Source organism: Micromonospora orduensis, from assembly GCF_006228125.1.
In the GTDB taxonomy this organism is placed as follows: domain Bacteria; phylum Actinomycetota; class Actinomycetes; order Mycobacteriales; family Micromonosporaceae; genus Micromonospora; species Micromonospora orduensis.
Genome location: NZ_VDFY01000257.1, coordinates 1 through 57,671, shown reverse-complemented (window position 1 = coordinate 57,671; position 57,671 = coordinate 1). Strand labels below are relative to the sequence as shown.

46 protein-coding genes and 1 pseudogene (1 of these 47 running past the window's edge) are annotated in these 57,671 nt (G+C 69.1%); 26 read left to right on the top strand and 21 right to left on the bottom strand.

Annotated features, from left to right (window positions below):
- The 5 genes in view from FHG89_RS28690 to FHG89_RS28670 are tightly spaced (at most 39 nt apart) and all read right to left on the bottom strand, a layout consistent with a single transcriptional unit that may run on beyond the window.
- On the bottom strand, window positions 1–458 hold the 5' portion of the coding sequence (locus FHG89_RS28690; protein WP_089021463.1) for a carbohydrate ABC transporter permease. Its footprint begins 385 nt before the window's first position; 458 of the gene's 843 nt are visible here — the first part of the coding sequence; it begins with the start codon at window positions 456–458; the stop codon falls past the left edge of the window.
- On the bottom strand, window positions 448–1,395 hold the full coding sequence (locus tag FHG89_RS28685; protein WP_139587526.1) for a carbohydrate ABC transporter permease: 948 nt from the start codon (window positions 1,393–1,395) through the stop codon (window positions 448–450). Before FHG89_RS28685 ends, FHG89_RS28690 begins: the two co-directional genes overlap by 11 nt.
- An 11-nt stretch (window positions 1,396–1,406) precedes the next feature.
- On the bottom strand, window positions 1,407–2,690 hold the full coding sequence (locus FHG89_RS28680) for an ABC transporter substrate-binding protein (protein WP_139587525.1): 1,284 nt from the start codon (window positions 2,688–2,690) through the stop codon (window positions 1,407–1,409).
- Window positions 2,691–2,715: 25 nt separating this feature from the next.
- Window positions 2,716–4,311, bottom strand: a complete 1,596-nt coding sequence (locus FHG89_RS28675; protein ID WP_139587524.1) for an FAD-dependent oxidoreductase — start codon at window positions 4,309–4,311, stop codon at window positions 2,716–2,718.
- A 39-nt stretch (window positions 4,312–4,350) separates the two neighbouring features.
- Window positions 4,351–5,397, bottom strand: a complete 1,047-nt coding sequence (locus tag FHG89_RS28670) for a LacI family DNA-binding transcriptional regulator (protein ID WP_139587523.1) — start codon at window positions 5,395–5,397, stop codon at window positions 4,351–4,353.
- A 353-nt stretch (window positions 5,398–5,750) separates the two neighbouring features.
- Between FHG89_RS28670 and FHG89_RS28665 the strand changes: the two genes are divergently transcribed.
- Window positions 5,751–7,109: a glycoside hydrolase family protein gene (locus FHG89_RS28665; protein WP_208761148.1), complete on the top strand. Its 1,359-nt coding sequence runs from the start codon at window positions 5,751–5,753 to the stop codon at window positions 7,107–7,109.
- A gap of 55 nt (window positions 7,110–7,164) precedes the next feature.
- Here FHG89_RS28665 and FHG89_RS28660 read toward each other — a convergent pair whose 3' ends face one another.
- The gene (locus FHG89_RS28660) at window positions 7,165–7,320 is read right to left on the bottom strand and encodes an ATP-binding domain-containing protein (RefSeq protein WP_425280232.1); all 156 of its coding nucleotides are present in this window, start codon (window positions 7,318–7,320) and stop codon (window positions 7,165–7,167) included.
- Window positions 7,321–7,782: 462 nt separating this feature from the next.
- On the opposite strand from FHG89_RS28660, the gene FHG89_RS28655 reads away from it, so the two are divergent.
- Complete coding sequence (locus tag FHG89_RS28655) at window positions 7,783–8,556, top strand: hypothetical protein (RefSeq protein ID WP_139587522.1); 774 nt, start codon at window positions 7,783–7,785, stop codon at window positions 8,554–8,556.
- Window positions 8,557–9,568: 1,012 nt separating this feature from the next.
- On the opposite strand, the gene FHG89_RS28645 is transcribed toward FHG89_RS28655, so the two are convergent.
- From FHG89_RS28645 to FHG89_RS28635, 3 genes are all read right to left on the bottom strand, one after another.
- A complete protein-coding gene (locus FHG89_RS28645) occupies window positions 9,569–10,183 on the bottom strand; it encodes a lytic polysaccharide monooxygenase auxiliary activity family 9 protein (RefSeq protein WP_244295949.1) in 615 nt (204 codons plus the stop codon).
- A 225-nt stretch (window positions 10,184–10,408) separates the two neighbouring features.
- Window positions 10,409–10,990, bottom strand: coding sequence for a hypothetical protein (locus FHG89_RS28640; protein WP_139587520.1), 582 nt, complete (start codon window positions 10,988–10,990; stop codon window positions 10,409–10,411).
- Window positions 10,991–11,358: 368 nt separating this feature from the next.
- A complete protein-coding gene (locus FHG89_RS28635; protein WP_280116095.1) occupies window positions 11,359–11,538 on the bottom strand; it encodes a hypothetical protein in 180 nt (59 codons plus the stop codon).
- Window positions 11,539–11,569: 31 nt separating this feature from the next.
- On the opposite strand from FHG89_RS28635, the pseudogene FHG89_RS28630 reads away from it, so the two are divergent.
- Window positions 11,570–12,496: pseudogene (locus FHG89_RS28630) on the top strand (SDR family NAD(P)-dependent oxidoreductase); the annotation flags it as partial.
- Between the two features lie 284 nt (window positions 12,497–12,780).
- Here FHG89_RS28630 and FHG89_RS28625 read toward each other — a convergent pair.
- Together FHG89_RS28625 and FHG89_RS28620 are read right to left on the bottom strand one after the other, a co-directional pair.
- On the bottom strand, window positions 12,781–13,443 hold the full coding sequence (locus FHG89_RS28625) for an ATP-dependent Clp protease proteolytic subunit (RefSeq protein ID WP_139587518.1): 663 nt from the start codon (window positions 13,441–13,443) through the stop codon (window positions 12,781–12,783).
- Window positions 13,444–13,471: 28 nt separating this feature from the next.
- The gene (locus FHG89_RS28620; RefSeq protein WP_139587517.1) at window positions 13,472–14,101 is read right to left on the bottom strand and encodes an ATP-dependent Clp protease proteolytic subunit; all 630 of its coding nucleotides are present in this window, start codon (window positions 14,099–14,101) and stop codon (window positions 13,472–13,474) included.
- Between the two features lie 657 nt (window positions 14,102–14,758).
- On the opposite strand from FHG89_RS28620, the gene FHG89_RS28615 reads away from it, so the two are divergent.
- From FHG89_RS28615 to FHG89_RS28605, 3 genes are read left to right on the top strand one after another with little or no spacing between them, the layout of a single operon-like run.
- Complete coding sequence (locus FHG89_RS28615; RefSeq protein ID WP_208761146.1) at window positions 14,759–17,257, top strand: non-ribosomal peptide synthetase; 2,499 nt, start codon at window positions 14,759–14,761, stop codon at window positions 17,255–17,257.
- Window positions 17,244–18,032, top strand: coding sequence for a thioesterase II family protein (locus FHG89_RS28610; protein ID WP_139587516.1), 789 nt, complete (start codon window positions 17,244–17,246; stop codon window positions 18,030–18,032). The genes FHG89_RS28615 and FHG89_RS28610 overlap by 14 nt, the downstream gene beginning before the upstream one ends.
- Window positions 18,029–19,258 (top strand): cytochrome P450, encoded by a 1,230-nt coding sequence (locus FHG89_RS28605; RefSeq protein ID WP_139587515.1) that lies wholly within the window; start codon window positions 18,029–18,031, stop codon window positions 19,256–19,258. The genes FHG89_RS28610 and FHG89_RS28605 overlap by 4 nt, the downstream gene beginning before the upstream one ends.
- Window positions 19,259–19,330: 72 nt before the next feature.
- Here FHG89_RS28605 and FHG89_RS28600 read toward each other — a convergent pair whose 3' ends face one another.
- Window positions 19,331–19,546 carry an MbtH family protein gene (locus FHG89_RS28600; RefSeq protein WP_139587514.1) on the bottom strand — a complete coding sequence of 72 codons (216 nt, stop codon included), beginning with the start codon at window positions 19,544–19,546 and terminating at the stop codon, window positions 19,331–19,333.
- Between the two features lie 631 nt (window positions 19,547–20,177).
- Here FHG89_RS28600 and FHG89_RS28595 point away from each other — a divergent pair.
- The 6 genes from FHG89_RS28595 to FHG89_RS28570 are packed head-to-tail and all read left to right on the top strand — an operon-like array spanning window position 20,178 to window position 32,147.
- Window positions 20,178–21,104 (top strand): methyltransferase, encoded by a 927-nt coding sequence (locus FHG89_RS28595; RefSeq protein ID WP_208761145.1) that lies wholly within the window; start codon window positions 20,178–20,180, stop codon window positions 21,102–21,104.
- A 52-nt stretch (window positions 21,105–21,156) separates the two neighbouring features.
- Window positions 21,157–22,029 carry a hypothetical protein gene (locus FHG89_RS28590; RefSeq protein ID WP_139587512.1) on the top strand — a complete coding sequence of 291 codons (873 nt, stop codon included), beginning with the start codon at window positions 21,157–21,159 and terminating at the stop codon, window positions 22,027–22,029.
- Window positions 22,020–23,426: an aldehyde dehydrogenase family protein gene (locus FHG89_RS28585; protein ID WP_139587511.1), complete on the top strand. Its 1,407-nt coding sequence runs from the start codon at window positions 22,020–22,022 to the stop codon at window positions 23,424–23,426. Before FHG89_RS28590 ends, FHG89_RS28585 begins: the two co-directional genes overlap by 10 nt.
- Complete coding sequence (locus FHG89_RS28580) at window positions 23,423–29,176, top strand: amino acid adenylation domain-containing protein (protein ID WP_139587510.1); 5,754 nt, start codon at window positions 23,423–23,425, stop codon at window positions 29,174–29,176. Before FHG89_RS28585 ends, FHG89_RS28580 begins: the two co-directional genes overlap by 4 nt.
- Window positions 29,173–30,384, top strand: coding sequence for an aminotransferase-like domain-containing protein (locus tag FHG89_RS28575; RefSeq protein WP_139587509.1), 1,212 nt, complete (start codon window positions 29,173–29,175; stop codon window positions 30,382–30,384). Before FHG89_RS28580 ends, FHG89_RS28575 begins: the two co-directional genes overlap by 4 nt.
- Window positions 30,381–32,147 (top strand): non-ribosomal peptide synthetase, encoded by a 1,767-nt coding sequence (locus FHG89_RS28570; RefSeq protein ID WP_139587508.1) that lies wholly within the window; start codon window positions 30,381–30,383, stop codon window positions 32,145–32,147. The genes FHG89_RS28575 and FHG89_RS28570 overlap by 4 nt, the downstream gene beginning before the upstream one ends.
- Here FHG89_RS28570 and FHG89_RS28565 read toward each other — a convergent pair.
- The 6 genes from FHG89_RS28565 to dpgD form a co-directional block, all read right to left on the bottom strand.
- Window positions 32,117–33,439 (bottom strand): ATP-grasp domain-containing protein, encoded by a 1,323-nt coding sequence (locus FHG89_RS28565; RefSeq protein ID WP_139587507.1) that lies wholly within the window; start codon window positions 33,437–33,439, stop codon window positions 32,117–32,119. The genes FHG89_RS28570 and FHG89_RS28565 overlap by 31 nt on opposite strands.
- Entirely contained in the window at window positions 33,436–35,043 is a 1,608-nt protein-coding gene (locus FHG89_RS28560) for a condensation domain-containing protein (protein WP_167517548.1), read from the bottom strand. Before FHG89_RS28560 ends, FHG89_RS28565 begins: the two co-directional genes overlap by 4 nt.
- Before the next feature lie 14 nt (window positions 35,044–35,057).
- The gene (locus FHG89_RS28555) at window positions 35,058–36,299 is read right to left on the bottom strand and encodes a cytochrome P450 (protein ID WP_139587505.1); all 1,242 of its coding nucleotides are present in this window, start codon (window positions 36,297–36,299) and stop codon (window positions 35,058–35,060) included.
- Between the two features lie 2 nt (window positions 36,300–36,301).
- Window positions 36,302–37,060, bottom strand: coding sequence for a thioesterase II family protein (locus FHG89_RS28550; RefSeq protein ID WP_139587504.1), 759 nt, complete (start codon window positions 37,058–37,060; stop codon window positions 36,302–36,304).
- A complete protein-coding gene (locus FHG89_RS28545; protein WP_167517547.1) occupies window positions 37,057–38,400 on the bottom strand; it encodes an MFS transporter in 1,344 nt (447 codons plus the stop codon). The genes FHG89_RS28550 and FHG89_RS28545 overlap by 4 nt, the downstream gene beginning before the upstream one ends.
- Before the next feature lie 146 nt (window positions 38,401–38,546).
- Window positions 38,547–39,344: an enoyl-CoA-hydratase DpgD gene (gene dpgD, locus FHG89_RS28540; RefSeq protein ID WP_139587502.1), complete on the bottom strand. Its 798-nt coding sequence runs from the start codon at window positions 39,342–39,344 to the stop codon at window positions 38,547–38,549.
- Window positions 39,345–39,489: 145 nt separating this feature from the next.
- Here dpgD and dpgA point away from each other — a divergent pair, with 145 nt between their 5' ends.
- The 5 genes from dpgA (at window position 39,490) to FHG89_RS28515 (ending at window position 45,421) form a co-directional block, all read left to right on the top strand.
- A complete protein-coding gene (gene dpgA, locus FHG89_RS28535) occupies window positions 39,490–40,575 on the top strand; it encodes a 3,5-dihydroxyphenylacetyl-CoA synthase DpgA (protein WP_208761144.1) in 1,086 nt (361 codons plus the stop codon).
- 164 nt (window positions 40,576–40,739) lie between these two features.
- A complete protein-coding gene (locus FHG89_RS28530; protein WP_208761143.1) occupies window positions 40,740–41,885 on the top strand; it encodes an enoyl-CoA hydratase/isomerase family protein in 1,146 nt (381 codons plus the stop codon).
- Window positions 41,882–43,123: an aminotransferase-like domain-containing protein gene (locus FHG89_RS28525; RefSeq protein ID WP_139587499.1), complete on the top strand. Its 1,242-nt coding sequence runs from the start codon at window positions 41,882–41,884 to the stop codon at window positions 43,121–43,123. Before FHG89_RS28530 ends, FHG89_RS28525 begins: the two co-directional genes overlap by 4 nt.
- A gap of 59 nt (window positions 43,124–43,182) precedes the next feature.
- Window positions 43,183–43,908, top strand: coding sequence for an enoyl-CoA-hydratase DpgB (gene dpgB, locus FHG89_RS28520; protein WP_167517546.1), 726 nt, complete (start codon window positions 43,183–43,185; stop codon window positions 43,906–43,908).
- 868 nt (window positions 43,909–44,776) lie between these two features.
- On the top strand, window positions 44,777–45,421 hold the full coding sequence (locus FHG89_RS28515; protein ID WP_280116093.1) for an LmbU family transcriptional regulator: 645 nt from the start codon (window positions 44,777–44,779) through the stop codon (window positions 45,419–45,421).
- Between the two features lie 103 nt (window positions 45,422–45,524).
- Here the strand turns inward: FHG89_RS28515 and FHG89_RS28510 are convergent, their stop codons facing one another.
- Entirely contained in the window at window positions 45,525–46,577 is a 1,053-nt protein-coding gene (locus FHG89_RS28510) for an SAM-dependent methyltransferase (RefSeq protein WP_139587497.1), read from the bottom strand.
- Window positions 46,578–47,047: 470 nt separating this feature from the next.
- Here FHG89_RS28510 and FHG89_RS28505 point away from each other — a divergent pair, with 470 nt between their 5' ends.
- The 5 genes from FHG89_RS28505 to FHG89_RS28485 are packed head-to-tail and all read left to right on the top strand — an operon-like array spanning window position 47,048 to window position 51,836.
- Window positions 47,048–48,769: a gamma-glutamyltransferase family protein gene (locus FHG89_RS28505; protein WP_139587496.1), complete on the top strand. Its 1,722-nt coding sequence runs from the start codon at window positions 47,048–47,050 to the stop codon at window positions 48,767–48,769.
- A 48-nt stretch (window positions 48,770–48,817) separates the two neighbouring features.
- A complete protein-coding gene (locus tag FHG89_RS28500) occupies window positions 48,818–49,345 on the top strand; it encodes a VOC family protein (protein WP_208761142.1) in 528 nt (175 codons plus the stop codon).
- Window positions 49,332–50,294 (top strand): L-tyrosine 3-hydroxylase, encoded by a 963-nt coding sequence (locus FHG89_RS28495; RefSeq protein WP_167517544.1) that lies wholly within the window; start codon window positions 49,332–49,334, stop codon window positions 50,292–50,294. Before FHG89_RS28500 ends, FHG89_RS28495 begins: the two co-directional genes overlap by 14 nt.
- A 29-nt stretch (window positions 50,295–50,323) precedes the next feature.
- Complete coding sequence (locus FHG89_RS28490; protein WP_139587494.1) at window positions 50,324–51,337, top strand: class I SAM-dependent methyltransferase; 1,014 nt, start codon at window positions 50,324–50,326, stop codon at window positions 51,335–51,337.
- 40 nt (window positions 51,338–51,377) lie between these two features.
- Complete coding sequence (locus FHG89_RS28485) at window positions 51,378–51,836, top strand: cupin domain-containing protein (protein WP_139587493.1); 459 nt, start codon at window positions 51,378–51,380, stop codon at window positions 51,834–51,836.
- A 310-nt stretch (window positions 51,837–52,146) separates the two neighbouring features.
- Here the strand turns inward: FHG89_RS28485 and FHG89_RS28480 are convergent, their stop codons facing one another.
- On the bottom strand, window positions 52,147–53,028 hold the full coding sequence (locus tag FHG89_RS28480; RefSeq protein WP_244295945.1) for an LLM class flavin-dependent oxidoreductase: 882 nt from the start codon (window positions 53,026–53,028) through the stop codon (window positions 52,147–52,149).
- 165 nt (window positions 53,029–53,193) lie between these two features.
- Here FHG89_RS28480 and FHG89_RS28475 point away from each other — a divergent pair, with 165 nt between their 5' ends.
- The 4 genes from FHG89_RS28475 (at window position 53,194) to FHG89_RS33435 (ending at window position 57,421) form a co-directional block, all read left to right on the top strand.
- Window positions 53,194–54,288 (top strand): branched-chain amino acid aminotransferase, encoded by a 1,095-nt coding sequence (locus FHG89_RS28475; protein ID WP_139587536.1) that lies wholly within the window; start codon window positions 53,194–53,196, stop codon window positions 54,286–54,288.
- A 286-nt stretch (window positions 54,289–54,574) separates the two neighbouring features.
- Entirely contained in the window at window positions 54,575–55,660 is a 1,086-nt protein-coding gene (locus tag FHG89_RS28470; RefSeq protein ID WP_208761141.1) for a threonine synthase, read from the top strand.
- Window positions 55,587–56,690 (top strand): 2,3-diaminopropionate biosynthesis protein SbnA, encoded by a 1,104-nt coding sequence (gene sbnA, locus FHG89_RS34000; protein ID WP_244295942.1) that lies wholly within the window; start codon window positions 55,587–55,589, stop codon window positions 56,688–56,690. The genes FHG89_RS28470 and sbnA overlap by 74 nt, the downstream gene beginning before the upstream one ends.
- A gap of 95 nt (window positions 56,691–56,785) precedes the next feature.
- Complete coding sequence (locus FHG89_RS33435; protein ID WP_341874279.1) at window positions 56,786–57,421, top strand: hypothetical protein; 636 nt, start codon at window positions 56,786–56,788, stop codon at window positions 57,419–57,421.
- On the opposite strand, the gene FHG89_RS28455 is transcribed toward FHG89_RS33435, so the two are convergent.
- Window positions 57,352–57,671: phosphopantetheine-binding protein (locus tag FHG89_RS28455; RefSeq protein WP_139587490.1), on the bottom strand; the 320-nt coding region annotated here is incomplete at its 5' end. The two genes, FHG89_RS33435 and FHG89_RS28455, sit on opposite strands and share 70 nt — an antisense overlap.

Below are 57,671 nucleotides of genomic sequence, written 5' to 3'. Positions count from 1 at the left end.
CTCGGCGCGCCGAAGATCGGCACCAGGATCAGCGGCCAGTGGGTGTTGACCAGACCGAGTTTGAAGAACATCTGGAACAGCGGCACGATCGTCACCTCGCTGGGAATGAGCAGGCCCGCGAGGACGACCAGGAACAACACGTTCTGGCCCCGGAACCGGATGCGCGCGAAGGCGTATCCGGCCAGCGCCGACACGGCCATGGTGCCGACCGTGACGACCAGCGCGATGTAGAGGCTGTTCAGGTACTGCTGCCCGAACGGCTGCAACTCGAACACCCGCTGGTAGGCGTCGAACCGCGGGTTGGTCGGCAGGAGCTTCGGCGGGAAGGCGAAGATGTCCGCCACCGGCTTCAGCGACGAGGTGACCATCCACCAGGTCGGGAAGACGAACGGGATCGCCAGGACCAGCAGCACCCCGTAGAGCACCAGCTTGGTCCGTCGGGACAGGTCACGATTCATGGAAGACCCACCTCTTGCGCATCTGCCACTGCAGCACGGTGAGGGCGAGCACGATGACGAACAGCAGGATCGACAGCGTGGCTCCGTAGCCGAAGTGATGGAACTGGAAGGCCTGCTGGTACAGGTAGTAGACGAGCACGGTCGTCGACGTGCCGGGTCCGCCCTGGGTGAGCACCGCGATCTGCGCGAAGACCTGCAGCGACCCGACCACGGTGATGATCGAGGTCAGCAGGATCGTCGGGCTGATCAGCGGTACGGTGATCCGCCAGAACTGGCGCATCCGGCTCGCCCCGTCCACCTCCGCGGCCTCGTACAGTTCGGCCGGCACGCCCTGCAGGGCGGCCAGGAACAGCACCATGTTCAGGCCGACGTTCTTGAACACCTGCACGACGATCACGGACACCATCGCGGTGCCCTCGCCGCGCAGCCAGTTCGGCCCGTGCACGCCGACGGTGTCGAGCAGCCCGTTGATCCCGCCGTTGTCCTGAAGCAGGAAACCCCAGACGATGGTCCAGGCGACCAGCGAGACCACCACGGGGGAGAAGAACAGCGTGCGGAACAGGATCGTGCCCCGCAGCCTCTGGTTGAGCAGGACGGCCAGCAGCAGGGCCAGGCCGAGGTTGACCACTACCAGGCCGATCGAGAACAGCCCGGTGGCGCGCAGTACCGCGCCGAGGTTGGGATCATCGGCGAGAGCCCTGTAGTTGTCGGTGCCCACGAATTCGAAGGTCCCGGCGAGCACGTTCCACTCGTGCAGGCTGTACCAGAGCACGAGGATCAGCGGCAGGATCACGAAGACGACGCTGCCGAGCAGTTGCGGGGCGATGAACGCATAACCGGCGAGTTGGTCCCGGCGGCGGCTGGTCCAGAACGGCCGGGCCGGGCCCGGGGCGGGCCCGGCAGCAGCCGAGCCCACCCTGGTGTCCGTCTGGGTCATGATCGTTGGCCTTACTTCGCCAGCAGCGGCTGGATCTTGGCGCAGACGCCGTCGAGTACGGCCTTGACGTCCGCGTTCGGCTGCCACAGCGGGTCGAGGCCGGCGCGGACCTGCTGGCTCAGCTCGGCCTGTCCGGAGTGGCTGGGCTTGACCACGCCGCTGGTGATGCCGTCGATGACGACCTTCTGCAGCTGCTCCGGCTTGAGCTGCGGGTTCGTCTTGGCGAGGGTCTCGGCGGTCAGCTGCGACTGGCGGGGCGGCGGGAAGAACTGGGCGAGCTTCGCCGAGTTCGTGGGGTTGGTGAGGAAGGCCAGGAAGTCGGCTGCCTGCTTGGCGTGCGGGCTCTTCTTCATCACCCCGACGCCGGCCTGGCCGACCACCGCGTAGTTCCCCTTCGGCCCGGCGGGCAGCGGCACCAGGTCCCACCCGAAGCCGCCGTCCTTGAGCAGCGAGGCGCGGGAGATCTGGGTGATCGTCATGGCCGAGTCACCGGCGAAGAAGTCGGCTGTCGTGCCCGGGCCGGGCAGCGCCTTCTGAGTGAAGGTGGCCTTGTGCAGGGTGGTCATCGCGTCGACCATCTCCGGGCTGTTGAAGCCGCAGGTCTTGCCGTCCTCGCTCCACGCCTGGGCTCCCCATCCGGTCCAGAATGTGGACAGGTTGTCCCAGCCCTTGTAGTCGAAGTCCCGAATGACCAGGCCGGCCTTGCCGGACTTGACCGCCGTCGCCGCGGCGGTGGCCAGGGCGTTGTCCCAGGTCCACTGACCGGCCGCGATCAGCTCGGCCGGGGTCTTCTGCCCGGCCTTCTTGAGCATGTCGGTGTTGACGAAGACCCCGAACGGCGAGGTGGAGAAGGGGTACGCATACAGCTTCCCCTCGTTCTGCCAGAGCTTGAGGGTGGCGGGGGAGATGTCCTCGTACTGGTAACCCTCAGCCTTCTTGAGCGTGTCGTCGAGGGGCAGCAGCGCGCCCGAGGCGACGAAGTCCGGGGCGGAGTTCTCGAACACCCACGCGAGGTCGGGCGCGTTCCCGCCGGCGATCTGTGTGGTCAGGGTCGTGGTGTAGGTGTCGAACGGCAGCGGATCGAACTTGATCTCGGCCACGTCCGGGTGGCTCTTGCGGTACTCCTCAGCGATCTCGTTGAACAGCTTGAGGTGCGCCTCGTTGGCCGACCAGACGGTCATCCGCAGCTTCGCGGGGCCGCTGTCGTCGGCGTCGCCACCGCCGCCGCAGGCGGTCAGGGCGAGCGCGCCGGCCAGTGCCACGGCGACGCCGCGCAGGGCCTTTCCTGCTCTCACAATGTTCTCCTTACCGGGGGTGTGTTCAGTAGCCCGCGATCTGCGGCCAGCGCTGTTCCACGCCGGCCGCGGTGAGGCGGTCCTGGAATTCAGCCAGCAGACGGGGGGTGTTGCGGACCGCACGCGGGGACTCGCCCCGCGCCAGACAGAAGTCGGCGAGCAGGCCGGCGACCTCGCCGACGTTCCACTCGACCGGGTGCAGCCGGTAGCTGCCATTGGTGATGTGGGTGGTGCCGATGTTCTTGCCGGCCGGCAGCAGGTTCTCCATCCGCTGCGGGATCAGCGCGCCGAGCGGGATCTCGAACGGGCAGGAGCCGACGTCGATGTAGTTGTCGCCGCCGGTCGACGGGTGCAGGTCGATCCGGTACATGCCCACGCCCACCGCGTCCGGGTAGCTGACCGCGCCGTGGTTGCCCCGGACCGCCAGGGACAGGTCCTGCTCGGCCACTGTGTACTCGGCCCGGATCCGGCGGGACTCGCGGATGTACGGGGCCTGGGCCAGGCCGTCCGCGCTGCCTGTCACGTCGCCGCGCAGCCGCAGGCCCGGGAAGCCGGTGCCGCCGTCCGGTCGGGGCGCCTCCGTCTGCATCCAGTAGAGCACCGAGTACGACAGCTCGCGGGCCTTGGACAGGTGCCACGACGCGTTCGGCACGTCGATGACCGGTCCCTCGAAGTAGTCGATCATCGGCCAGTTGACAAGCGTGATGTCGCTGCCGTACGCGCCGTCGGTGAAGTTGCGCCGCGCGGCGATCCGGCGGAACGTCCACAGGTTGCCGTCGCCGGGGTTGACGCGTTGGTCGGCGTTGACGCTCAACGGGTCGTCGTCCGGGTTGGGGGTGAAGCTGCGCTCGACGATCTCCAGCGTGCGCGGGTGCGGCGACTTCCAGGACAGCAGCCGGTCACCCCAGAAGTCGGGCTTGTAGTCGCGCCAGAAGTCGTACCCCGCGGGACGGTCGATGGTGTGGTCACCGTCGACGTGGTCCAGGGCGAAGCAGACGGACACCGCCTGCATGTTCATTGGCTGGGCCTCGGCCGGGGCGCTCGGCTCACCCGTCTCCGCCTGCGACTCGAACCCGGTGACGTACTCGGTGCCGGTCAGCGGCAGCAGCTCTCCGGTCTCCGTGGCGTCCAGGATGTACGGCGCGACGACGTCGATCCGCTGGTCCCGGTCGCGGTGCGCGAGGGTCACGCCGGTCACCCGGTCCCCGTCGGTCTCCGCGGCCACCGGCCGGTACGGCTGGAGCACCCGAAGCCGGCCCGAACCGAGGTATGGGGCGAGCATCTGGTCGAGAACGGCGACAGCCACCCGCGGCTCGTGGCAGAGCCGGCTCACCCAACCCGCACCGGGGTTGAGGTCGGTCCAGGCCCGCGACCGCTCGGTCAGCGGGTAGTGGCGGCGGTAGTAGTCGCGGATGCCGTCGCGCAGTTCCCGGTAGCTGGCGGTGGCGCCGAACTGCTCGATCCAGGAGTGCTCGTCCGGGGGGACGGCCTGGCTGGTGAGTTGCCCGCCGAGCCAGTCGAACTCCTCGGTCAGGATGACGGACCGGCCGGCCCGGGCCGCGGCGAGCGCCGCGGCGACGCCGCCCAGTCCGCCCCCGACGACGAGGACGTCCGTACGCATGAGTACCACGTGTTTCCTTCCAGTTGCGCGGTCGACCGCTCAGCGCCGGTCAACCGCCGGATCAGGGGTGCCGAGGGTGATGCCCTCGACGAGTTCGCAGGGGAGAAGTCGCTGCTGGACACCGTCCGCGCTTCCGTCGATGACGCCGGTCAGCACCTCGACCGACTGGCGGCCCATCTCCTCGCGGGGGATGCGGAACCCGGTGAACGTGATGTCGGTGGGGACCGGAACCGTCGGGTCGCCGAGGGTCACGATCGACAGGTCGCCGGGCACGGTCAGGCCCCGCCGGCGGGTGGCCGACTCCAGCGCGACCGCCGTGGCGAAGTCCTCCACGAAGGCGACGGTGGTCCCGTCGGCCAGCAGGGTGTCGATGGTGGTGTCGGCCTCGGTGGCCAGCGCCGACATCTGCCCGGCGCTCTCCGCGGTCGCCGCGGCGGCGTGGAACCCACGGCGCCGGTCTTCGGAGGATTCCGCGGTGGTGCCCGTGCTCACGTACGTCAGGCGGCGGTGACCGTGCCGCAGCGCCACCTCGACGAGCTGGGCCACCGCCGAGGCGTAGTCGGCGCCGACGTAGGGGACCGGGCCGCCGGCGTCGTCCCGGCGCCCAACGGCGACGTACGGATATCCGTCGCGGTTGAGCCGGTCCAGCTCCGCGCCGTCGATCTCGCGCCCGAGCAGGATGCACCCGTCGGCCAGACGGAGCCGGTTGTCCTGGTGGAAGATGCGTCGCCGGCCGTCGATGACCGGTGCGCTGGTGAACAGCAGCAGGTCGCACCCGACGCTCTCGGCGTACTCCTCGATGCCGAGCAGGAACGGGTGGAAGAAGTCCCGGCTGCCGCTGGGGAAGGCGGGCTCGTACGTGAAGACGCCGATGATCCGGTTGAACCGTGAGGCGAGGCGGCGGGCCACGGGGTCGGCGGCGTAGCCGGTCTCGGCGATGACCCGCAGCACGCGGTCCCGGGTCTCCGGGGCGATGCGGACGTCGGCGTCGGTCCGGTTGTTGAGCACCAGTGACACCGTCGCCTGACTGACGCCAGCCATCCGCGCGATGTCACGTTGGGTGACACGTCTGGGGGGAGCGGTCACGTCAGGTCCCTTCGGTGCTGCTAATGCGTATTAGCGATCGGCGTTGGGAAGGAGCTTGGCCGGTGGTCCACCCCGTGTCAAGGGGTGGACGCAAGATTTCGGGCCGGTGAACTCGCTGGAGTAATGCGCATTAGCGGTCGGGGTTCGCGGCGGGTTGCCGTCCGCCCCCGGGCCTGCCGCCGCCTCTTGACAGGAGTGCCGTCGGTCACGCAACATTCGAGAAACATAGATGCTAATACGTATTAGCTCGCCGGCGCCAAGGGGCGTCCGTCGATCGATGTCCCCTGCGTTCTTACTGAGCGTCACACCGCGCCGTTCGTGCCGCCGATCCGACCGACCGAAGAGGAAGCCGCATGACGAGACCATCCGCCCCGTCGTCCCGACGCGCCGTCCTGGCGGCCGCCAGCGCCGGCCTGCTCGTCGCCGCCCTGGCCGGCGCCCGACCGGCAGCCGCCGAACCCCCGCTCGACTTCCCCCAGTTCACCTACCAGGGCACCGCGTTCGACAAGGGCGCCCTCGCCTACAACCCGACGAACGAGTTCATCTTCCCGAGCGTCATCCGGGCCGCCGACTACTTCCCCAACCCGCTCGGCGCCTACTACCTGTACTACGCGCCGCACGAGCGTCCCGGCGGGATCGCCCTCGCCTACTCCGACTCGATAGACGGTCCGTGGACGGAGTACGCCGCGAACCCCCTGATCGGCAACACCTGGCTGCCGCACTACGCCACGGTCAGCCACATCTCCTCACCGCACGCGGTGTGGATCGAGGGTGAGAACAGGCTCTTCCTCTATTTCCACGGCGAGAACTCCATCACCCGGTACGCGACATCCGACGACGGCATCCACTTCGACTACGGCGGGACTGCGGTCAGCCGGAACGACTCGACCGGTGGGGAGACCTCCTACGCCCGGGTGTTCGAGCAGTCCGTGCCCCGGCTGGGCACCCGGTACCTGATGGTCTTCATGGACAACCCGACCGCCGCGCTGCCGGGACCGACCGGGCCGGTGTCGAGGCGGATCCGCTGGGCGGTCTCCAACGACGCGCGGACCTGGACCATGCAGCCCGAACCGCTCGTGACCCCGCAGGGCATCGAAGGCCCGAACGCCTCCGGCCCGTTCTTCCTGCGCTGGAACGACCGCAACCTGGTGATCTACCACGCCGCCGACGGCAACATGCACGCGGTCGACGTCGGGCCGGACTTCGACCAGGAGATCCACCTCGGCGTCGTACACGACTCGATGGCCGCAGCGCCCGACCTCGGCCGCTCGGCCGCGCCGACGTTCTACTTCGACGGGCGTACGGCGCACATGTACTACGAGGCGGGCGGTCGGCTCACCGCGACCATCGGCCACGCCACCGCCACCCTGGCGGAGCCACTGCCGGTACGGCAGCTCGACTGTGCGGCGGACCGACAGGTCCTGTGGCCACCGAACCACAAGCTGGTCGACGTCAACCTCACAGTGGACCTGCACGACGGTGTGCTCGGCCCGAACGCGTTCACCCTGACCAGCGTGACCGGGGGCGACGCCACGGACGTCAGTGGCTTCGCCGTCGGCGCGCCGGACACCAGCGGCAAGCTACGGGCCGAACGTGCCGGGAACGGCGGCAACCGGGTGTACCACCTCACGTATGCCGGCCACGACGAGATCGGGCGGCCGGTTGGTTGCACCGTCACCGTCACCGTCCCCCACGACCAGGGCAGCGACTAGCGGATCGTCTGCCGGCCGGCCTTCCGGTTGTCCGAGCACGGTGTCCCAATCGTCATCAACGCGTGAGTATCGGCTGTCCGAGTTCCTGGGTGCATCGGGTGAGCGCGACGTAGAGGCCGTTCCAGCCGCGCGGTTCGGCGGCGATGCCCTGCGGGTCGACGAGGAGCGCCGCGTCCCATTCCAGTCCCTTGGACTGGGACGCGGTGAGCACCGGCACATCGCTCAGAACCGCTACGAGTTCGGCAATGCGGGCCGACTGTGGCCTCGTCGAATCACGATTCGCTTGTCGACAGTCCGCAAATCAGCGACGGTCGTCGATGTTGCCCGGACGGTCGCCGGTGTGCTGGAATGGCCAACATCGCTGCGGCGCGGGGGCAACCGCGCTGGGAACGGGTCAGCGCGGGAGCATCGCGGTGCTGGCAGAGCGCCGCTCTGGCGGACGCGTGCCGCGCCGCCGGGTCATCTCCACGACGACGGCAGGTGTCCGCCGTACGTGCCCCGGCCGCGTGTCCCCACGACACGAGACGTTCCTTCTCCGCCGCGCCGGAGGCGTCCGATACGCCACGTCGACGCACCTGAACCGGCGACGAGGTGGGCAGCGAATCGCGATGTCCGACAGCACTGTTCCGGCCCCTGCCCGCGCGGTAGGGACCCAACGCCATGAAGGATGATCATGCGCCGTTTCCTCGCGGTGTTCACCGCCGCCCTGATCCTCGGCACCACAGCCGGCAGCGTCCCGGCCGTCGCGTCGGGTGCCTCCCACCGCTCGTGCACCCGTGACCTGCTCTTCTGTGAAGACTTCGAGCGGTTGCCGCGTGGCGGCGCCAGCACGTTGGACTGGGGCGTCGACACCCGCAACGGCACGCTCACCGTCGAACGTGCCCGCCACGGCAACCAGGTGTTGCACATCCACACGGTCGACAATGGACGGGCGTTCCTGCGCGTCGACGATTTCGCCGCGCCGGGTAACCGCTTCTACGGCCGGATGCGGCTGCGCGTCGACGCGTTCCCCACCGCCCCCGACTGGGCGCACTTCACGCTTGTGGAGGCGACCGGCACCGGCAGTTCGGAGGTCGTCCGTCCGGTCGGCGGCCAGTACGCGCCCACAGTCCCCGGAATCTTCTGGGGTGTGGGCGCCGACGGTGGCCCGACCGGCGACTGGACCAACTGGCGGGAGTCCGCCCCGGTTGCCGAGGACACCTGGCAGTGCTTCGAGTGGAAACTGGACCCGACGGACAACCGCGTCACGGTGTGGATCGACGACGTGGCGAAACCGGAACTGAGCGCGTCGACGACCGAACACGGCGGCAACGACCTGCCCTTCGTCCTGCCGACGGTGAACACCGTGAAGGTCGGCTGGCAGCTCTATCAGGGCGGCACCACACCTGGCGAATTCGACCTCTGGGTCGACGACATCGCTCTCTCCGCCAAGCGGCTCGGCTGCTGACGTCGTTCGTCACGGTCCACCGCGTGCCCGCACCGGGCACAGCCCGCAGACCTCTGCTGACAGTGCGCCCACCCAGCCTTGCGAAGTCAGCCGACCGGGGCGGGGTGTGGGGCGCGCGGTGGGACCCTCGCGTATCGGCTGCCACAGGCGGGCTGGAGACCGTGAATCGGACGGCCTCGGCGTTGCGATACCGTCAAGACGCCCACACCGGCACCGAGTAGTCCGCGTCCGTCGGCTGTCGATGGCCCGCAGGGCGCCCCACGAATCAAGGGAGACACCGATGCCGGAGCCTGAGCCCGTCCGAGACGACAACGCGGCGGAGGCCGACACCTCGACCACGGCCGAGACCGACCAGCCTGCCGTTCCCGCCAATCGGGCTGCCCGACGCGCGAAGGGCAAGGTCGCGTCGCCTCAACCGCATGGAAAGGGTCAGCATTTCGGCGGCCGGGGCTCGGTCCAGAGCCCGCGCCAGTGGGGTAACCGCCGAAGCGGCTGATCCCGTAGGCCGTCGACGCGGGGCACCTCCACCGCCGCGGCTGCCTCGTCCAGCCCGTCGAGCGGCACCGGGCCGACTCGACGAGGGGTCGCATCTGACCTCAACCTATTGAGGGTGGGTCCGGTGCCAGAGACCCTGTTCGGCGGGCTCCGACATACCGGGCGTCAGTGCTGCGGCGGGATCTGCACGACGGGCTCGGACCGCGTTGAGTGGCATCGGGCTCGGACTGTCGGCCACCCGCAGCCTGGCGCACGGGCTGCTGCCACCGGTGCTCGCGGCATCGCACAACGCCTGGGGGTGAGCCCCAAGACGGTACGCGACAATGTCTCGACCCTGCTGGTGAAGCTGCGCGTGGGCACGCGGGCCGAGGCGATCGCACTGGCCCGCGACGAGGGCCTCGGCGCGCCGCTACCGGGTGACCGGCCTGGCCGGCGACGGGCGGCAACCGGAAGAGCAGTCCGGCCCAGGACGCAACGCCCTGGGCCGGAGTGGTGTCGCGGCTGTCGGTCCCGCCGATCAGGTGATGTTGATGTCGCTGCACCACATGTAGGTCTGGTCCATGTGTGACGCCTTCCAGATCACGAACAGGACGTGGCTTCCGGTGCGTCCGGAGACCGATACGTTGAACGAGATGTTCTGAGCTGGCGCGTATCGCCCGGTCGTCGTGATCAGGTCGAGGTTGCCCCACCCGAGCCGCTGGGTGGCCGGGTTGAACCCCTGCTTGGTGACGTAGACCCGGAAGTAGTCAGCACCGTGGCTGGCCTGGTCGTACATCTGGACCGTGAAGTTGCGGCCGACGGTGGTCGCCTTCCAGGCTCCGGGCTGGTTCACCGCGTCGTTCCTGGAGAGGGCGTTGCTGCACAGCTGTCCGTCCGGGGTGCGGGCCTGGAACTGGCCGGCGAGGCCGTCCCGCAGCTGGCTCATCCAGTTCCACATGGTGTCGGGGTTGGCCTGGAACGCCCGCCAGCACATCGGGTCCTGCTGCTGCATGGCCGGGTTCGTGTGCTGGTTGCCCCAGGTCTTCCAGCACTGGTACGCGCGACTCGCCGGGTTGATGACGGTGCCGTGGGCCTGGGCCGCGCTGGTCCAGGGCAGCGTACCGACCACCATGGCGAACAGCAGGACGAGCACTCGGAGGGACTGGCGGACGGTCGACCGGGATCGCCCGCCGGATAGATCGGACGTGTGTGGACGCACTGTTCATCCTCCGTTCTTCGGGACTGCAGATCAAATTGGGAACGCTCCCAAGCAACTGTTACATCTATGACGGTAAATATCAACGTTGATCTACCTAAAGTCGGATGTGGATCGAGTTGACCGGGATTACCGCCGGGTACGCCCGGCCGCCCGGCCTGGTCACAACCCGGCCGCGGCGTCGTACCGGCGGCGCTGGTCGGCCATCTCCGACTCGGTAAGCGCCTCCTTGAGCGCCAGCTCCTCGTACCTGTCCGGGAACATCTCCCGCAGCCGGTCGACGAACCTGACGTCGGCCGTCGCCTCGACCACCTGGATGCCCGGAGGGTCTGTGGTCATGTCCATGATCACGGGGCCGGCCAGCTTGACCGCCACGTCCCAGGGGCGCTTCGGCTCGGCGACCCCGCAGAGATGGAAGCCGTAGACCGTCCGCACGTCGGCGAGCGCGGTGACCCCGGCCGGCTCGTAGCCGTAGACGCGGACCCCGCAGATCACCGGCGGCTTCTTCTCCTCGGTGGTCACCTGCTGGGCGCCGTGCCCGGCGTGGTTGTGCTGCCCCGGGTCCGCCTGTTCGAGCGTGCTGCGCATCCGGCTCGTGATCTGCCCCTGCAGATCCGCCGGATCCGTCTCCGGGCCGGCCCGGTTGAGCAGCACGATCGCGCCGGCCGACACCGCCAGCAGGATCACCGCCACTCCCACGAAACGGGTCCGGTACCAACCCGCGAGACTCTCTCGGGAAATCATGACTGCTTCTCACCTCGTCGCCGGTTCTGGTGCGCTGGCAGACCGGATCGGGCGCCCCGGGGAGGGTCGGACGTCGAGCGCGTCGGCCGTCGGGGGCACGTACCGGGGACACGGACGCGGGCGTGGATGTCTGCCCGTCGTCATGGAGGTGGCCCGGCGATGCGGCATGCGGGTGCCTGCCAAAGGCGGCACGCTGCCGGTGCTGCGATGCTCCCGTGCTGGCCGTTCTCAGCGCGGTTGCCCCCGCGCTGCGGCGATGTGAGCCATTCCAACACGTTTGGACCCGCTCTGGCAACATCGATGACCATCAGCGTGGATTGGGTCCGGCCACGCTCTCGGTCGTCGTGGTCTGCCCGATGCGACGCAGGTCAGTGGCGGGGTGGCACGCCCAGGAGGGTCGCGGTCAGGGCCTGCCTCAAGTAGTCCCTGAGTTCCAGGTGGAAGCGGGCCAGTTCCGGTTCGGCCTGGTAGGCGGCCTGCAGGCTGGGCGGGGGTGTGCTGTACGCCGACACCGCCCCGGCCATCACCATGGTCTGCAGGCTGAACAGTGTCGCGTTCTCGCCCAGTTAGGGGTAGAGCATGAGCCACAAGTGGACGACGGCGAACATCCCGGACCAGCGCGGACGGGTGGCAGTGGTGACGGGCGCCAACAACACCGGCCTGGGGTACGAGACGGCCAAGGCGCTCGCCGAGCGAGGAGCGTCAGTGGTGCTCGCCGTACGCAATGTCGAGAAGGGCGAACGGGCCGCGGCCCGCATGACCGGCGACGTGACCGTGCAGGAGCTGGACCTGACCTCGCTCGACTCCGTCCGTACCGCCGCGGCGGCGCTGCGGTCCCGGCTCGACCTGCTGATCAACAACGCCGGGGTGATGTACACCCCGAAGCAGAACACCCCGGACGGCTTCGAGATGCAGTTCGGCACCAACCACCTCGGCCACTTCGCGCTCACCGGGCTGCTGCTGGACCTGATGCTGCCGGTGCCCGGCTCACGCGTGGTGACGGTCAGCAGCACCGGCCACCGCATCCAGGCCGCGATCCGATTCGACGACCTGCAGTGGGAGCGGTCGTACAGCCGGGTCGGCGCCTACGGTCAGGCCAAGCTGGTCAACCTGACGTTCACGTACGAGCTCCAACGCCGACTGGCCACACACGGCACCACCGTCGCGGTGGCCGCGCACCCCGGTATCTCCAGCACCGAACTCGCCCGCAACGTCCCGGCCCTCCTCCGGCTTCCGCTGACCTGGCTCGCGCCGCTGGTCGGCCAGGCGCCGGCGATGGGCGCGCTGCCGACCCCGCGCGCCGCCACCGACCCCGCCGCGCTCGGCGGCCAGTACTACGGTCCCGGCGGACGCGGCGAGGTCAAGCGCCACCCCCGGCTCGTCACCTCCAGCCCCGAGTCGTACGAGGTGGCCGTCCAGCAGCGGCTGTGGGCCGTCTCCGAAGACCTCACCGGGGTGACGTTCCCGTCGTCCGGTCCGAGCAGAACTCGTTCCCCTCCGGATCGGCCATCACGATGTAACCGCGTTGAGAGGCGCCGGCTCGTCGCGCTGGCATCGAGTGGCGTCGAGAGTGGCGAGACACTCGCACTCCGTCTCGAGGGCGGCCATCCGCTCCGTCACCGTGCGGGGAGCGGCCCACGCCATCCAGGTGCCGCTCCGCCTCGGCCCCACGCGATCGGCGCCGTCCTGGCGTGCTGGATCGAGATGTCCGCCGCCACACGCACCGATCGACTCCACGGAGCGCTCAGCCTCGCTGGCGCCCGCGAGACCGGCGGGGACGTGCTGACCCCTCAGCTGCTCGCGCCGACAACCTTCTGACTCTTCTTGCGCGAGCTCAGGAGCACGTCTACCAGGCCGTACTCCTTCGCTTCCTGGGCAGTCATGATCTTGTCGCGATCGACGTCCTTGTGGACGGTCTCGATGGGCCGGCCGGAGTGGCGGGACAGCATCTCCTCCATCTGGGTGCGCATCCGCAGGATCTCGCGCGCCTGGATCTCGATGTCGGAGCCCTGGCCGTAACCACCGTCAACGGATGGCTGATGGATCAGCACCCGCGAGTGCGAAAGCGCCATGCGCTTGCCCGCCGTTCCGGCGGCGAGCAGCACCGCCGCCGCGCTGGCGGCCTGCCCGAGGCAGACCGTCGAGATGTCGGGGCGCACGTACTGCATGGTGTCGTAGATCGCCGTCATGGCCGTGAACGAGCCGCCGGGCGAGTTGATGTACATCAGGATGTCGCGGTCCGGGTCGGTGCCCTCCAGCGTGAGCAGCTGGGCCATCACGTCGTTTGCCGACGCGTCGTCGACCTGCACCCCGAGGAAGATGATCCGGTCCTCGAAGAGCTTGTTGTAGGGATTCGACTCCTTGACGCCGTACGACGTGCGCTCGACGAACGACGGCATCACGTAGCGGTTGTGCACCGGCGCGAACCTGGGAGGCATGGTCAGGTCAGTCATTGTTCGGCTCCTCAGTCAAGCGTTCCGGTCAGTTGAGCGGTCCGGCGCTCTCGGGAACCTGCGCGGCCCCGGTGATCACCTTATCGATGAAGCCGTATTCTTTGGCTTCCTGTGCCGTGAACCAGCGGTCGCGCTCCGAGTCGGCCTCGATCTGCGCCTGGCTCTGGCCGGTGTGGAATGCCACCTGCTCCTGGAACAGGAGCTTGGTGTACAGCATCTGCTCAGCCTGGATCGTGACGTCGGACGCCGTGCCACCCACGCGGCCGGATGGCTGGTGCATCATGATGCAGGCGTTCGGCAGGGCGAAACGCTTGCCGGCCGTGCCGGCGCAGAGCAGTAGCTGGCCCATCGACGCGGCAATGCCCATCGCGACGGTCTGGATGTCGTTGTCGATGTACTGCATGGTGTCGTAGATCGCCATGCCAGAGTAGACCGAGCCGCCCGGCGAGTTGATCCAGAGGTTGATGTCGCGCTCAGGGCTCTCCGCGGCAAGAAGGAGCAGCTGCGCGCAGATGCGGTTGGCGACCTGGTCGGTCACCTCACTGCCGAGGAAGATGATCCGCTCGCGCAGCAGGCGATCGAATATTGCGTCGTCGAGGTTGCCACCGAGAGTGTCGCCCTGCAGAAGGGAGTTCGCGGGAATGTGCAGATCGGTCATGGCAGCCCTTCGCGAACTTGCTGTGCCGACCGGAGAAATCGGCCTGGCCGGCTGTGCGTCGTCCCGTTCAACCTAACCGGTCGAATGCGCATCAACCTCCCGCCCAGGCAGGCGATCGCTGACGACGTACGTACCAGCCGCACGTACCTCGACATTGGTGCTGGCCGTTGCGTAGCGTGAGGCTCCACAGTCGCCGGCCAGGCCGTGCCTCAGGTTCGGTCGACTGCCTGCCGCCGGACAGTAGACTGACGTCGGTAGACCTCAGTCCGGCGCCGGAGCCGACGCCAGATGACCCAGCCCTCCTCGGCCGGGGTGAGTTGCCCGGGCCAGGGGAAGTGACGAGATCGAGGAGCTCGGCCTGGTCGATGTCGGCCCGCACGATGTCGTTGCGGTGTGGCGTCGGTGCCGGCCGCCGAACTCGAGCGGCTGTCCCGCCGGCGGGACACCCCTGTTCGGCAGGGCGCCCGCACGATAGCCAGATGACCCGTCTCAGGTAACTCGATCCTGTCCCGGTGGCCCAGATTCCAGGGCGAGAGATGGTGACTATCCGAGTGCACGGTGCTCAATGCGTGTCCACCGCGGAGTCGAAGCTGTCACGGCTGTACCACCAGGGTTTTGGACGCCCTGTGCCACGCCGAGGGGGATAGAGTCGCCTCAGTGGCTCGCGGCCACCTCGCCCATCCTGGGCACCGCCTGCCACCGGCATCTCCTCTCCTGGCATCAGCTTGGCGGGCGAACACGTCTGTGCCTACTGCTCGAATCGGGAGGCCATTTCCCTTGAGCACTGAAGAAGCTTATGCACTGAGACCTGACGACGTTCTACGTACCAATTCGCTTCCTTTGCTGCGAGCATCGCTCGCGGCCGTAGTCGCAGTTTTTCATCGACGCAGCGGGAACGACCGCGTCATCGTTCGATGTAGGATTTCGGCCAGCGGCGACGGGCTCTCGGGGCGCGTGGTGGCCGATCTCGCCGACGATCCCGCCTTCTCCCTGCTCGCCGAGCGCCTCGGCAACTCGCTCGACCACCTCGCGGACTCCGACGTCACGATCGCGGAGTCCGACGGCGGCGATCCGGACGTCCACTTCGACTTCATCGAACAGGAATTCGACGTCGCGCCGAAGGACGGGGACCTTCCCGCTGCCGCAGACGCGTCGATGCCGGTAGTCCGCGCCACTGTCGGCCGAGACCGACGAGTCCGTTTCGCCGCCACCCTCGGGGGCGACGACGGGACCACCGCTGCGGACCTCTGCAGGCAACTTGAGAAGGCGGAACGGTCGGGTGCCCGCGACGGCGGCACCAGGATCTCCGTCCTTCCGCTGCTGGAGCCGGAGGAAGAGGCGGCCGTCACCGCTCTGAACGGCACAGGCCGGTCCGCCGAGGCGGCTCGTAGCCTGCCTGACCTGGTAGGCGACCAGGTCAGGCTGCGCCCGCACGCCCCGGCCGTGGTGTGCGGTACGGACACCCTCAGCTACCGCGACCTGGACGACCGGTCCGACCGAATGGCCGCTGCGCTGTGCGTCCGCGGTGTGCGGCCGGGCGACGTGGTCGGCATCGCCCACCAACGCTCGGCTGATCTGGTCGTCATGCTGCTCGCCGTGTTGAAGGCAGGGGCCGCCTATCTCGCCGTGGAAGCCGGCGACCCCCCGTCCCGCTGCGCGCAGCTCCTGAGACTGGCTGGCGCGCGGCTCGCCGTGGTCGAGAAGGACCGGCGGGACCAGGTCGAGGACGCCGTCGTCGTCGTCGAGGCCGGCGAGCTGACAGACGCCGCCTCCGGGAGGCTGCCGGCGTTCGACCGACCGCTCGTCACCCCCGACCACCTGGCCTACGTCAGCTGCACCTCGGGTTCCACAGGTGAGCCGAAGGCGGTCGGCGTGCCGCATCGCGCCGTCGCCCGGCTGCTGCGCGGCCCGGACTGGGTTGAGATCGGCCCGGATGACGTCATTCTCCAGCTGGCGCCGGTCGCGTTCGACGCCTCGACCATCGAGATCTGGGGTCCCCTGCTCAACGGTGCCCGGCTTGCCGTGCTGGCCGGGGACGCGGGTGACTTCGAGCGGCTCGCCCGCGAAATCACCGCCCAGGGTGTAACAGTCCTGCTGCTGACGACCGGACTGTTCAATCAGATGGTCGGCTCGCATCTGGACTGCTTCCGCACCGTGCGGCACGTGCTCAGCGGCGGAGATGTCGCCTCGCCCGGGCACGTTGCGCGGTTGCTGGACGCGTACCCGGACGTGACGTTCACCAACGGCTACGGGCCGACCGAGAACACGTCCTACACCACGTGTTGGAGCGTCCGCGGCCGGCTGGAGGACGGGGTCGTGCCCATCGGCACGCCCATCAACGGAACGCGCATCGCCGTCTTGGACGCCGCGCTGCGTCCGGTCCCGGTCGGCGTGTGCGGGGAGCTCTACGCGAGCGGCCCCGGTCTGGCTCGCGGCTTCATCGGCCGACCGGGAGCGACCGCGGAGCGGTTCGTCGCCGACCCGTCCGGCGAGCCCGGTGCCCGCATGTACCGCACGGGAGACCTGGTCCGCCGGCGGTCCGACGGGGTGCTGGAGTTCGTCGGCCGGGCCGACCAACAGGTCAAGATCCGAGGGTTCCGGGTCGAGATCGGCCACGTGGAGGCGGTCCTGAGCGCCATGCCTGGGGTGCGCGCGGGCGTGATCGTCCCGCAGGAGGACGGAGTCGGGGGTAAGCGCCTGTTGGCCTACGTGGTGGCGGACGGCGATCCGTCCGCGCCCGACCCGACCGAGCGCGGCTCCCGTCTACTGGCAGCGTTGCGACAGGTGCTGCCCCCGTACATGGTTCCGTGGGCCGTCCTCGCCTACCCGGATCTGCCGCTCAATCGCAACGGCAAGCTCGATCGCCGGGCACTGCCCGCCGTGCATCGACTGCCGCGCGCGTTGTCCACCACGTTCGTCGCGCCCCGGACGGCGCTGGAGCGGCGCCTCGCCGAGCTCTGGGGCGACGTTCTCGGCGTCGAGCCCGTCGGCGTCGAGGACGACTTCTTCGGCCTCGGTGGCTATTCGCTGGTCGCCGCACGGCTTCTCGCCACCGTGCAGCGCGAGCTCGGGATCACCGTGCCGGCCGCGGCGCTCTACCGGAAGCCCACCATCACCGGCATGATCGAAGAAATCGGCGACAGTGGACAGCGTTAGCGAGACCGGGCTCCGGCCCGGCGAACTGTCCGCGTGGTTCCCGATCGCCCCGCTGACAGGCAAGCCCGAACTGCGCTTGTTCTGCCTGCATCACGGCGGCGGCGGCGCGTCGGCCTACCGGGATTGGCAGAAGCTGCTGGACCCTCGGGTCGAGGTCGTGCCGGTGCAGCTGCCCGGCCGCGAGGGCCGGTTCAACGAGCCGTGCGAACTGTCGATCCGGCGCCTGACGGAACGGCTCACCGAACCGATCCTGCACCGAGCCGGGGACGTTCCGTTCGCGTTCTTCGGCCACAGCATGGGCGCGCTGCTCTCGTACGAACTGACCTACGAACTCGGCGCGCGTGGCGTGCCGCCGCAGCACCTGGCGCTCTCCGGGTTCGCGCCGCCGCACCTTACCCGGCCGGCCGGTGTGCGCCTGCTGCCCGACCAGGAGTTCATGGCGCACATCGTCGGCCTCGAGGGCACCCCGGCGGACCTCGTCGAGCTTCCCGAGCTCCTGGATCTGTTGCTGCCGGTGCTGCGGGCCGACTTCACCGCCTGCGAGACGTACGAGTACGTCGAGCGGGAGGCGCTCCGGGTGCCGGTGACCGTGTTCGGCGGTTCCGAAGATCCCGGCGTCGAGGTGCCGATGCTGCGGCGCTGGGCCGATCTCGTCGCCACGGCCCCGTACCTCCGGGTGTTCCCGGGCGGTCACTTCTACCTGCAGGAGCAGCGCGAAGAGCTGGTGAGAGCACTGGCCGACCGGCTGGGGTTCGGATTGGTGGACCAGAAATGATCGGTACGACCGAGGACGGCCCCGCGCCAACCGCTCCCGTTCCCGACCTGTCGGATCCCACGCTGTACCGCGACGACAGGGCGACTGCCATCCTGGACGGTCTGCGCGCCGCAGCACCGGTGCATCGGGTGGATCGCGACGGAAAGCCCTCGTTCTGGGCAGTGCTCAGCTACGACCTGGTCTCCCGGGCGCTCGCCGACGCACAGACGTTCAGCTCGACCGGGGGCATGCGCCTGGACGCCGACCCGGTCGCCACTGCCGCCGCGACCGGGAAGATGATGGTCATCACCGATCCGCCACGACACGGCAAGATCCGCCGGATCGTGAGCAATGGATTCACCCCCAAAATGGTCCAGCGGCTCGAGACGAACATGCGCAGCACTGCGATCGACATCATCGAGACCGCCCTTGACCAGGGCGAGTGCGACTTCGCCGAGGTCGCCGCCCGGCTTCCGGTCTCGGTCATCTGCGACATGCTGGGGGTGCCCCGCGAGGGCTGGGACTTCATGCTGAAGCAGACCAAGGCGGCGTTCGGTGTCGGTGCCTCGACGGCCGATGCGGAACTGGCCGCAGCCGCGCACACCGAGATCTTCCTCTACTACGACGAGCTGATGCGGCAGCGCCGTGAGCAGCGCCAGGAAGACATCATCAGCGCCCTGGTGCACGGCTCGATCGACGATCGGCCGCTTACCAACGAGGAGATCATCCTCAATTGCAACGGGCTGGTGTCCGGCGGCAACGAGACCACCCGACACGCCACCATCAAGGGTCTGCTCGCCTTCATCCGGAATCCGGAGCAATGGCATCGGGTGCGGGCGGACCGCTCGCTGCTACCGGGCGCGATACGCGAGATCCTGCGCTACAGCACCCCGGCCATGCATGTGCTGCGGACCGCAGCCCGTGACACCGAGCTCGGCGGCCGGCAGATCAGGGCCGGGGACATGGTGACGCTCTGGCTGTCGTCGGCGAACCGCGACGAGAGGCTCTTCCCCGATCCGGATCTCTTCGACATCGAGCGATCCCCGAACCGACACCTGACCTTCGCCCACGGCGCGCACTACTGCATCGGCTCGGCGCTGGCCACCACCGAGCTGACCATCTTCTTCGACGAGATGCTGCGTCGGGTGGAGCTGCCGGAACTCACCGGCGAGGTGCGGCGGATGCGGTCGAATCTGATCGGCGGTGTCGAACACATGCCGATCAGGCTGCGGCGAGCCGCAGCCTGATCGCGGTATCGACCAGAAGATCGACTGCGTCAGGTCAACCGGCCTGACCGCCGTCAGCATCGTCGACCAGTGTCACTGCGACTCGCTCATGGCGCGGACCAGGCTGGCCGGCCGCATGTCGGTCCAGTTCTGCTCGACATAGTCGAGGCATGCCTGGCGAGGCTCCGGGCCGAACGAGACGGTCCACCCGGCAGGTACGTCGATGAAGTCGGGCCAGAGCGAATGCTGGCCCTCGTCGTTGACGAGCACGAGGTAGATCGCATCGTCACGATCGAAAGGATTGGTCATCGCGTATCTCCTTGTAATGGGACGAGTGCGGTGACGCGCCGGACGAATTCGGCCGCGACAAGCGGGACGAGCCGGATGGGCGGTGAGTAGTGTAATCCACCCCGATCCGGTGGGTGGTCGCATTTTGTTTTGCTGTTCCATTGAACGGGGGGGTGATGGGTCGTGTCAACGTATGGCCGAACAATTTCGAATGCTGCCGTCGGCCGCTTCGGCAATAGCAGGCCCCCGGTCCGGACCGCGCAGATGTCGCTCGTGTCTCGCCGGCGAGACGGGAGCCGGCGTGGCCTAAGCGTTGAGCTGGTCTTCTGCCGCTATTGATGCGCGGCGCGTCTGGTCGTTCCGGTGCTGTCCCCGAGTGGGACAGTCATCGAGTGACGGTGGACATCATGCCTTGACCGGCGGGTACTGTGAACCACGATCGCATCGACGGAATGCATTGCGTCCCGCTAGCTGATATCGCGTTTCGGGGATCCGCGCAGTTACCCGAGTCGCGCCCCCAGCTTGCGACAGTCGGGCAGAACCCGCATCTGCTCCCGTTCCCTGGATTGGTGATGTCATGAACGACCGGAATGAGTCCGCGACGACGCGGGAGACCGCCGCCGACATGGCGGCGGTAGCGTCTCTCCTGGAAATGGCCGATCGGCTGGGCGTCCTGGATGTCCTGCAGCGGGAATCACCGTTCGGGGCGAAGGAGATCGCCGAGGCCGCGGAGGTGCCGCAGGCGGGTGCCGCCAGTTACCTGCACGCGCTGGCCGCGGCCGGTCTGGTGGTCAGGGCGGACGACGCCGGTGCCTTCCGGGCGGCCGACGACTTTGCCGACCGGCTGTACGAGTCGGGATACATGTCCTGGGTGCTCAACGCGAACCGGCCCTTCATCGAGCACATCGCCGAGTTCCTGCGCGACCCGGTGCGGGCGGGCGCCCAGTACGTCCGGGATGGCCGCCAGGTGGCGGTCGCCTCCCAGTGGATGGGCTCGCAGGCCTTCTATCCCAAGGCTCTGTCCACAATCATCGAAGCCAGGCCGAGCCGCGTCGTCGACCTCGGCGCGGGTACCGCGCGGCTGCTCATCGAGACCCTGCTCGCCGTGCCAGGCAGCACCGCGGTGGCACTCGACCTGGACGGCAGTGCCTGCCGTGAGGCCGCGACCGCCGCCAAGTTGGCCGGCGTGGGCGATCGGCTCACCGTCGTCGAGCGCTCCATCCAGTCGGTTGCCGACGACCCGTCGCCGCTGGAGGGGGCCGACGTCATTCACGCCGGATTCGTCTTCCACGACATGTTGCCGGACGAGGAGGACGTCGCCGACGCGGTGCTGAGCAACTGCTACGACGCGCTGCGGCCGGGCGGCATCATGGCCATCACCGACGCGGTCCCGTTTGTGCCGAACGAACGTGAGCGGCGCTTCAGCACCATCGTGACCTATTACCATCAGCAGTTCATGCGCCGCCGCCTGCTGACGGCGGAGGAGTGGCAGGAGAAGCTGGTCAAGGCCGGTTTCGGCGGCACGACGTGCATCGCGCACCGCTTCCCGACCGGCCGGCTCTTCCTCGCGCACAAGTGACCACCTCCAGCCGTCCGGGCGGGAATCCGCACACATTGATCGAGGAGGGTCGATGATATCGGTGCATGAGGAGTCGCCCGACCAGGAGCGGGTCAGACCCGTCACCGGTTGGTCCGGCGACGAGGAGTACTTCACGTTCCGGGAGTTCGACGACTTCCGGCCGGAAGAGGTGGTCGACGTCCTGAACGGACGTGTGGCCGGCGTCATCTTCCGCGGGATGATCAGCCCCGACGTGTGCGAGCAGATCGCGAGCCGGTTCTGGGCCAGCCCGTCGATCAGAGAGCGCCCCTCGCCGCCGGGGCACTACCTCGGCACGTATCACTATCACAAGCCGACCGGACAATACCTCGACGAGTGCGCCGAGTCGGCCGCGGCGGTGGCCGAGGTGCTTGACGTTCCCGGCAGGCCGCTGGACCGGTTCCGGCGAGGGCTGTCCGACGCGCTGGCGCCGCAGGGCGCGATATTCCGGCTGGCCGAGAAGGACGGCCGGCAGGCCTGCATGGCGCTTCTGCGCTCCTGGCACGGCCACGGCGAGTTCGCGCTCGTCCCGCACGAGGACCGGTCCCAGTGTTCCGAGCCGCAGCAGGCGGACTTCGAGATCCAGCAGGTGCTCGGATATCAGCCCGCCGCGCTCAACATCTGCCTGGAGAACGGCACTGGTGGGCGGCTGTTCTACTACAACATCCGGCCGGACGACGAGAGCAAGCGGCGCCTCGGCCTGCACTACACGGGTTCGCCTTACCCGCGGGGTGCGGTGGACGGGTTCGAGCTGCTACGCGTAGACGTCAACCCCGGCGACGTCTACGTCTTCAACGGTGCGCACGTGCACGCGGTCGAACCGAACGTCGACCCCGAGGCACGCCGCACCACGCTGGCCGCCCTGCTGGGCTTCATCGACGACAAGACCGTGGTGTCGTGGACCTGATCGAGGACCGGGCGGTCGTCGATCCGCGCACCGCCGAGGTCATCGACCGGGTCGCTCTCCTGCCGGTCGAGGAGGTGCCCGGCGTCGTCGCCGCCGCCCGGCAAGCGTTCACAACCTGGTCGCGAATCGATCCGGTGCGGCGCAGCGAGCTGCTGTTCGGCATGGCCGACGTGCTGAGCGCGCGCACCGAGGCGCTGAAGTATGAGTACAGCCGTGAGCACGGCAAGACGCCGGCCGAGGCGGGGGCGGAGCTTGACCGCATGGTGGACACGATCGAGTGGTTCGCGCGCGCGACCACCGATCTGCTGCGACCCATGCCGTTGCCCGGCCGGGAGGGGTTCGCCGGCCGGGAGGTTCTCGTCGAGCCGGCCGGGCCGGTGCTCGCGATCGTGCCCTGGAACTTCCCAGCGGTGGTGCTGGCGCGCAAGCTCGCGCCAGCCCTCGCCGTCGGGTGTTCCGTCGTGATCAAGGCACCCGAGGAGACGCCGAGTGTGGCGCGGGCGATCGCCGCCGCGGCGGAGGAGGCGGGCCTGCCGGCAGCTGTCGTCCAGGTCGTCTTCGGCGCTCCGTCCACGGTGGCCGCGCTCGTCCGATCGCCGGGGATCATGCACGTCAGCTTCACCGGATCCACCCGCGTCGGCCGCCTGATCGCCGGCATGGCGGCGGACAACCTCACGCCGTGCACCCTGGAACTCGGCGGCCACGCGCCAGCGATCGTGACCGCGGACGCCGACCTGGATCTGGCGGCGCAGACGCTGGTGCGGACGAAATTCGGATCGGCGGGGCAGAGCTGTGGCGCCCCGAGCCGTTTCCTGGTCGAACGCCCCGTGTACGCGGCCTTCCTTGAGCGGTTCTGCGATCTTCTGCCGGGCTTCGACTTCGCCGGCGGCACGCTCGGCCCGCTGAACAGCATCGCTCGCCGGGACGCCGTCCGGGAGCTGGTCGTCGACGCCGCCGCGCGGGGCGCGACCGTGCTGGCCGGGGGAGTGGTGCCGGACACAGCCGGGTTCTACTACCCGGCGACGGTCCTGTCCGACGTGCCGTCGCAGGCGCGGGTGATGACCGAGGAGCCCTTCGGCCCCATCGCGCCGTTCCGCGCGTACGACACCGACGAGGAGGCGGTGGCGTTGGCGAACTCCACCGACTACGCCCTGTCCGCATACGTCTTCGGCGCGACGAGCCACGCGGCCGGGATCGCCCGGCGACTGGACGCTGGCGGCGTCTCGATCAACGTGTGTCCGACGGCGTTTCCCGATGCGCCGCTCGGTGGACGGCATGCCAGTGGCTACGGCTACGAGGGAGGACATCAAGGTCTCCTGGCCTTCGGTCGGCTCAAGATCGTGCAGACCTCCACCGCCGCGAATACGACGCCGACCATCCACGAGGGAAACCGATGACGTCGACCAACCACTCGCGCTGGATACCCGACACCTTCGCGGCCCAGGCGGCCCGCACGCCCGACGCCGTGGCGGTCACCGGCGTGTCCGGGACCCTGACCTACGCGCAGCTCGACACCGCGGGCAACCAGCTGGCCCATCACCTACGGGCCGGGGGGGCCGGCCCGGGGCGCTTGGTGGGGGTGTGGCTGGACCGCGACGCCGAACTCGTCTCCACTCTGCTGGCGGTCGCGAAGTCCGGCTCGGCGTACCTGCCGCTGGATCCGGCGCAGCCGACCGCCCGGCTCGAGCACATGCTCGCGGACGCTGGCGCGGTGGTGGTGGTGACCACGAGCGCGCTCGCGCCGCGGGTGCGCGAGGTGTTCACCGGCCGGATCGTCGAACTCGACACCGAGCGGGCGGCCCTGTCGGCGCGACCGGATACGGCACCCGAGCGGACAGCCGATGCGGACAGCCCGATGTACGTGATCTACACGTCCGGCTCGACCGGCCGGCCCAAGGGCGTTGTGGTGACCCACGCCAACGTGTCCCGCCTGTTCACGGTGACGATGCCGCTGTTCGGGTTCGACCGGACCGACGTGTGGACGCTGTTCCACTCGTACGCCTTTGATTTCTCGGTTTGGGAGATGTGGGGCGCGCTGCTGCACGGCGGCCGGTTGGTGGTCGTGCCTCGCTCGGTCGCGCGGGCGCCGAATGAGTTGCTCGATCTCCTGGTCGAGCAGCAGGTGACGGTACTTAACCAAACACCGTCGGCATTTCGTTCTCTGGTCGATCTCGCCGCCGTCGGGGACAGCCGGCTCGACCGGCTGGCGCTGCGTACAGTGGTCTTCGGTGGCGAGACGCTGGATCCGGCCATGCTCCGGCCGTGGGTCGACCGCTTCGGCCTGGACCGGCCGGAACTGGTCGACATGTACGGCATCACCGAGACCACGGTGCACGTCACCTACCACCGCCTCACTGTCGAGGATGTCGACGCCGGCGGTGGCAGCCCGATCGGTGTCCCGCTGTCCGACCTGAACGTGCACCTGCTGGACGACAACCTCGAGCCGGTACCCGACGGTGTCGACGGGGAGATCTACGTGTGCGGCGCCGGTCTGGCGATGGGCTACCTCAACCGTCCCGGAATCACCGCGCAGCGCTTCGTCGTCGACCCGATCGGTGGGCCCGGCGCGCGCATGTACCGCAGCGGCGACCTGGCCCGCCGCGGCCCGGCCGGCCTGGAATACCGCGGCCGAATCGATGACCAGGTGCAGATCCGCGGCTACCGGGTCGAGCTGGGCGAGATCCAGTCCGCCCTGGTGGCCCACCCGCGGGTCCGACATGCCGTGGTGGTGCCGCGCGCGGAACCCGCCGGTGACACCCGGTTGGTCGCCTACGTCGTGCCGGCCGGCGCGACCGCCCCGCCGGTAGCGGACCTGCGCGTCCACCTCTCCGCCATGCTGCCGGAATACATGCTGCCGGGCACCTACACGATGCTCGATGAGCTGCCCATGACGGCCAACGGCAAGCTCGACAAGGACCGCCTGCCGGCACCGGTCCGCGCCAGCGCGGGGGGCACCGCGCCGAGGTCGCTCCGCGAGGAGCTGCTCTGCCAGATTTTCGCCGAGGTTCTGGACCTGCCCTCGTGCGGCGTCGACGACGACTTCTTCGAGCTTGGCGGACATTCGCTGACGGCCATCCGGCTGACCAACCGGATCCGGGCCGCGCTGAACGTCACCCTGTCGCTCGACACGCTGTTCGCCGCGCCAACCGTGCGCGGGCTGGCGCAGCGGTTGACCGAGCACTCCACGCGCCTTCCGCTGGTACGGCTACCGCGGCCGGCCCGGATTCCACTCTCCCTCGCGCAGCAGCGTCTGTGGTTCCTGCACCAGGTGCACCGCGACAGCCCGGCCTACCAGATTCCGCTGGCGTTCGAGCTGTCCGGCCGCGTGGACCGGGAGGCGTTGGGCGCGGCGATCGACGACATCGCGTCCCGGCACGAGATCCTTCGGACTGTCTACGGGAACGCCGCTGGCGAGCCCTACCAGACAGTTCTGGACCCTGCCGACGCCCGCCCCGCGCTGCGCGTGCGGGATGCCGAACCCGGCGAGCTCCCCGGTCTGCTGCGAGACGCCGCCCGGGAGACGTTCGATCTGGCCGAGGACCTCCCGTGGCGGGTCTGGTTGTTCCGCACCGACCCGGACCGCAACGTGCTGCTGATGGTCCTGCACCACATTGCCGGTGACGGGTGGTCGCTCGGCCCGCTGGCACGTGACCTGGCGAGGGCCTACGCGGCGCGACGGGCCGGGGCCGCGCCGAACTGGGACGACCTGCCGGTGCAGTATGCCGACTACGCTCTCTGGCAGCGTGACGCGCTGGCCGGGATGGACGAACAGCTCGACAGCTGGCGCAATCATCTGCGCGGCGCGCCTGACGAGCTTGAGCTGCCGTTCGACCGGCCGCGCCCGGCGACGTCCAGTTTCCAGGGCGACCTGGTGACCTTCGACATCGAACCGGAGCTGCACCGGGCGGTGTCCCGGTTGGCCCGGGACGGCGCGGCGACCGTGCACATGGTGCTGCAGGCCGCGATCGCAGCGCTGCTGACCCGGCTCAACGCCGGCACCGACCTGCTCATCGGCAACGCGATCGCCGGCCGGGACGACCACACCCTGGACGACCTCATCGGCTTCTTCGTCAACAGCCTGGTGATCCGCACCGACACCACCGGCGATCCGGCCTTCGCCGAGCTGATTCGTCGGGTTCGGTCGGCCAACGTCGCCGCATACAGCCAGGACGTGCCGTTCGAACGGCTGGTCGAGGTGGTGAACCCGATCCGGTCGACCGCGCGCCACCCGTTGTTCCAGGTGATGATCGCATCGCACAACTACGGACCCAGCGATTTCGCATTGCAGGGGCTTCGGGTACGGCCGGTGCCGGTGCACATGGGAACCGCGAAGTTCGATCTCTCCCTCAAGTTCGACGAGCGGAAGGGGGGCGACGGCGGGTACGGCGGAATCGCCGCCGAACTGGAGTTCAGCACCGATCTGTTCGACCGGGACACCGCGGAGCGGCTCGTGCGGCGGCTCGTCCGGCTGCTGGATACGGTGTCCGCCGATCCGGCCATCCGGCTGAGCGCCATCGACGTGATCGGCGCCGATGAGCGCGCCTGGCTCCTCGGCCGGAACGACACGGATGTGGACTTCCCCGACCATCTGACCATCGCGCAGCTGTTCGAGGCGCAGGCGGAGCGGACGCCGGACGCGGTGGCCCTCGTGCAGGAGGAGCGCCGCTGGACCTTCCGGGAGCTCGACGAGCGCGCCAACCAGATCGCCCACGTGCTGCGGGATCTGGGCGTCAGGGTGGAATCGCCGGTCGGCGTCTCGATCTATCGCAGCCCCGAACTCATCGCCGCCCTGCTGGCCATCTGGAAGGCGGGCGGCGCGTACATCCCGACCGATCCGGACTACCCGACCGACCGCCTGAACTTCATGTTCGCCGACAGTGGCGCGACGATTCTCCTGACCGAGCGAGCGGTCCTCGAGCGCCTGGAGCCGCCGGCCGGCGTCGCCGTGCTCACGACCGACGACCCGCGCTTGGACGCGGCGTCCCGGAAGCGCCCGGAGCAGATCGCAACCGGGCACAACCTTGCCTACATCATCTACACGTCCGGCTCCACCGGCCGGCCGAAGAGCGTGATGCTCGAGCATCGCAGCGCGACCAATCGTCTGATCGACGTGTGCAGGCAGTTTCGGCTGACCGCCGACGACGTCAGCCTGCCGGTCATCTCCATCTCCTTCGAGGCGCTGGTACGGGAGGTGTTCGCGCCGCTCATGGCGGGCGGCTCGGCGGCCTTGCTGCCGGCCGAGGGACCCCGCGACCCGGCCACCGTGCTGCGCACGATTCGCGACCACGGCGTAACGGTCATCATGGTGATCGTCCCGTCCCTGCTGGAGTCGATCATCGCCTACGTCACCGATCCCGCCGATGTCCGCACGCTACGGCTGGTCGGCACCGGTGGCGAGGTGCTCCGCCCACAGGACGCGGCCGTGGTCATGCAGGACTGGGACTGCGAGCTGGTGAACCAGTACGGTCCGACCGAAACGACCATGATGGCGTTGATGCAGACCATCCGGCCGGCTGACCTGTCGGGGCGGATTCCGGTCGGACGCGTCCTGGCAAACGCGCAGGCGTACGTGCTGGACCGCAATCTCGACCTTGCCCCGGTCGGGGTGACCGGCGAGGTCTACCTGTCCGGCGCGGGCATCGCGCGGGGCTACCGCGGGCGAGCGGGGCTGTCCGCGGAACGCTTCGTGGCCAATCGGTTCGGGGCACCGGGAACGCGGATGTACCGCACCGGTGACCTCGCGCGCTGGAAGCCCGACGGCAGCCTCGACTTCATGGGCCGCATCGACGACCAGGTCAAGATCCGGGGGTTCCGGGTCGAGCTGGGTGAGATCGAGGTGGTCCTGGCTGCCCACCCTGCCATCTCGCACGCCGCTGTGGTGGTCCGGGAGGACCGGCCCGGCGACAAGCGGCTCGCGGCGTACTACACCACTACCGGCACCCAGCCAATCTCGCCGGCCGAACTGCGCGACCACCTGAGCAGCTCGCTGCCGGACCACATGATCCCGTCGGCGTTCGTGGCGATGGACGTGCTGCCGCTGATCGGAAACGGCAAGCTGGACGTTCGCCGCCTGCCCGCGCCCGACCTGACCCACGCCGTGACCGGCCGCGCGCCGCGTACCCCACGCGAGCAGTTCATGTGCGAGCTGTTCGCGGAGGTCCTCGGCCTGCCGGCGGTGGGACCGGACGACGACTTCTTCGCCTTGGGCGGTCATTCGCTGCTCGCCGCGCGGCTGATCGGTCGGGTCCGGCAGACGCTGGGCGGGGAGCTGGCCATGCGTAGCGTGTTCGAGGCGCCGACGCCGGCCGGCCTGATGGAACGGTTCGGCAGGGACTCGGCCGCCGACGCTCTCGACATCCTGCTGCCACTACGCTCCCGCGGTGCCGGGCTGCCGCTCTTCTGCGTCCACCCTGGCGGCGGCATGAGCTGGCCGTACGTCGGCCTGCTCCGCATGCTCGATCCCGACGTCCCGCTGTTCGGTCTGCAGGCCCGCGGCCTGTCCGACCCGGACTCGATGCCGGACACCGTCGATGCCATGGCCGCCGAGTACGTGGCGCAGCTCCGGTCCGTGCAGCCGGACGGGCCGTACCGGCTGCTCGGGTGGTCCTTCGGCGGCGTCATCGCCCATGAGATGGCGGTCCAGTTGCGCGAGCGCGGCGCCGAGGTGTCGCTGCTGGTCATGCTCGACAGCTACCCTGACTTGCCGGCGCTGTTCCGGCTCAACGAGCGCGAGGCGATCGCCGCGCTGATTGATCGGGACCGGTCCGACGTGGTGCCCGACGGGGAGCCGATCGGTGTGGCCGGGGCCGCCGAGATTCTGCGCCGCGAGGGTGGCGCGCTGGCCGGCCTGAGCGAACCGCAGATCGAGGCCATCGTCCGCACCATGGACCACAACCGTGAGCTCATCAAGCATTTCCGTCCGCGGTATTTCGACGGCGACCTGTTGTTCTTCCTGGCCACCCAGGCCCGGCCGGAGGGTGCACCCACGGCGGACGCGTGGGCGCCGCACATCGGCGGAAAGATCGAGTGCTGCCCGATCGATGTGGACCACGGCAGCATGGCGCAGCCGGAGCCACTCGACGAGATCGGGCGCATGTTGGGCGCCTACCTGTCCCGCGACGAGCTGCGGAGCGGAGCCCGGATATGACGGACGAGGACCTGCTCGCTCGGCGTGTGCGTCGCGGGCACTCGAACGCGGTGCGCGACATCCTGGCCGCCGCCTCCGCCCCGGGCGTGCTGTCCATGGCCGGGGGCCTGCCCGCGCCGGACAGCTTCCCGGTGGCCGAGCTCACCGAGGTCATCGACCAGGTGATGAGGAAAGTCCCGAATAGCCTGCAGTACGGGCCGGTGGACGGCGTGCCGGCGCTGCGCGAGATCATCGCGGCGCGAGCCAGCGCCTCGAGCGCCCCGGTCGACCCGGCCCGCGTGCTCATCGTCAGCGGCAGCCAGCAGGGTCTGGACCTCGTTGCCCGAGTTCTTCTCGACGAGGGTGACTCAGTCGCGCTTGACGACCCGAGCTACGTGGGCGCGATCGAGACGTTCCGCCAGGCCGGCGCCGAGCTGGCGCCGGTGCCCAGCGACGAGGACGGCATGGAGACCCAGGTGCTGGCTGAGCAGCTGCGCCGGGGGCTGCGCCCGAAGTTGGTCTACGTGGTGCCACACTTCCACAACCCCTCCGGGGCTGTGCTGAGTGAGCAGCGGCGGCGGCATCTGGCAGAGCTGGCCGATCGGTACGGGTTCCTCATCGTCGAGGACGACCCGTACGCTGACCTTTCCTTCGACGGTGTCCGCCTGCCCTCGGCCGCCGTGCACACCGGCCGGGTCGTCCGGCTGCTCAGCCTCTCCAAGACGCTGTGTCCGGGTTTCCGTGTCGCCGGCATGGTCGCGCCCGCCTGGCTCGGGCCCCGCCTGACCGCGGTCAAGCAGTGCGCCGACGTCCAGACGAACACCTTCGGCCAGTACGTCGTTGCTGGGCTGCTGAGCCGGCCCGGCTTCCTCGAGAAGCACGTGGCTGGTCTCGCCACCCTGTACCGAACGCGTGCCGAGCGCCTGTCCGCTCTGGTGGCCGAGCGGGTGCCGGGGCTGTCGTTCACACCGCCGCGCGGTGGGCTGTACTTCTGGTGCACCATCCTCGATCAGGCGCTGGACGCGGAGACGTTCACCACGGCGGCGCTCGCCAACGGGGTGGCCGTCGTGCCGGGGTCGCCCTTCTGCATCGAACGCGACGGCTCGCGGTACCTTCGCCTGTCCTACGCCACATTGAGTCCGGCCGAGACGGTCGCCGCGGTCGACCGGCTGGCTCTGACGTTCGAGCGTGGTGCCACGCGTCCGGTGGCCGTGGGAGGACCCGCGTGACGATCGACGATGCCTTCCGTGCGAGGGCGGCCCGGGATCCCGACCGGATCGCGGTGCGGGCGGCGGATGGCGACCTCACGTACCGAGCGCTGGACGAGCGCAGCGACCGCCTGGCCGCTCTGCTGTGGGAACGCGGGGTCCGCCCGGGCGCGATCGTCGGGCTGCACCTGCACCGGTCGGCCGCCCTGGTGGTCGCGCTGGTGGCGGTGATCAAGACAGGGGCGACGTACCTGGCGCTCGACCGGCGGCAGCCGGTCGAGCTGCGCCGCACGATACTCGGCGCGGTCGGCGTCGAGGTCCTGCTGACCGAGCCGGCGCTGGCGCCGGAGTCACCCGACGGGTGTACGCCGATCGTGCGTACCGCCGACGGGAGCTGGCCTGAACCGGCCCGCGCTGCGCCACCAGAGGTTCGTACCGACCCGGCCACCGTCGCCTACGTGGCCTTCACGTCGGGCTCCACCGACCGGCCGAAGGGCGTGTGCATCCCGCACCGCGCCGTCGTCCGCCTGGTGATCGGCAGCGACTTCGTGACGATCCGGCCCGACGACGTCTTCGCCATGCTGGCACCCGTTGCCTTCGACGCGTCCACGTGGGAAATCTGGGGTCCGCTGTTGAACGGGGCCACCCTGGCCGTGGCGCCCTCCGGCGACCTGACGCCAGGCGACCTGTCGGCGTTCGTCCGGAGCCACGACGTGACCATGCTGTGGCTCACCGCCGGGCTGTTCCACCAGGTGGTGGAGACCGGGCTGGCCGATCTGCGCGGACTGCGGTACCTGTTGGCCGGCGGCGACGTGCTGTCCCCGCCGCACGTCGCGCGCGCGGTGGCCGCGCTTCCCAGAACGGTGCTCGTCAACGGTTACGGACCGACCGAAAACACGACCTTCACCTGCTGTCACCACGTCACCTCGGCGCCCGACCACCGGAACGTGCCGATCGGCCGTCCCATCCGCGGCACCACGGCCTACGTGCTGGGCGACCGGCTCCAGCCGGTGCCGCAGGGCGAGATCGGTGAGCTGTACGCCGGCGGCGAGGGCGTCGCCCACGGGTATCTCGACCGGCCGGCGTTCACCGCGATCCGGTTCGTGGCCGACCCGTTCGCCCCCGGGGCACGCATGTACGCCACTGGCGACCTGGTGCGGCAGCTGCCCGGCGGCGAGATCGAGTTCGTCGGCCGCAGGGACGGGCAGGTCAAGATTCGCGGCTTCCGTGTCGAGCTCACGGAGGTGGAGAGCGCCGTGGCCGCGATGCCCGGCGTCGCGGACGCGGCGGCAGTGGCGCAACGGACGCCGTCCGGGGACAGCCGCTTGGTCGCCTTTGTGGTGGCTCGCGGCAATTCGCCTCTGTCCACTCTGGAGATCCGCGCCGGGCTGCGCCAGCGGCTCGCCGAGTACGCCGTACCCTCGCTGGTCATCCAGGTGCCGGTGCTGCCGCTGACCGCCAACGGCAAGGTGGACCGGAGCGCGCTGGCGGCCCACGCCGTCCAGCCGCGGCCGGATCTCAATGCCGTGTACCGGCCGCCGGCCGGCGACCTTGAGTCGACGATCGTGCAACTGTGGGCCGACCATCTCGGCATCGAGGGCCTCGGCGCGGACGACGACTTCTTCGAGCTGGGCGGCCATTCACTGGTCAGCGTGCGAATCATCGCCGACCTGCTGCAGCGGTACGGCGTCGAGGTCTCGCCGCTCGCCTTCTACATCGACCCGACCCCGGCCGGACTGGCCAAGGCCCTCGATCAGGCGGCCGGCCCAGAGGTGACCGGGTAGGACGCTTCAGGTCCGGATGCCACCTCGTCGTGTGCACCGGACAGTTCCGCGGCATGTACCCGGCGCACCGACCCGTCGAATTCGAAGTCGTAGCTCAGCGTCCGGCGCAGCGCGGCCAGAGTCCGGTGCATGTCGTCGTAGTCGTCGCAGGCGCCCCAGGCGAAGTCCATCTCGCGGATCCGGACGGCACCGTCCAGATGCTCGCCGGGGCGCACGAAGACGCGGTACCCGGTAACGCCGGGCAGCCGTCGTGCCTCGGCCGCTCCGTGCATCGCGACCATGCGGGCCGGCCGGAACGGTGCCGGCGTGTGGTACTGGAAGTGCACCCGGTCCGGACGCAGCTGTGGGACCTCGATCGGCTCGCCCATCGCCAGCCGGGCCGCCAGCCGCACCATGTCCACTCCGCTGGCTGCCCGGGCGATGTCGTTGACATGTCCGCCCATTCGCCCGTTCACCTCAATGATGCGTGGGCCGACCGGGGTGAGCTTGATCTCCGTGTGGGTCACCCCATGGCGTACGCCCAGCGCGGTCAGGGCCCGATCGGTGAGCGCGATGATCTCCCGCTGTTCGGACTCCGGCAGATGGCACGGCCAGAACCGGCCCGTCAGGATGAACGGGGGTACGAGCGGCAGGTAGCTGGAGACCGCGAGGTGACGGAGACCGGCGGGGCCGCACAGGCTCTCCACCGAGACCAGGTCGCTGAACGGCAGGCTCGGCCGTCCCGAGATGAACTCCTCGACGACGAATGCCCCGGCGGTGGCCGACCGCGCGAAAATCCGTGTGGCCAGCGCCTGCCCCTGCTCGGCGTCGTCCACCCGGAACGTGTCGCGGCTGCCGCCGCCGATCAGCGGCTTGATGATGGCGGGCAACCCCACAGCGGCGACCGCGGCTGGCCAGTCCGTGGCACACCGCAGCGGGTACTGCCGGACGTCGTCGACGCCGGCCTCCCGCAGCGCCGTCCGCTGCCGCTGCTTGTCGGTCAGCAACGTCACCGTCGCCACGTCGTGGAACGGCAGGCCCAGGGCGGCCGCCAGTTCGGCTGTCGCGGGCAACATCTGCTCGCTGAAGGTCAGGATGGCGTCCGGCGCCTCCCGGCGTACGTCGTCCAGCGCGCCGGTCAACGGCAGGACCTTGCCCAGCTGGGTCAAGACCGGCCGCAGATGGCTCGTGTGTTCGGTGTCGGGCACCAGGAACAGCGGCTGCCCGACACCGGTGATTCCCACGGCGATCTCCGCCGCCGACACCGCGCCGGCGTCGAAGACCACCGCGATCACGGGCTGGTCGGCGGTCATGCGCTGGTCGCCGCTCTGTCATCGACCGCGAGCGGATCGGTCGCCAGTTCGGTGAGCGCGTCGGCCATGCGGGCGACGTAGGCCCGCGCGTCCCGGTCCGCCACGACGGCCGGGTCGAACGCGACAACCAGACGGCTGCCGGACTGGACGCCATCGATATCGACGTCCACGCGGAACGGGAAGCTCGGCTTGCCGCGTACCCAGAATCCCTCCGGCGCCGGACCGCCCAAGTGCCTGGCCTGCTGATACACGTGGAAGTTGGTGAAATTGAAGACCACGTCGAACGGCGGCCGGTTCAGATCGACCTCGATCTGACCGAGCGGGTAGGCGAGATACGGCGCCGCGCGCCGCTCGGCGGCGTAGCCGCGCCGGCAGAGCTCCGCCCAGGTGCCTCGCACTGAGTCGACGCGGATCGGCACGGTGTTCAGGAACAGGCCGGCGAACAGATCCGAACCGGCAATCTGGGGTCGGGTGTTCACCACCAGGCCACTGACGATGTCGTCGCTGCGGCCGGCCAGCTCGCCGAGGGCCCGCAGATGGGCGCCGAAGAGCAGCGACTTCAGGGGCAGTTCCAATGTCCGCGCGACCGCCCGCAGGTCGTCGACCAGAGCGGTGTCCAGCGCTGTTTCGATGGTGACGTCGGCGTTTGCCACACCGGTAGGCCGGACACCGCCGGTCAGTAGCGGGGGAACGTTGGACTCGTTGCGCCAGAACGTGGCCGTGACCGGGTCGGCCAGCGCCGCGAGTTCCGACTCCAGGAACCGGCCGGCGACGCCGTCGGGCACTGGCGGTAGCGACGCGTGGTCGCCCTGTGCGTACAGCGTCAGCAGGTCGACGAGGACCTGACCGAGGCTCCATCCGTCGATGATCGCGTGGTGGACCACCAGGGTCACGTGGAACGCGTCGCCACCGACGGCTACGTGGCACCGGAACAGCGGCGCCCGCTCGTAGTCGAGCGGAAGGTCGAGATCGTGTTGGTGCCAGCGGTGCGCCGCGGCAGTGAGCTCGGCCGGCGTCGCGCCGGCCATCCGCCTGATCGTGAGCGGAGACTCCACGGCGGACCAGATCAGTTGCGCGGGCACGGAGAGACCGCCGAAATCGAACGAGGAGCGTAGTGCGTCGTGCCGCTCGATCAGCCGGCGCAGCGCGGTACGGAAGGACGCCTCGTCGAACGCGGCGGGCACCAGCCAACCCGTCATCGACTGATACAGCTCGCGGTCGCCGCTGCGCTCGCTGAGATAGATCATGCCGACCTGCAGCTTCGTCGCGGGCAGCGCGCTTACCACTCCGGCTGGTAGCAGCGCATGGTCGACGGCGGGCAGCAGGACGACGTCGGGGCCCTTGGCCGGCGTGTCTTCCGGCGCGTTCTCGAGATCTAGTGCGGCCACCAGCGCGCGCACCGTGGAGTTGTAGAGAAGGTCGCGCAGCGTCACTTCGATGCCCCGCGCCTGCGCGTCGGCGACCACCCGCAGCGCGATAAGCGAGTCACCGCCCATCGCGTAGAAGTCGTCGTCCAGACCGATGGTGGGCTCAGCGAGGTGAACGGCCAATATCTCGCGCACAATGGCTGCGGCGTCCGCCGGCCCTGGTGTCAGCTCCTGCATCGCGTTCCTTCCGGTCATGACCCGCGCACCGCGTCCTGGTGACGTCGCGTCCGCAGCGGGACGCTGCTGTAGCCAGCGATGAAGTTGGAGGCCAGCGGCCGCGCGGCGGCGGCCACCTCCCACGACGGCATGAGGTCGAGGGCCTCTTCGAAGAACAGCCGCAGGGTGAGTCGGGCGACCGCGGCGCCCAGGCAGTAGTGCGGTCCGTAGCCGAAGGCGAGGTGCCGGTTGGGGGTTCGCCGCACGTCGAACGTCTCCGGTGTCGAGAAGACCTCCTCGTCCCGGTTGGCCGCGCCGATCCACACGGCGACCGCCTCACCGGCACCGACCGATCCGCCGCTGAGCTCGACGTCCTTGACGGCGTGGCGCAGGAAGCTGCTGGCCGCCGAGGTCCAGCGCAATCCCTCCTCGACCAGCGCCGGGATCCGGCTCCGGTCCTCGCGAACCATCCGGAGCTGCTCGGGCCGGGCAAGCAGCGCCAGCACCGTGCCGGAGATGGTGTGCGGCGTGGTCGCGTTCGCGCCGAGCAGCAGGCTGTAGCAGTTGACTGCGACTTCCTCCCGGGTGAGCCGCCGATCGCTGGCCCGCATCCCGATGAGCAGGCGGATCGCGTCGTCGCCCGCAGTGCCGGCGCGCCGGTCGGCCTCGCCGGCGAAGAAGGAGAACAACTCGTGATGCGCGATGGCAAGCGTGGCGTTCGCGTTCACCGTGCGGAAGGCGGGATCGTCCGGGGCGGCCGCCATGCTGGTCAGGCCGACCAGCCGGGACCAGTGCTCGGCGGAGATGTCCATCAGGTGGCCGGCGACAGCCATCGGGAGCAGGGCGGCCTCGTGGGCCAGATCCCACTGCGTGCCCGGCTCTGCGGCCGCGAGCAGCTCACCGACCGCCCGGCGCACAAGGTCTTCGGTGCGCGCCACCGCCCGTCCGGCGAACAGGCCCGCGAGGGGACGGCGGAGGTGGCCGTGCCACGGCGGATCCGTGGCCACCAGCATCTGCCCGGCCGCTGGGTCGTCGCGGCCGAGCTGGTTGAGCAGATTGCCGCGCAATGAGGTGAACTCCTCCGATTGCCCCAGCACCCGGCACGCGTCCGCATATCGGGTCACCGACCGGAAGGCTCGCCCATCGGGCAGCGTCTGACGGTGCAGGGGAGCGTGCCGGCGCATCTCGGCCCAGACCGGGTGCGGATCCCTCGTTGCGAAGAACGCCGGGTCGAAGAGGTTCACCTGGTCCAGATCGATGGTCCCGGCGAGCTCCATGGTCAACCTCGTCGCTCGGCGGCTGCGACTGCTCCGAATGCGCCAACCAGCAGGTCGAGCAGCGCCGTCGGCCCGGACAGGAACTCGTAGTGGCCGCCCGGCAACGTGGTGAAGGAGACGTCTGTCGCGTAGTCGGCCCATCCGGTCAACTCGGCCGCCCGCACCTCGACGTCGTCCGACCAGTGGAGAACGACGATGCCGGACGGAATCGTCACCGCCTCCGCGCGGTGGTAGACCCGGTTGGCGTCCAGGTCGCGGCGCAGCACGTCCATGGTGAGGTCCAGGTGCAGCGGGTGCGGCTCACCGCCGCGCCGACGGGTCAACGCGGCCAGTTCCGCGCGAAGCTCCGTCTCGTTCAGGTCCAGCCACCGGTCCCGAGGGCAGTGCTGCGGGCCGACCTGCGCTGACACGACGACCTGGACGGGCGTGGGCAGGCCCAGATCCGCCAGGAGCCGGGCCGTCTCGAAGGCCGGCAACGCCCCGGCGCAGTGTCCGAAGAAGATGAACGGCCGGTCCAGGTACGGTGGCAGGGCCTCGACCAACTCCTCGACCAGCCGCTCGTACGTCTCGTAGTGCGGCTCTCGGATCCGGTTTTCCCGGGCCGGAAACTGAATGGGGCACACCTCGACGCCGTCGATCGAGCGCGGCCACTTGTTGAACATGGACGCGCCGATGCCCGAGTACGGAAAGCAGAAGATCCGGCCGCGAGACTCCGGCACCGGCCGGCGCAGCAGCCATCGCGACGTCGAACCAGCGCTCATCTGCTCTCCCGCAGTTCGGCGTCGCGCGCCGCCGGGACGTCGTCCGGAGAGGCGGCCGGATCGGGAGCGAGGGTCGTCTCGTTGCTGACCGTCGGTTCCGGGGAGCCTTCGGCCCGGTCGGAGGTCGGGACGGACCGGATGTTGCGGACCGAGGGCAGCAGCAGGATGGCGAAGGCGGACAGCACGATCAGCGCGCCCGCGACGGCGAGCGTGGGTCCCACGCCGACGGCCTCGGCCACCGGACCGGCCGCCGCCATGCCGAGCGGTACGAACGCGAACGAGCCGAGCGCCTCGTAGGACATCACCCGTGACAGCGACTCCTTGGGGATGTGCTGCTGAAGTGTCGTGTCGATGGTGACCTCGAAGACGTCGATGCAGATGGCCGCCACGAAGGCGGCCGCCGCGATCAGCACCAGCGGTGCGGGGCCGGCCAGCAGGAACAGCGAGAGCGAGAAGCAGGCGGTCATCAGCGCCGCCACCCGCAGCGGGTAGCGCGGGCGGATGCGCATCGCGACGAAGGTGCCGGCCACGAAGCCGACGGCCTGGGCGGTGAGGATGGCACTCCATGCCGGCGCGCCCCCAAGTGACTGCTCGGCCACCACCGGGCCGAGCACGTAGAAGCTGCCGGCGAGCAGGATGTTGACGAAGGCGAGCTGCCCGACCATCGCCCAGACCCACTGTCGGGCGGTGAACTCGCGCCATCCTTCGATCAGTTGCGCGAGCATGGTCCGGCCCGGAGCGCTCGGCGCGGTGTGACGGGGTGCCCTGATGGACATCAGCACCAGCGCGGAGACCAGGAACGTGCCCGCGTCCACGGCGAGGGCCGGCCCGGGCCCGAACGCGGCGACCAACAGGCCCGCGAGCGCGGCGCCGATGATGCTTCCACCGCGCATCGAGAACTTGAGCAGCGCGTTGGCCGACTGCAGTGCGTCGGCAGGGACCAGCTGTGGCATGATCGACCGGGACGCGGGTTCGAATACCGCGGCGGCAGCGCCATTCAGGGCGGCCAGCACGGCCAGCGCGGGAAGGTTGGCGTGTCCCAGGATGACCAGCGAAGCGACCCCCGCCTGCATGATCGCGGCGGCGATGTCGGACCCGACCATCACGCGGTACTTGGGTAGACGGTCTGCGAGCACGCCGCCGAGGAGGACGAAGGCTACCTGCGTCACCGTGCGGGCGGCGAGAATCAGGCCGAGATCCGTGGCCGACCCGCCCGGCATGGCGAGCACGGCGAATGCCAGCGCCACCGGTGCGATGGCATTGCCGAGCAGCGAGATCGACCGCGCGGCGAGCAGAGTGGCGACGGTTCGGTCACGCAGGACGCTGAGGTTTCTAGGCACGGCTCTCCAGCGATCGAAATGGATGGTTCGTCGGGCCCCTCACGCTATCGTGGGCGTCGCGTGAAACCAGCCGACCGCTTCCCCGTGTCTACCGCCGGGCCGCCGCAGATCCATTCCGGTTCGTCTCGCTGGCGAGACGCCCGCCGTCAGCGCCCCTGCCACACGGGCTGTCGCCGCTCCAGGAAGGCCGTTGGACCCTCGACCGCGTCCGCGCTCGCCATCCGCCTGTCCTCCCAGTCGTAGCGGGCGGCGAACGCCTCCGCCAGCGGCCGGGCAGCCGAAGCGTACGCCATCTCCTTCGCCGCTCGGACGGCGAGCGGGGCGCAGCGCAGGATGTCGGCGACCCATTCGTCCACACAGTCGTCCAGCTCCGTGGCCGGCACCACGTCGTTCACCAGACCGTAGGCGAGGGCCTGGGCGGCGCTGATCCGCCGACCGGTAAGCACATGCCCCAGGGCCGCACGGAACGGCGCCTGGCGGGTCAGCCGGAACACCCCGCCGGCGCCCGCGACCAGCCCCAGCCGAGCCTCCGGCAGCCCGAAGTACGCGTGCTCCGCGGCGACCACGACGTCGCAGGCGAGCACCAGCTCGAAGCCACCGCCGAGGGCGAGGCCGTTGACCCGTGCCACGATCGGCTTCGACATGCGGAAGCGTTCGGTGAGCCGGGGATGGCCGGGCATCCCGTGGCTGCCGATCGACGAACGGACGGGTCCGCCGCGCAACCGCCTGCCGAGCTCGGTGAGATCCTGACCGGACGAGAAGGCTCGGTCGCCGGCGCCGGTGAGCACCGCGGCCCATACCTCGTCGTCGCTTTCCACCTCGTCCCAGATTTCCGCGAGTCGGGCATGGGTGGCGAGATCCAAGGCGTTGAGGACGTGCGGGCGGCTCAACGTTATTCGGGCGACGTGGTGTGATTTCTCGAGGTGCACGGTCGATTCGTTCATTGTCCGACACTAGCCCGCCTCGAGAAGGTCTATGTTGTTCGTGCGGCCGTACCATCGGTTGATGTCGGCGCTCTTCGTTCATTCCTGGCCGCGCAGGAGCGTCGCGTCGCGTCGGGGACAGTCGACTGTAGGGGGTGGTATGGGTATGGACCACAAGCCCCTGGAGAAATCATATTCCCATCGGTTCGTCGAACCGAGAATCGTGTCCGTCGGTACCGCGACGCCGCCAACCGGATACACCCAGATGGAAGTTCTCGACCATTATCGGATCACCGATCAAGGCATTCGATCGGTATTTCTGAACAGTCATATCGACCAGCGCTTCTTGTCCCTGCCGCTGCGGGAAGCGGGGGAGCGGCCGAGTGTCGAGAGCCAGTCCGAACTGCTCGCGAAGCATCGGGTCGAGGGCGTCCGCCTCGCGGCCGAGGCGCTCCATCGTTGCCTGGCTCCGATCAACGCCGCTCCGTCTGACGTGGATCTCCTCTGCTGTGTCACGTCGACCGGTTGGTTGACGCCGGGCCTCAGCGCCCTGCTGGTCCGAGACGTCGGCATGCGGCCGGACTGCGGCCGGCTGGACGTGGTCGGCATGGGGTGCAACGCAGGCCTGAACGGCTTGAACCCGGTGACGAACTGGGCGCGGGCCAACCCCGGCGGCCTGGCCGTGATGATCTGCGTCGAGGTGTGCTCGGCCGCCTATGTCTTCGACGGTGAGATGCGTTCCGCCGTGGTCAACAGCCTCTTCGGCGATGGTGCCGCCGCAGTTGCAGTGCGCTGCTCCGACAACGACACCGTTCCGGCCGTCACGGGCTACGCGCGGCACATCATCACCTCCGCCATGGACGCCATGCGGTACGACTGGGACGAGCGGCACGGCAAGTTCAGCTTCTTCCTCGACCCCGACGTTCCGTACGTGGTGGGCGCGCATGCCGAGCGGGTGGTCGACGCGCTGCTGTCCCGGGCCGCGCTGGGCCGCAGCGACATAGCACATTGGATCGTGCATCCAGGCGGCAAGAAGGTCATCGACGCCGTCCGGGTCAACCTCGAGCTGACCCACCACGACCTGCGGCACACCACCGAGGTGCTCCGCTCCTATGGCAACGTGTCGAGCTCGTCGTTCCTGTTCGCGTACCAGAACCTGGTCGACGAGGGCGCCGCCCGGCCGGGCGACCGGGCGGTCATGATGACCATGGGTCCCGGGTCGACGATCGAGTCGGCGTTGCTGACGTGGTAGCTCACTCGGGGGCCGTCGAAGTGGCGTGGGCGGACGTTAGTGGTCCGCTCGCCGCCGGGATCGCTGAGCTGGCCGCGCTGCCTCCGGTCGCGCGGCGGTCCGATCCGCAGCGAGCGGTTGCGGCCGCCGTCCATGAACGCTGTCGAGCCGTACGGGCCGCCTTCATGCGCGACCACGGCGACGACGTGCACGCGACTCTCACTGAGGACGGACGGCTGCCGATGCGGCTGGATGCCCTGCTCGACGCCGCAGCGGTACGGTTCCCCGGACTCGTTCCGGACCGGGCAGCCCTCGCGGCGGAGCGCTCCGCGCCGCAGCGCGCGAAGGAAGGCTGGGAGGTCGACCAGGGCATCTTCGCCTGGGGGTTGCTGCGCTCGACGCGTGCGGGCACGGCGGTGATCACCGACATGCTGCGCCCGACCGTGACGGCGGAGCGTCTGCTGTCCGAATTTCGCGGCGCCGATCGCCTCGATCTCGGGACCGTCACCATCGAGCGTCATGGGCCCGCCGCGCATGTGACGCTGGCAAACGGTGCGGTCCTCAACGCCGAGGACGACAGCCTGGTCGCCGATCTGGAGACCGCTGTCGATCTCGCGCTGCTCGACGATCGGATCGCGGTCGGCGTCCTGCGTGGCGGTGTGGTCTCCCATCCCAAGCACCGCGGTCGCCGGATCTTCTGCGCCGGCATCAACCTGACTCATCTGTACGAGGGAAAGATCTCGTTCGCCGACTTCCTGCTTCGCCGGGAGCTCGGCCCGCTCAACAAGATCATGCGGGGGATCGAGACCGGCTCCCCGGCCGGCCTGGGTGACCTCGGCGGCCGGCGGGAGAAGCCGTGGATCGCGGTCGTCGACGGGTTCGCGATCGGCGGGGGCATGCAGATGCTGCTCGTCGTCGACCACGTCATCGCGGACGAGGGCGTCTACTTCAGCCTTCCGGCGGTACGCGAAGGGATCGTCCCCGGGGTGGCCAATCTCCGGCTCAGCAGGCGACTCGGCCCGCGCGCCGCGCGCCAGGTCCTTCTCGGCGGCCGGCGCATCGACGCGGCGGAGGACGTCGCTCGGCAGATCTGCGATCAGGTCGTTCCGGCCGAGGCGATCGATCAGGCCGTCGACCGGGCGGTCGACGGCCTCCAGAGCAGCGCGGTGGTGGCCAACCGCCGGATGCTCCACCTGAGTGAGGAACCCCTGGACCGCTTCCGCGACTACCTGGCTGCGTTCTCGATCGAACAGGCGCAGCGGCTCTATCACGACGACGTCCTCGACACGATCGAACGACACTGGATCAAGCGGAACGAGGCGTCGACATGACGGTCTTGAAGGTGGACGACCTGCACCCGTCGGTGAGCGATCCGGTCCTCACGGCGATGAACTTCCTCAACGAGATCACGACTCGTTTTCCGGACGCGATCTCGTTCGCGCCTGGCGCTCCGTACGCTCCCTTCCTGACCGACGTGGACGTGGCCGCGTGCCTGCAGCGCTATCTGGACCACCGTGGTGTGCCGGTGGCGACGCTGCTGCGCTACGGGCCGGCGGCCGGCGAGATCAACGATCTGATCGCCGGCGCGCTCGCGGCGGAGGAGGGCATCCAGGTCCCGCCGGAGGCGATCGTCGTGACGGTCGGCTGCCAGGAGGCGCTGTTCGTCACGCTCCGGGCGATCATGGCCGCGCCGACCGACGTGCTGCTCGCGGTCGACCCCTGCTACGTCGGCCTGGCCGGTGCGGCAAGCGTGCTGGGCATCGACGTGGTCGGCGTGCCCGAGGCCGAAGACGGCGTGGAGGCCACCGACGTTGCCGCAGCCTGCGCTGCCGTACGTCGCTCAGGGCGGCGGCCCCGTGCCCTCTACCTCGTGCCCGACTTCGCCAACCCGTCGGGCAGCCGCCTCTCACTCGCCGCCCGCCACCGGCTGCTGGCGGTCGCGGAACAGGAGGATCTGCTCCTGCTTGAGGACAACCCGTACGGCTTCACCTCGGGCGACGACGCGCTGCCGGTGCTGAAGGCGCTGGACACCCGACAGCGGGTGGTCTACCTGGGCACCATGTCCAAGGTGTGCGCTCCGGGCGTACGCGTCGGTTATGCGGTAGCAGACCAGCGTGTCCTGACCGCGAGCGGTTCCGTCGGGCTGCTGGCGGACCGCCTCACCGGGATCAAGAGCATGATCACGGTGAACACGTCTCCGGTCGCACAGGCGATCGTCGGCGGGATGCTGCTTGCCGGCGAGGCCCTGCGGAGCCGGGAGCAGGCCGCGCACTACCGGGCCAACCTAGCGGTCCTGGTGGCCGAGTTGGCCGGGAACCTGCCCGCCGACGTGAGCTGGCGGGCACCCGACGGCGGTTTTTTCGTGACCATCCGACTGCCGTTTCCGGCAGGGCAGGAGTTGGTCGAGGTCTGTGCCCGCGAGTACGGCGTCCTTTACACCCCGATGGGGAACTTCTATCTCGCCGCGCCGGACGACAACCGGATCCGGCTGTCCTGCAGCAATCTCACCGCACCGGAGATCGTGACGGGGGTGGACCGGCTTTGCCAGTTCATCCGCGATCGCCGATGAGCGCCACGGTGCACAAAGCGGCGGACGAACCAACCGGACGGCGGAGCGGGGAGGACATCGTGCCGGAGATTCGTGTGACGGTAGCCAGCGGTCAGCCGGCGACGACGGAGCTGATCGCCGCGCTGACGGCCGCCTGTGCCGAGATCGAGACCAGCGGTGCCCAGGTCGCGCTGGTCCTGCGGATCGTCGGGGCACCTGCACACCTGGCCGACAGTCCGTCCTGGTCGAACATCCGCTCGGTGAACCGCTGGGAGCGGCTGCTCCGCCGGATCGAGCGGCTGGGCGTGCCGGTACTCGCCGTGGCAGACGGCGTCTGCACCGGCCCGGCGGCCGAGGCGCTCCTCGTCGCCGACCACCGCGTGGTCGCCGCGGATTTCGTCTTTCAGCTGGACGGCGACGACGCCGCGGCGTGGCCGTCCATGGCGATCCATCGGCTGGGTCAGCAGCTCGGCGTGGCCGCCGCCCGTCCCATGGTGTTGTTCCGGACGGCCGTGCACGCACGCGAGGCGGTGGCGGTCGGACTGGTCGACGAGGTCGCCGAGGACCTGGCCGCCGCCGAGCGCGCGGTTCTGGACGGCTGGTACAAGAGCGCCCTGACCGACGTCGGCATACGCCGGGCACTGCTGTTGGAGTCGGCCTGGGTTAGCCCGGAGGTCGCGCTGGGCGCGCACCTGGCGGCCTGTGACCGTACCCTGCGCCGGGCGGCTGGCGACGATCCGGCCGGCTCCCCGTCTCGCCCTGTGCCTCGGCGAGCTGCGGACCCAGAATCGATCTCGCCGCAGTGAAGGAGGCGTGCTGCCTGCGCTGCGCTCTGGCGTCGACGTGCACAGATCCCGGGTCTTCCTGAGGGTGCACCCTGGCGGTGCGCCCCTCGGGGTTTCGCCCAACCGGCCGAGATGAGCGGGTCGTCCGAGGCCGGGAAGCCGTCGACCGCCGGTCGTTGTGGGTCTGGGACGCAGTTGAGCCGGGACCGCGAGTCGGGTCGGGGCCAGAGGGTGCCCGAGCGGACGATCCAGTGCTGGGGGGTAGGAACAGCAAGCTGAGCGCGTTGATGGCCCCCTGGACCTCGGGTTGACCGCCGCGCTACGGGGATCCGGGGGTGCCGGGTCGCCCGGTTTTCCCTTGGCGGATCGTCGTCCAGGAACCGATGGTCGCCCTCCAACTCGACCAGCCCGGCCTGCCCGGTGGGGCGTCATCGTGACAGTAAGCACAATACGGGCTTCTAGGGCATCCTTCTGCGCGGCTGGGGGGGCGGATATGGAAGGAAGCCGATACTCCGCAGTGGATCGGCGTGCCCCTGACCGATGCCGCTGTTACGTTTCTCCCGTAAACCAGGGGTGGAGATCACCCTCCGAGGTTGAAGGCGATGCACGCACGGGGGTTTGTGTTGCCTGGGAACGGAGCTGGCAGCGCCCTGATCGGCCGTGACGTCGATCGACGCTGGCGGCCTCTGTCATCGGACGTCCGGTGGTGGTGGCCCTGTCCTTTCCAACGCACGTCCTCTGGTCTCTTCGGCCACCGGCAGGGTCGGCTTTGTTCAGTGAGCTGCGGTCTTCGCCCCGTTTCTATACCTACGGGGATTGGTGCTGGCTGATGACGGTACGCGACGGAATGAGGTATCGAGACGACGTCGGTGGGCGGACGGTGCGGCGGGTGGACCGTCGACCGGCGGCAGCTCCTCCGCAGCAGGTCGGGGCCGAGCGCCTGCCCGCATCCGACGACCAGTTGCCGGCGGCTATCGACCTCGCGACATCCACCAGACGAACCCGCCTCGACCTGCCCGACGCACTTCCGCTCGAGACGTGGTGTCAGATCGGCAGCCAAATTCTGCGGCTGTCAGACTCGTCCTCGTGGTGGATCGGCGACTGGCTGGTGTTCGGCCAGGAGAAGTACCGGGACCGCTACAAGCGGGCGATGGCCGAGACCCGACTCGACTACCAGACGCTGCGCAACTACGCCTGGGTCGCCAGGTGCTTCGCGCCTTCTCGTCGGAGGCCGGCGCTGACCTTCCAGCACCACATGGAGGTCGCCGCGTTGCCGGAGGAGGAACAGGACCACTGGCTCGACTTCGCCCAGCGCATGCACTGGTCTCGTAACGAGCTGCGCAAGCAGTTGCGGGCAAGTGTGGAGAACCACCACGAGTCGGAGGCGGAGAGCGTTCGCCTCCAGCTGCAGATCAGCCCCGAACGGATGGAGCGCTGGGAGACTGCCGCCGCCCAACACAACTGCACTCTGGCGGAGTGGATGGCCCGCGTGCTGGACCGCGCGGTGACGACGCCGTCGGATTCCGTGGCATGACCAGCCGTGGCCTGCGCGCAGCGGACCCGCAGGTCACGTGACGAGGCGTCGGCCCCGACCGGTCACGTAGGCCGGCCGGGGGCCGATGCCCTGCCCCGGCGGCTTATGGCAGGCGTGGTGCGAGGTCGTAGAAGCAGATCCTCGGGCCGGCTCCCGGGCGGCTGTAGATGCGCCGGCACTGCAACCGGGTCTTCTCGAAGACCGAGAGCCAGGCGGATCTGTCCCGGGGGAGTCCCTGCCCGGACAGCAGGTGCACGAGGAAGAAGTCGTCGTGGTTCTCGCTGTCCACATACAGCATCTCAGGCTCGCCGACCAGCAGGATCTTCTGCTCAGGCAGGACCGTCGCATAGGTGTCGAGGATGTCGACGACGGCCTGTTCGCCGTCGCGGAAGTGCTCGTGCAGCGCGCTGACCGAGCACAGCCCGTCCGCCGTGAACGCTGAGTCCGGCCAGGTCTCCGGCGCGAACCCGTCGGCCACGGCGAACTCGACCCGGCTGTCCACCCCCGCCCGCCGGGCCAGTTCCCGGGCAACCTCGACGGCCTCCGGCGAAATGTCGAGACCCACGCCCGTGAGGTCCTCGTCCCGCAGACAGGCGTCAACGAGCAACTGCCCGCCGCCGCAGCCGACGTCGAGGATGCGAGAGACGCCCCGACCGCGCATGGCCGCCAGCACCACGGGCGTGTGGAAGATGGCGAAGAGTTTGGCGCAGTGCTCGCCCAACGGGCCGCCGTTGCGGTCGACGTCCTTGCCGTAGGTCACCCGGCCGGCGAGCAGATCGCTCATGCGGCTGGTGACCGGACCGTACGCGCCGACGTAGATGCCGAGCCGGGCGAGCGACACGTCCGACGTCAGCAACTCTCCCAGGCGGGTCAGGAACACACCGCCCGGCCGCTCCTCCAGCACGCCTCGGATGACCAGGTACCGGAGGAACCCTGGGCCCATCCGCTCGTCGAGGTCGTCGAGCAGGCCGTCCTCCGGTCGATGCTGACCATTGTGAAGCCGGTCGAGCAGGCCCGTGTCCAGCATGGCGAAGACCGCCTGGCATAAGTGCATAGAGCTGATCAGTTGCGGCATCGTCGACAGGTGAAAATCCTGCCACGCTCGCAGTTGCTCCGCTTCGCGGAACTCCACCACCTGGATTGAATTGTCGGCCATGGCGTTGCCCCTTGTAGTCGTCCATAATGCACCCCGGCAGATAGTAATTGTGCACTGCGGTTGGTGACGGTTGTCGGACGAACGAGTCGACAATATGCGCGGGCGAGAAAATGTTGGCTCGCCAGGTAAGCTCCCGCGCTGCTCAGGAGGAGCCACAAGTGGCGGCTCGCTATGTCTCGCCAGCGAGACGATTGACTGCGGCGGGCGGCGCCGGAGTCGGCGTGTTCGGAGGGGAATTCCTCATCGACCGGTGTCTTATGATTCTCGTGCCGCTGGTGGAGCTGACATAGACCGCTTGCTGTGCGGCGGACGACACGAGGCGGTCGGTCGAAAGTCGCGGCGGTGGCATCGTCCGGCGGTCCTCCCCGGTGACGACAGATGGTGGTGACAGGTTGTTTCCGTCCCGACCCGAGTTGTTAGGCGATCTTGGTGCGGTTTCCTCGACGCATCCTGCGGCGTCGGCCGTGGGAATGGCGGTGCTGGAACGCGGTGGAAACGCATTCGACGCCGCGGTGGCAGCCGGTTTCGTCCTTCAGGTGGTGGAGCCGCACTACAACGGGCCCGGCGGCGATCTGTCGATCGTGCTGCATTCGGCCGTGACCGGCGAGACCACCGCGATCTGCGGCCAAGGGCCGGTGCCCGCCGCGGCGACGCTCGACCGCTTTCTGGCGCTGGGGCTCGGGCAGGTCCCGGGCTCGGGGTTGCTGCCCGCCACGGTGCCCGGCGCGTTCGGCGGCTGGATGCGGTTGCTGGCCGAGTTCGGGACGATGCGCCTGGCCGACGTGCTCAGCTACGCCATCGGCTACGCCGAACGCGGCTTTCCGTTGCTGGCCGAGACCGCCAACGCGATCGGCACGCTGGCCCCGCTGTTCCTCACCGAATGGACGGGTTCGGCGAGCACCTACCTCTCCGGTGAAAGGGCGCCGACCGCGGGGTCACGCTTCCGCAACCCCGCGCTCGCCCGGACCTACCGGCGGATCGTCGAGATCGCCGAGGCGGCGTCGCCGTCTCGTGAGTCGCAGATCGAGGCGGCCCACGAGGCCTTCTACCAGGGCTTCGTCGCTGAGGCCATCGACACCTTCGTGGCCCGGACAGAGGCCATCGATGCGACGGGTCGCCGCCACCGGGGCTTCCTGACCGGCCAGGATCTGGCGGACTGGCAGCCGCAGGTGGAGCCGGCGGCCGGCATCGACTACCGGGGCCACTCCGTCCACAAACCCGGACCCTGGTCCCAGGGGCCCGTCTTTCTGCAGCAGCTCGCGCTGCTGAAGGGTTTCGACGTCACCGGAATGGGACTGGGCAGCGCTGAGTACATCCACACCGTCGTCGAGTGCGCGAAGCTCGCGTTCGCCGACCGTGAAGCCTGGTACGGCGACCCGCTGCAGTCCGACGTCCCCCTCCAGACACTGCTCGGCGACGACTACAACCATGCGCGCCGGGAACTGGTCAACAAGGAGGCATCGGAGGCGCTGCGCCCGGGTTCACCGGATGGACGCGAACCCTGGATGCCGACGCCGGGACCGCCCGACCTGCAGCCTGACGCGGAAGACTGGATAGGCCAGCTCGGCAACGGCCTACCGACGATCCTGCCCAGGACCGCCGCCCGCGGGGACACCTGCACCGTGACAGTCACCGATCGGGCGGGCAACACCGTGGCCGCGACGCCCAGTGGAGGCTGGCTGAAGAGCTCGCCGGCGATCGCCGAGCTGGGCTTCCCGCTCGGCACTCGCGGCCAGACCATGTGGCTGGTTGACGGGCACCCCAACAGCGTGGCGCCGGGCCGGCGACCCAGGACCACCCTGAGTCCCACCGTCGTCCTTCGAGAGGGCAGGTCGTACGTGTCCTTCGGGACTCCTGGCGGAGATCGCCAGGACCAGTGGACATTGTTGTTCCTGCTGGGTGTCCTCGACTTCGGCCTGGACAGTCAGAGCGCCACGGAGACGCTCGCCTTTCATTCCGATGCCATCCCGGCCTCGTTCACCCCGCGCGAGTCGTACCCCCGCCGGCTGACTGTCGAGGGCGACTGCCCGCCCGAGGTCGTCGCCGAGTTGCAACGCCGCAACCACGAAGTCCAGCTGGTCGCCGAGAAGTCACTCGGCAAGGTCTGCGCCACCGGCCTCCGTCCGGACAACGGGTTCGTCTTTGCCAGCGCGAGCCCTCGCGGGCGCCAGGCGTATGCCGTCAGCCGGTGAGGTGACGGCGGCGCCGACGACGGAGTGCCCAAGCCAAAGGAGACAGTCTTGACCTCGACCAGACAGGATGCTGCCGTGACAGGCGCGACGGCAACGCCGCCCGCACCGCTGACCGGCGCCATCAACCACATCGGTGTGCAGACCGCCGACCTGGCCAACTCGATCGCCTGGTACGAGGACTTCCTGGGCTGCGCGGTGTCGTGGGAAATGAACCAGGGCTTCTCCGCGCTCAGCCAGCGCCGGCTGCCCGGCCTGTCCCACCTCGTCGAAGTGGCCGTCGCGGACATCCGGTTGCACCTGTTCACCCGCGACATCGACTCCGCCGGGCCGCCCGCGGCAGATGCCAACCAGTTCCAACACGTGTGTCTTCGGGTTGCCACCGAGGAGGAGCTGCGTCGCTGGCACCGGCACTGGTTCTCCCTCTACGAGTCCGGGCGCTACACGTTCGCCCGTCAGGAGCTGGCCAGCGAGATCGACATCGACGCGGACGGGATGCAGAGCTTCTACGCGTACGACGTCAACGGACTCGAGTACGAGTTCACCTACCTGCCGGACGGCGCCGATGGTGATGCATAGTTCGCCGGCCCTCGTCACACAGCTACCTCAAGAGGATCTGTGGGAGTACGGCGGCCACGCGTACGGCCTCGAACCTCTCGCGCTTCCCGCCCGGTGGCTGCCTCGGACGACATCGTTCGACCGCGCGAGCATCGCGGTCTGCCACGACCGTCTCCGCAACCTGTCGCCGGCCGCGTTGCGTGATCTGCGGCCCGTCGGTGACGACGAGATCGACCGCATGTTCTGGTTCCGATGGATCACCGGACACCAGGCGACGTTCCTGCTCTGGCAGGTGCTCGCCGCCATCCTGGACGACGCCGAGGCACCCGCCAGCTACGCCGAGAAGCTCGCGGCGCAGGCGCGACTGCTCGTCTGCGGGTACACGCTGATGCTCATCTACAGCAGCTCCCCGACCCGGGAGATCTACAACCGGGTGATCCGGGGGCCGATGGCCCGTCAGCACGTGAACCTCAGTGGTGCGTGGGCGCGGGACTACCTGCCCGTCCGGCAGCTCGTCCGCGGCAAGGTCAGCTTCGGCAGCGGGGTCGAGGCGGACGCCCTGCGCCGCGAGTGCGAGCTCAACGAGATTGTCCATCAGGGCATCGCTGACAAGGTCGTACCCTCGGGCGTCTCGCTGCTGCAGGGTCCGAAGCCCGCAGGTGGACGCTGGCGGATGCACCGCGACACGCTGCTGTGGCTGTACGACGGAATCTTCCTCACCAGCCGGACAGTCGTGTCCTACGAGCAGGTTGTCATCCAACTGGTGCGACGGCTGCACGCGATCGTCCTGGACGTCATGGTCAACGGCCTGTATCCGTCCTTCGCGTCCAGCCGGCACGAGGAACCGCCGAGCCTGCAGATCGGTGAGCTGATGGGGCGTAAGCAGGAGTTCACCGACACGCTGCTGGAGATTGTGCGCTTCGTCGGTGCGCTGGTCCCGGAGGAGCCGCAGCATCCTGCGGCGTCGTAGCCATTGGTTCTTCTAGGAAGAGGTTCCCTATGACCGCTCTCTCCCCGTACATGTCCCGCGATGCCCGATATTGCGCCGACACCTTCAACGGCGCGGTCGCCGCGGCCGCCCTGAGTGCGGCGTGGGACCTGGGGTTGCTCGACGAGCTTGCCCACAGCGACAGCATGGACGTTCGGCACTTCGCCACCCGCTCGAACGCGCACCTCGGCAGCCTCCGCGCCATCCTGGCGGCCCTTGCCAGCCGCGAGATCGTCGTGATGGACGCGGAGCGGACCACGGCCGCCCGAGGACCAGGGTTCGACGAGGCGTTCAAGAACAGGGGATTTTTCTACTGGCTCACGCGGGGTTGCGGTGAACTGTTCACCGACCTCACCGACCTGACGCTGAACGAGCCACGCGCCGACCGGGTCATGCACCGCGACTCCCGAGCCATCAGCGTGGCCTGCCGTTCCATCGCGCAGACGTTCTTCGACCCGCCGCTGCGCGAGCTGATCGACGGCCTGCCGTTCGGGACGGTCGCCGACCTGGGATGTGGCAGCTCCGACCGGATCATCATGCTGGCCCAGCAGCGGCCGTCGATCCGGGCGGTGGGCATCGACATCGCGCACGGTGCCCTGGCGGTGTCCAAGGAGGCGGTTGCCGAGGCGGAACTGGAAGACCGGATCACCCTGATCCGGGACGACGTCCTGAGCATGTCCCCGCGACCGGAGTACGAGGACATCGACCTGGTGACCTGCTTCCTGATGGGCCACGACTTCTGGCCACGCGACAACTGCGTGAGAACGTTACGTCGGCTCCGTGAGGTCTTTCCCAACGCGCGCAACCTGATCCTCGGTGACACGTGCCGTTCGACCCAGGTGCGGGGTTCGGAGATGCCGATGTTCACCGTCGGGTTCGAGACCGTGCACGCCGTCATGGATCAGTACCTACCCACCTTCGAGGAGTGGACCTCGGTCCTGGAGGAGAGCGGCTGGACCCGCGCCGACCAGCGGCTCATCGATCTGCCCGCGTTCAGCTTCATCGTCCGGTTGACTCCGGCGTGATCCTCGCCCGTCACCCGCCAGCGTGAGTCAAAGGAGCAGCATGCCCATCAGCGCCGAAACGCAGTCCAACTCGGTTCCGGCCGCCCGGGAGGATCTTCCCCTCTTCCGGCAGATCCCCGGCCACCACTCGCCCACACCGTTCTATCTGACTGCCGACATGTTTGGCGGGCTGCCGCTCGAGGTGGCCGGCGGGGAGATCAGCGAGCTGGTGGGAAAACCGGTGGCCGCGCCGCACACGCACGAGGTGCCCGAGATCTACCTGCTCATGTCCCCGACGCCGGGCGGCGCCGTTATCGACGTCGTCGCGGACGACAAGCACTACGTGCTCACCTCTCCGGCGACCTTCTTCATACCGGCGGGAACGGTGCACCACTTCGTCACTCGGGTGGCCCAGCCGGGGTCGTACTGCCTGGGTGTGCTGCTCACCGGGAGCGGCCCCGGTTCACCAGCCACCCGGCCCGAGGCGGGAGACCTCCTGGTGGACGATGGCGGCGAGTGACTCCGAATCGATCGGGCTGTCGCTCGGCTGTCGGCGCGGCCGCTGTATCCAGGTGACAAGTCGCACGAGGGCCTTCTGCGTCACTTTCCAGGTCGGCATGGCGGGTCTCCTGTCGTCGCGCGTGCTGACGGAAGGAATTCACTGATGTCAGTGTGGCGGGATTGCGGGGCAACCCGACCGACCAGGCGTGCCGGCGGCCGCCTGGTCGTGCCGCTGCTGTTGCGCGCCGCTGGGTCGTCGCGGGGCGACCTGACGGCCGGAGGACCGGCTGGCGATGGCGCGTATCACCCGTCCCGCCGGCGAGACGATGTCACAGGCGGTGGACATGCGGCAATGCGTCGCGCGAGATGCCCTCAAGTACATCCACCCGACCGGCGAAGACGCCGTTCTCGCGCGGCCAGTGCACGACGAGATGGTGGATTCCGATCTTCGCGTACCGTTCCGCCACGGCTACGAAGTGCTCGGTCGAGCGCAGCACCTCGCCGGTCATGTCCGTAGTGACCAGGATGCGTTCGACGGAGGCCGGGTCCCGCCCGGCGCGGTCGCAGGCGCGGTCGAGGCCATCGAGTTGCGCGACGACAGCGGCGTAGAACTCGTCCGGCGTGTACGACCGGGAGAAGTCAGCGGGGCCACTGGACACCCAGGCGTCCGCGTGGCGCGCGGCCAGGTCGAACCCGCGGGGCCCGGTCGCGGCGACGGCGATTGGCAGCCGGGGGGATTGGACGCAACCGGGGATCATGCGCGCCTGCACCGCTGAGAAGAAACGCCCCTCGTAGGTGGTGACCTCTCTGCGCAGCAACTCGTCGACGAGCTGCACGAACTCGCCGAATCGTGCCGTACGGTCGGCTGCCGAAAGGCTCGGGCCACCGACCACGCTCGCGTCGCCGGCTCCCGTCGAGCCCGCGCCGACGCCCAGCGTGAAGCGTCCTCCGGAGATGTCGTCGATGGTCATGGCGTCCTTGGCGGTCACCACAGGGTGCCGGAAGTTCGGTGACGTCACCAGCGTTCCGATCCGGATGCGACTCGTCGTGGCCGCGACGGCGGACAGCAGCGGCAGAGCTGAGAACCAGGCCTGGTCCCGAAGACTGCGCCACCACAGATGGTCGTAGGTCCATGCGGAGTCGAAATTCAGGCTCTCGGCCCCGTGCCACCGGGCAACGGATTCGCTCCATCGTTTCTCGGGCAGAATCATCACGCCAACATGCATATGAACCCCAAGGAAGAATCGGTGCGGTACTGCGACCGTCTAGGGAAAGTTAACCTCGGACGGCTCCCGGTGCTGGCGGCTTTCCGGCCGGAAAATTTGTCGTCGGCCGCCGGTAAGGTCGAAATCTCATTCCGGCGCTCGGAGGCGAACATGACAGTCGACGAAAGCCTCGCCCGATTCGATCGCCACCTTGTCACGGTGTCCACGGAGCCGGCGGTGACTGCTGCCCCGCCGGCGTTCGGCACGGTGTTCACCGATCACATGGTGACGGTCCGTTATCACGAGCAGAAGGGTTGGCACGACGCCCGTGTGGAACCATTCGGCCCCATTCCGATGTCGCCGGCCGCTGCGGTCCTGCACTACGGCCAGGAGATATTCGAGGGGTTGAAGGCCTACCGGAGCGCGGACGGGGACTGCCTGCTCTTCCGTCCCGAAGCCCATGCCCGCCGATTCCAGGAGTCCGCCCGCCGGCTCTCGATGCCCGTCGTGCCGGCCGGCCTGTTCCTACGGGCCATCGCCGAACTGCTCGAGGTCGACCGCGGGTGGCTACCGGGCGGGGTGGAGACCAGTCTCTACCTACGGCCCTATCTCGTGGCGACCGAAGCGTTCCTGGGCGTGCGCCCGGCCAGGGAGTACCTGTTCGCGGTGATCGCTACCCCCGTAGGCCCTGTCTCGCCCGGATCAAAGCCTCTGACGGTCTGGGCCTCAGAGACCTACAGCCGGGCAGGTGCTGGAGGCACCGGAGCCGCGAAGTGCGGCGGTAACTATGCCGGCGCCCACCTTGCCCAGGCTGAAGCCGCGCGGGCCGGGTGCGACCAGGTGGTCTTCCTCGACTCCGGGCACCACCAGTTCGTGGAGGAGATGGCTGGCATGAACCTGTTCTTCGGCTACGAAGGCCACCTCGTCACACCGACATTGACCGGCACGATCCTGCCCGGGGTGACCCGGGACTCGATCATCTGGCTCGCGCGTGATGCTGGTCTGGACGTCGTCGAGCGGCCGATCGCCCTGGCCGAGTGGCAGGCGGATGCGGCCTCGGGAAAGCTGCGTGAGGTGTTTGCCTGCGGCACCGCCGCAACGGTGGCCCAGATTGGCATGCTCCGTACGGCCGCCGGCGATTTTCCCGTCACCGCGCCCGGCCCGATGGGGGCGGCGTTGCGCGGGCGTCTGCTCGGAATTCAGTACGGCCGGCTGCCCGACCCGTGCGGCTGGACCCGCCGGATCGGACAACTCGCGGCGACATGAGCCTGACCGTTGCCAGTCCGTGGCCCCCACGCGAATGCGGGAATCACGCGCTTTCGTCGCGGCCAGGCTGGCCCACCGGCAAACGCTTCGTCTGACCCGGCAGCCCCGCGCCCGACGTCGTGCTCACCCTGTCTTGCGGTTCTGCCCGCCAAGGAGGCGGCGAATGGAGTGGAACATGGGGCGTTCTCCGCAGGGAAAATTGCCGGACGAGATCTTCGGCAAGGAATTGATCAGGTACGACTACCGACCTGAGCTCATTCCCTCGGCTGAGACAACCGATGTGGGTATGTGGCGGTACCGGGCGCTGCTGCCGATCGATGAGCAGCGTGTGCGCTTTCCGCTCCCGATCGGCGGTACCCCGCTGCGGGCCGCCGCGGCGCTCCGCTCCCGGCTGGGTCTGCCCCGCCTGTGGTTGAAGGATGAGACGGCCGGCGCCATCTCGTCGAACAAGGACCGCGCGACAGCACTCGTCCTCGAGATCGGACTGCGTAGCGGCGCCTCGACGATCACCACGTCGTCCACCGGCAACGCCGGCGTGGCGACGGCGTGGGGCGCCGCGACGGTCGGGCTCTCCGCCGCCATCTTCACACCCGCCGACTGTGATCCGGAGAAGGTGGCCGTCATGCGCGCGGCCGGCGCGCACGTTTTCCGGGTGGCGAGGGGCTACCGGGCTGCCTTCGACCTGTCCAGGGCGGCGGCCCGCGAGTTTGGATGGCTGGACCGGAACACCGGCGCCAACCCCGTGACGATAGAGGCTAAGAAGACGGTGGCCTTCGAGATCTGGGAACAGCTCGAACGGCACCTGCCTGACGTGGTCGTGGCTCCGGTCGGCGACGGTCCGACCCTGGTCGGGTTGGCAAAAGGTTTTCACGAGCTGCGGGCCTGCGGCATGACCTCCACCGTGCCCCGAATCATCGGAGTGCAGGCGGAGGGCTGCCAGCCTCTGGTCCGGCAGTGGCGGGGCCTGCCACCCCGCCCGCCGGAGACGGTTCGGACCATCGCGGACGGTATCCGGGTTCCGGTACCGGCCGTCGGTGAACAAGCCGTCCGAGCGGTCACCGACAGCGCGGGTGCGTTCGTCGCGGTGTCGGACGACGAGTTGCGCTCGGCGATGGCGTACCTCGCGAATGACGCGGCCACGGCGAGCGAGCCGGCGGGAGCCGCGGCTCTGGCCGGGGCGCGGCGTGCCATGTGGAAGTCGTTCGTGGACGCGGGGGAGACGGTGGTGGCGCTCGTCACCGGCAAGCCGTTCCACGGCGGCGCATTCAGCGGCCGGCCAGGGTCGGAGGCGCTGATCAGTGGCGACCTGGACGAGTTCCGCGAGGTCTGGCGACAGGTCCGGGCCCATCATCTCGAGCATTTCGTGCCCTGACCGAGGAGGCGCCATTCCTACCATCACCGCACCCCACGACCTGCTGGACTCGCACGTCTACCTCGACCTGAGCGGCTTCATCGGCAGGAACCTACAGTTCAAGTACGAGGGCTTCAACTTTGCCGGATCGATAAAGTTCCGGGCCGCGGTGGCGATGATCGCCGCGGCTGAGAAGGAGGGCTCACTCGGCCCGGACACCGTGCTGGTCGAGTCGTCTTCGGGCAACAGCGGGGTGGCCCTGGCCACCATTGCGGCTTCACGCGGCATCCCCTTCATCTGCATCACCGATCCCCGCTGCAACCCGGCGACCATCAAGCTCATGCGCGCGCTCGGCGCGGAGGTCCGGGTCGTCGACGAGGCCCACCCGGAGGCCGGCTACCTGCAGGCGAGACTCGACGCCGTCGCCGCCCTCTGCGCTAGCGACGACCGATATCTGTGGCTCAACCAGTACGCCAACCCGGCGAACTGGCTCATCCACTACGAGACAACTGCCCCCGAGATCTCCCGCCGGTATCCACGACTCGACGTACTCTTCGTCGGCGTTGGGACCGGTGGCACGGCGATGGGGTGCGCACGCTACTTCAGGGAGGCACGACGGCCGGTGCGGATCGTCGCCATCGACGCGGTGGGCTCGGTCAGCTTCGGCGCCCCGGCGGGCCAGCGCCTCCTCCCCGGCATCGGCGCGAGCGTCGCGCTACCCCTCATCGAGCCGAGCCTGCTGGACGATGTCGTCTACGTGGCGGAAGTCGATGCCGTGCGTCACTGCCGGGCGCTCGCCCGGCGGGGATTCGTGGTCGGCGGCTCCACCGGTTCGGTCCTGGCCGGGGCGCTGGACTGGCTCCGACGCAACGATCCAGGAAACAAGCTCACCTCGGTCGCCATCGCGCCCGACCTCGGGGAGCGGTATCTCGACAACGTCTACGACGACCACTGGGTGCGGGCGCACTACGGCAGTGCGGCGTTGGAGCCGGCGTCCTTCGAGGGCGGGACGGCGATCCGGTACTGGCACGCACGAAAGAGGACCCCGTGAGCGTTCACCGGCAGCCAACGTTCTCCCTGTCGGCGCCGCGGTCGCGAGAGAGGTGCTGAACGCCAACCCGAAGTGGATCGCGAGCTTCCCGGACAATCTCGCGCGGTCTGCCCCGGGCGTCAGCGGTCATCCTGCTCAATGACCGGGACACCGGATTCCCCGTGGCCTGCCTGCAGAGTTCGATCATCAGCGCGACCCGTACCGCGGCGTCCGCCGTTCTGGCGGTGACCCCGGTACCTGCAGCGGTACCTGACCTCGGACCGAGGGTGATTTTGGACAGCGTCAATGTGGTCGACGACCGGGATCACTGTCTACGCGAGAACACGTCGACGCATCTGGCAGACATGGAGACGCCCGGCGGTGCACCTCGCCCTGCTGTCGTTCTGCGAAGGGGGTACCTCGACCACCTGCCGGCCGTCCCCACTGTGGGGCGGTCTGGCCGAACCACCGTCGGGGTCATGAAAACGGCTCGACGAGCCACCGCCGGGGTCCGCAGCGTCAAACGGCCGCCATGTGGGGATGACGTGGGCCGACACCGCCCAGCACCCCGGCCGGCCGGCTCGGGGTACTGGGCGACCCGAGTGGGCCACGGCGTGGCCCACTGTCGCGGTCGGCACTCGCGTATGGCTGCTGCGCCCGTCAGGGGCATCACCCGGCGTCGTCACATGTGCTGCTCGGCCGCCAGAATGCGCTGCACCTCTTCCGGCGACAGTTTCGAGATCTCCTCGTAGATGAGATCCTCCACGGCTTTTGCGAGTTGGGTGATGGTGGGGTTTTCGAAGATGGTGCGTAGGGGCAGGGGTGTGTCGAATTCTTGGCGGATTCGGGTGGTGACTTGGGTGGCGAGTAGGGAGTGGCCGCCGAGGTGGAAGAAGTTGTCGGTGGTGCTGATGTGGGGGTTGTTGAGGATGGTGGTCCAGATGTGGTGGATGATTTTTTCGGTGTCGTTTTTGGGTGGGGTGTGGGTGGTGTTGTTGGGGG

Excerpts from the sequence above, each read along its gene's own strand:
- FHG89_RS28685 (WP_139587526.1), bottom strand. The coding sequence starts at position 1,395 with ATGACCCAGACGGACACCAGGGTGGGCTCGGCTGCTGCCGGGCCCGCC.
- FHG89_RS28675 (WP_139587524.1), bottom strand. The coding sequence starts at position 4,311 with ATGCGTACGGACGTCCTCGTCGTCGGGGGCGGACTGGGCGGCGTCGCC.
- FHG89_RS28665 (WP_208761148.1), top strand. The coding sequence starts at position 5,751 with ATGACGAGACCATCCGCCCCGTCGTCCCGACGCGCCGTCCTGGCGGCC.
- FHG89_RS28655 (WP_139587522.1), top strand. The coding sequence starts at position 7,783 with ATGCGCCGTTTCCTCGCGGTGTTCACCGCCGCCCTGATCCTCGGCACC.
- FHG89_RS28640 (WP_139587520.1), bottom strand. The coding sequence starts at position 10,990 with ATGATTTCCCGAGAGAGTCTCGCGGGTTGGTACCGGACCCGTTTCGTG.
- FHG89_RS28625 (WP_139587518.1), bottom strand. The coding sequence starts at position 13,443 with ATGACTGACCTGACCATGCCTCCCAGGTTCGCGCCGGTGCACAACCGC.
- FHG89_RS28620 (WP_139587517.1), bottom strand. The coding sequence starts at position 14,101 with ATGACCGATCTGCACATTCCCGCGAACTCCCTTCTGCAGGGCGACACT.
- FHG89_RS28605 (WP_139587515.1), top strand. The coding sequence starts at position 18,029 with ATGATCGGTACGACCGAGGACGGCCCCGCGCCAACCGCTCCCGTTCCC.
- FHG89_RS28600 (WP_139587514.1), bottom strand. The coding sequence starts at position 19,546 with ATGACCAATCCTTTCGATCGTGACGATGCGATCTACCTCGTGCTCGTC.
- FHG89_RS28595 (WP_208761145.1), top strand. The coding sequence starts at position 20,178 with ATGGCCGATCGGCTGGGCGTCCTGGATGTCCTGCAGCGGGAATCACCG.
- FHG89_RS28590 (WP_139587512.1), top strand. The coding sequence starts at position 21,157 with ATGATATCGGTGCATGAGGAGTCGCCCGACCAGGAGCGGGTCAGACCC.
- FHG89_RS28580 (WP_139587510.1), top strand. The coding sequence starts at position 23,423 with ATGACGTCGACCAACCACTCGCGCTGGATACCCGACACCTTCGCGGCC.
- FHG89_RS28575 (WP_139587509.1), top strand. The coding sequence starts at position 29,173 with ATGACGGACGAGGACCTGCTCGCTCGGCGTGTGCGTCGCGGGCACTCG.
- FHG89_RS28565 (WP_139587507.1), bottom strand. The coding sequence starts at position 33,439 with ATGACCGCCGACCAGCCCGTGATCGCGGTGGTCTTCGACGCCGGCGCG.
- FHG89_RS28560 (WP_167517548.1), bottom strand. The coding sequence starts at position 35,043 with ATGCAGGAGCTGACACCAGGGCCGGCGGACGCCGCAGCCATTGTGCGC.
- FHG89_RS28555 (WP_139587505.1), bottom strand. The coding sequence starts at position 36,299 with ATGGAGCTCGCCGGGACCATCGATCTGGACCAGGTGAACCTCTTCGAC.
- FHG89_RS28550 (WP_139587504.1), bottom strand. The coding sequence starts at position 37,060 with ATGAGCGCTGGTTCGACGTCGCGATGGCTGCTGCGCCGGCCGGTGCCG.
- dpgD (WP_139587502.1), bottom strand. The coding sequence starts at position 39,344 with ATGAACGAATCGACCGTGCACCTCGAGAAATCACACCACGTCGCCCGA.
- dpgA (WP_208761144.1), top strand. The coding sequence starts at position 39,490 with ATGGACCACAAGCCCCTGGAGAAATCATATTCCCATCGGTTCGTCGAA.
- FHG89_RS28530 (WP_208761143.1), top strand. The coding sequence starts at position 40,740 with ATGCGCGACCACGGCGACGACGTGCACGCGACTCTCACTGAGGACGGA.
- FHG89_RS28525 (WP_139587499.1), top strand. The coding sequence starts at position 41,882 with ATGACGGTCTTGAAGGTGGACGACCTGCACCCGTCGGTGAGCGATCCG.
- FHG89_RS28510 (WP_139587497.1), bottom strand. The coding sequence starts at position 46,577 with ATGGCCGACAATTCAATCCAGGTGGTGGAGTTCCGCGAAGCGGAGCAA.
- FHG89_RS28505 (WP_139587496.1), top strand. The coding sequence starts at position 47,048 with ATGGCGGTGCTGGAACGCGGTGGAAACGCATTCGACGCCGCGGTGGCA.
- FHG89_RS28495 (WP_167517544.1), top strand. The coding sequence starts at position 49,332 with ATGGTGATGCATAGTTCGCCGGCCCTCGTCACACAGCTACCTCAAGAG.
- FHG89_RS28490 (WP_139587494.1), top strand. The coding sequence starts at position 50,324 with ATGACCGCTCTCTCCCCGTACATGTCCCGCGATGCCCGATATTGCGCC.
- FHG89_RS28485 (WP_139587493.1), top strand. The coding sequence starts at position 51,378 with ATGCCCATCAGCGCCGAAACGCAGTCCAACTCGGTTCCGGCCGCCCGG.
- FHG89_RS28480 (WP_244295945.1), bottom strand. The coding sequence starts at position 53,028 with ATGATTCTGCCCGAGAAACGATGGAGCGAATCCGTTGCCCGGTGGCAC.
- FHG89_RS28475 (WP_139587536.1), top strand. The coding sequence starts at position 53,194 with ATGACAGTCGACGAAAGCCTCGCCCGATTCGATCGCCACCTTGTCACG.
- FHG89_RS28470 (WP_208761141.1), top strand. The coding sequence starts at position 54,575 with ATGTGGCGGTACCGGGCGCTGCTGCCGATCGATGAGCAGCGTGTGCGC.